General features: G+C 65.4%; 55 protein-coding genes, 1 tRNA gene, 1 other RNA gene and 1 pseudogene (1 of these 58 running past the window's edge). 26 read left to right on the forward strand and 32 right to left on the reverse strand.

What is annotated here, in order from left to right; all coding sequences use genetic code 11:
- Positions 1-690 (forward strand): annotated as a pseudogene (locus V9L18_RS09580) (malate synthase A); the annotation flags it as partial.
- Between the two features lie 234 nt (positions 691-924).
- Here V9L18_RS09580 and V9L18_RS09585 read toward each other — a convergent pair.
- The gene (locus V9L18_RS09585) at positions 925-2121 is read right to left on the reverse strand and encodes an MFS transporter (protein ID WP_337346937.1); all 1197 of its coding nucleotides are present in this window, start codon (positions 2119-2121) and stop codon (positions 925-927) included.
- Positions 2122-2271: 150 nt separating this feature from the next.
- Between V9L18_RS09585 and V9L18_RS09590 the strand changes: the two genes are divergently transcribed.
- Positions 2272-3231 (forward strand): D-2-hydroxyacid dehydrogenase family protein, encoded by a 960-nt coding sequence (locus V9L18_RS09590; protein WP_337346938.1) that lies wholly within the window; start codon positions 2272-2274, stop codon positions 3229-3231.
- 7 nt (positions 3232-3238) lie between these two features.
- On the opposite strand, the gene V9L18_RS09595 is transcribed toward V9L18_RS09590, so the two are convergent.
- Positions 3239-4450, reverse strand: coding sequence for an ROK family transcriptional regulator (locus V9L18_RS09595; RefSeq protein WP_337346939.1), 1212 nt, complete (start codon positions 4448-4450; stop codon positions 3239-3241).
- 133 nt (positions 4451-4583) lie between these two features.
- On the opposite strand from V9L18_RS09595, the gene V9L18_RS09600 reads away from it, so the two are divergent.
- The 5 genes from V9L18_RS09600 to V9L18_RS09620 are packed head-to-tail and all read left to right on the forward strand — an operon-like array spanning position 4584 to position 9201.
- Entirely contained in the window at positions 4584-5327 is a 744-nt protein-coding gene (locus V9L18_RS09600) for a sugar phosphate isomerase/epimerase family protein (RefSeq protein WP_337346940.1), read from the forward strand.
- Positions 5324-6469 (forward strand): Gfo/Idh/MocA family protein, encoded by a 1146-nt coding sequence (locus V9L18_RS09605; RefSeq protein WP_337346941.1) that lies wholly within the window; start codon positions 5324-5326, stop codon positions 6467-6469. Before V9L18_RS09600 ends, V9L18_RS09605 begins: the two co-directional genes overlap by 4 nt.
- A complete protein-coding gene (locus tag V9L18_RS09610; RefSeq protein ID WP_337346942.1) occupies positions 6466-7653 on the forward strand; it encodes a Gfo/Idh/MocA family protein in 1188 nt (395 codons plus the stop codon). Before V9L18_RS09605 ends, V9L18_RS09610 begins: the two co-directional genes overlap by 4 nt.
- Before the next feature lies 1 nt (position 7654).
- Positions 7655-8650: a sugar phosphate isomerase/epimerase family protein gene (locus V9L18_RS09615; RefSeq protein ID WP_337346943.1), complete on the forward strand. Its 996-nt coding sequence runs from the start codon at positions 7655-7657 to the stop codon at positions 8648-8650.
- A gap of 17 nt (positions 8651-8667) precedes the next feature.
- Positions 8668-9201 carry a GNAT family N-acetyltransferase gene (locus tag V9L18_RS09620; protein ID WP_337346944.1) on the forward strand — a complete coding sequence of 178 codons (534 nt, stop codon included), beginning with the start codon at positions 8668-8670 and terminating at the stop codon, positions 9199-9201.
- A gap of 114 nt (positions 9202-9315) precedes the next feature.
- On the opposite strand, the gene V9L18_RS09625 is transcribed toward V9L18_RS09620, so the two are convergent.
- The 5 genes from V9L18_RS09625 to V9L18_RS09645 form a co-directional block, all read right to left on the reverse strand.
- Positions 9316-10596 (reverse strand): nucleotide sugar dehydrogenase, encoded by a 1281-nt coding sequence (locus tag V9L18_RS09625; RefSeq protein WP_337346945.1) that lies wholly within the window; start codon positions 10594-10596, stop codon positions 9316-9318.
- Positions 10597-10608: 12 nt separating this feature from the next.
- On the reverse strand, positions 10609-11334 hold the full coding sequence (locus tag V9L18_RS09630; RefSeq protein ID WP_337346946.1) for a polysaccharide deacetylase family protein: 726 nt from the start codon (positions 11332-11334) through the stop codon (positions 10609-10611).
- Positions 11331-12326, reverse strand: a complete 996-nt coding sequence (locus V9L18_RS09635; protein ID WP_337346947.1) for a glycosyltransferase family 2 protein — start codon at positions 12324-12326, stop codon at positions 11331-11333. Before V9L18_RS09635 ends, V9L18_RS09630 begins: the two co-directional genes overlap by 4 nt.
- A 296-nt stretch (positions 12327-12622) precedes the next feature.
- Positions 12623-14770: an amylo-alpha-1,6-glucosidase gene (locus V9L18_RS09640; protein WP_337346948.1), complete on the reverse strand. Its 2148-nt coding sequence runs from the start codon at positions 14768-14770 to the stop codon at positions 12623-12625.
- Positions 14771-14785: 15 nt separating this feature from the next.
- A complete protein-coding gene (locus tag V9L18_RS09645) occupies positions 14786-15904 on the reverse strand; it encodes a glycosyltransferase family 4 protein (protein WP_337346949.1) in 1119 nt (372 codons plus the stop codon).
- Between the two features lie 189 nt (positions 15905-16093).
- Between V9L18_RS09645 and V9L18_RS09650 the strand changes: the two genes are divergently transcribed.
- Both V9L18_RS09650 and V9L18_RS09655 read left to right on the forward strand, forming a co-directional pair.
- On the forward strand, positions 16094-16792 hold the full coding sequence (locus V9L18_RS09650) for a DsbA family oxidoreductase (protein ID WP_337346950.1): 699 nt from the start codon (positions 16094-16096) through the stop codon (positions 16790-16792).
- A 76-nt stretch (positions 16793-16868) separates the two neighbouring features.
- Complete coding sequence (locus V9L18_RS09655; RefSeq protein ID WP_337346951.1) at positions 16869-17519, forward strand: TetR/AcrR family transcriptional regulator; 651 nt, start codon at positions 16869-16871, stop codon at positions 17517-17519.
- Positions 17520-17548: 29 nt separating this feature from the next.
- Here the strand turns inward: V9L18_RS09655 and V9L18_RS09660 are convergent, their stop codons facing one another.
- A complete protein-coding gene (locus V9L18_RS09660) occupies positions 17549-18220 on the reverse strand; it encodes a LytR C-terminal domain-containing protein (protein ID WP_337346952.1) in 672 nt (223 codons plus the stop codon).
- On the reverse strand, positions 18213-18512 hold the full coding sequence (locus V9L18_RS09665) for a type II toxin-antitoxin system VapB family antitoxin (protein ID WP_337347119.1): 300 nt from the start codon (positions 18510-18512) through the stop codon (positions 18213-18215). Before V9L18_RS09665 ends, V9L18_RS09660 begins: the two co-directional genes overlap by 8 nt.
- Positions 18513-18659: 147 nt before the next feature.
- Here V9L18_RS09665 and V9L18_RS09670 point away from each other — a divergent pair, with 147 nt between their 5' ends.
- Both V9L18_RS09670 and V9L18_RS09675 read left to right on the forward strand, forming a co-directional pair.
- Positions 18660-19589 carry a hypothetical protein gene (locus V9L18_RS09670; protein WP_337346953.1) on the forward strand — a complete coding sequence of 310 codons (930 nt, stop codon included), beginning with the start codon at positions 18660-18662 and terminating at the stop codon, positions 19587-19589.
- Between the two features lie 297 nt (positions 19590-19886).
- Positions 19887-21302 (forward strand): stealth family protein, encoded by a 1416-nt coding sequence (locus V9L18_RS09675; RefSeq protein ID WP_443197944.1) that lies wholly within the window; start codon positions 19887-19889, stop codon positions 21300-21302.
- A 31-nt stretch (positions 21303-21333) separates the two neighbouring features.
- Here V9L18_RS09675 and V9L18_RS09680 read toward each other — a convergent pair whose 3' ends face one another.
- From V9L18_RS09680 to V9L18_RS09690, 3 genes are all read right to left on the reverse strand, one after another.
- Complete coding sequence (locus tag V9L18_RS09680; RefSeq protein ID WP_337346955.1) at positions 21334-22263, reverse strand: phosphodiesterase; 930 nt, start codon at positions 22261-22263, stop codon at positions 21334-21336.
- Between the two features lie 123 nt (positions 22264-22386).
- Positions 22387-22914 carry a glutathione peroxidase gene (locus V9L18_RS09685; RefSeq protein ID WP_337346956.1) on the reverse strand — a complete coding sequence of 176 codons (528 nt, stop codon included), beginning with the start codon at positions 22912-22914 and terminating at the stop codon, positions 22387-22389.
- An 86-nt stretch (positions 22915-23000) separates the two neighbouring features.
- The gene (locus V9L18_RS09690) at positions 23001-24287 is read right to left on the reverse strand and encodes a M23 family metallopeptidase (protein WP_337346957.1); all 1287 of its coding nucleotides are present in this window, start codon (positions 24285-24287) and stop codon (positions 23001-23003) included.
- A 237-nt stretch (positions 24288-24524) separates the two neighbouring features.
- Here V9L18_RS09690 and V9L18_RS09695 point away from each other — a divergent pair, with 237 nt between their 5' ends.
- Positions 24525-25442, forward strand: a complete 918-nt coding sequence (locus tag V9L18_RS09695) for an oxygenase MpaB family protein (protein WP_337346958.1) — start codon at positions 24525-24527, stop codon at positions 25440-25442.
- Positions 25443-25543: 101 nt separating this feature from the next.
- On the opposite strand, the gene V9L18_RS09700 is transcribed toward V9L18_RS09695, so the two are convergent.
- Positions 25544-25631 (reverse strand) — tRNA-Ser (locus V9L18_RS09700).
- Positions 25632-25914: 283 nt separating this feature from the next.
- On the opposite strand from V9L18_RS09700, the gene V9L18_RS09705 reads away from it, so the two are divergent.
- The 5 genes from V9L18_RS09705 to V9L18_RS09725 all read left to right on the forward strand — a co-directional run bounded on the left by V9L18_RS09705 (position 25915) and on the right by V9L18_RS09725 (position 30930).
- Positions 25915-26244 (forward strand): hypothetical protein, encoded by a 330-nt coding sequence (locus tag V9L18_RS09705; protein WP_337346959.1) that lies wholly within the window; start codon positions 25915-25917, stop codon positions 26242-26244.
- A 40-nt stretch (positions 26245-26284) separates the two neighbouring features.
- Positions 26285-26381, forward strand: an RNA gene (gene ffs / locus V9L18_RS09710) — signal recognition particle sRNA small type.
- 63 nt (positions 26382-26444) lie between these two features.
- On the forward strand, positions 26445-29639 hold the full coding sequence (locus V9L18_RS09715; protein WP_337346960.1) for a DNA polymerase III subunit gamma and tau: 3195 nt from the start codon (positions 26445-26447) through the stop codon (positions 29637-29639).
- A gap of 75 nt (positions 29640-29714) precedes the next feature.
- A complete protein-coding gene (gene recR / locus V9L18_RS09720; RefSeq protein WP_337346961.1) occupies positions 29715-30314 on the forward strand; it encodes a recombination mediator RecR in 600 nt (199 codons plus the stop codon).
- Positions 30315-30330: 16 nt separating this feature from the next.
- A complete protein-coding gene (locus tag V9L18_RS09725) occupies positions 30331-30930 on the forward strand; it encodes a GNAT family N-acetyltransferase (RefSeq protein ID WP_337346962.1) in 600 nt (199 codons plus the stop codon).
- On the opposite strand, the gene V9L18_RS09730 is transcribed toward V9L18_RS09725, so the two are convergent.
- The 3 genes from V9L18_RS09730 to V9L18_RS09740 all read right to left on the reverse strand — a co-directional run bounded on the left by V9L18_RS09730 (position 30919) and on the right by V9L18_RS09740 (position 34232).
- Positions 30919-32040, reverse strand: a complete 1122-nt coding sequence (locus V9L18_RS09730; protein WP_337346963.1) for a hypothetical protein — start codon at positions 32038-32040, stop codon at positions 30919-30921. The two genes, V9L18_RS09725 and V9L18_RS09730, sit on opposite strands and share 12 nt — an antisense overlap.
- Positions 32041-32133: 93 nt before the next feature.
- A complete protein-coding gene (locus V9L18_RS09735; RefSeq protein WP_337346964.1) occupies positions 32134-33264 on the reverse strand; it encodes an ABC transporter permease in 1131 nt (376 codons plus the stop codon).
- The gene (locus V9L18_RS09740) at positions 33261-34232 is read right to left on the reverse strand and encodes an ABC transporter ATP-binding protein (RefSeq protein ID WP_337346965.1); all 972 of its coding nucleotides are present in this window, start codon (positions 34230-34232) and stop codon (positions 33261-33263) included. The genes V9L18_RS09735 and V9L18_RS09740 overlap by 4 nt, the downstream gene beginning before the upstream one ends.
- Before the next feature lie 214 nt (positions 34233-34446).
- On the opposite strand from V9L18_RS09740, the gene V9L18_RS09745 reads away from it, so the two are divergent.
- Positions 34447-35805: an aspartate kinase gene (locus V9L18_RS09745; RefSeq protein ID WP_337346966.1), complete on the forward strand. Its 1359-nt coding sequence runs from the start codon at positions 34447-34449 to the stop codon at positions 35803-35805.
- A 91-nt stretch (positions 35806-35896) separates the two neighbouring features.
- Here V9L18_RS09745 and V9L18_RS09750 read toward each other — a convergent pair whose 3' ends face one another.
- Positions 35897-36106, reverse strand: coding sequence for a hypothetical protein (locus tag V9L18_RS09750; protein WP_337346967.1), 210 nt, complete (start codon positions 36104-36106; stop codon positions 35897-35899).
- Between the two features lie 116 nt (positions 36107-36222).
- Complete coding sequence (locus V9L18_RS09755) at positions 36223-36417, reverse strand: hypothetical protein (protein ID WP_376044731.1); 195 nt, start codon at positions 36415-36417, stop codon at positions 36223-36225.
- 110 nt (positions 36418-36527) lie between these two features.
- Between V9L18_RS09755 and V9L18_RS09760 the strand changes: the two genes are divergently transcribed.
- Genes V9L18_RS09760 through V9L18_RS09775 form a run of 4 tightly spaced genes read left to right on the forward strand, consistent with a single transcriptional unit; the run spans position 36528 to position 38905 of the window.
- Complete coding sequence (locus tag V9L18_RS09760; RefSeq protein WP_337346969.1) at positions 36528-37016, forward strand: MarR family winged helix-turn-helix transcriptional regulator; 489 nt, start codon at positions 36528-36530, stop codon at positions 37014-37016.
- 44 nt (positions 37017-37060) lie between these two features.
- The gene (locus V9L18_RS09765) at positions 37061-37645 is read left to right on the forward strand and encodes a serine protease inhibitor (RefSeq protein ID WP_337346970.1); all 585 of its coding nucleotides are present in this window, start codon (positions 37061-37063) and stop codon (positions 37643-37645) included.
- On the forward strand, positions 37602-38555 hold the full coding sequence (locus V9L18_RS09770; protein ID WP_337346971.1) for a 3-methyladenine DNA glycosylase: 954 nt from the start codon (positions 37602-37604) through the stop codon (positions 38553-38555). The genes V9L18_RS09765 and V9L18_RS09770 overlap by 44 nt, the downstream gene beginning before the upstream one ends.
- Positions 38552-38905: a serine protease inhibitor gene (locus tag V9L18_RS09775; RefSeq protein ID WP_337346972.1), complete on the forward strand. Its 354-nt coding sequence runs from the start codon at positions 38552-38554 to the stop codon at positions 38903-38905. The genes V9L18_RS09770 and V9L18_RS09775 overlap by 4 nt, the downstream gene beginning before the upstream one ends.
- Positions 38906-39002: 97 nt before the next feature.
- On the opposite strand, the gene V9L18_RS09780 is transcribed toward V9L18_RS09775, so the two are convergent.
- Positions 39003-42170, reverse strand: a complete 3168-nt coding sequence (locus V9L18_RS09780; protein WP_337347120.1) for a S8 family serine peptidase — start codon at positions 42168-42170, stop codon at positions 39003-39005.
- 300 nt (positions 42171-42470) lie between these two features.
- The gene (locus tag V9L18_RS09785; RefSeq protein WP_066287203.1) at positions 42471-42656 is read right to left on the reverse strand and encodes a hypothetical protein; all 186 of its coding nucleotides are present in this window, start codon (positions 42654-42656) and stop codon (positions 42471-42473) included.
- A gap of 229 nt (positions 42657-42885) precedes the next feature.
- Here V9L18_RS09785 and purS point away from each other — a divergent pair, with 229 nt between their 5' ends.
- From purS to purL, 3 genes are read left to right on the forward strand one after another with little or no spacing between them, the layout of a single operon-like run.
- Positions 42886-43137: a phosphoribosylformylglycinamidine synthase subunit PurS gene (gene purS / locus V9L18_RS09790; protein ID WP_056631212.1), complete on the forward strand. Its 252-nt coding sequence runs from the start codon at positions 42886-42888 to the stop codon at positions 43135-43137.
- A 1-nt stretch (position 43138) separates the two neighbouring features.
- Positions 43139-43912: a phosphoribosylformylglycinamidine synthase subunit PurQ gene (gene purQ, locus V9L18_RS09795; protein ID WP_337346973.1), complete on the forward strand. Its 774-nt coding sequence runs from the start codon at positions 43139-43141 to the stop codon at positions 43910-43912.
- Positions 43909-46218, forward strand: a complete 2310-nt coding sequence (gene purL, locus V9L18_RS09800) for a phosphoribosylformylglycinamidine synthase subunit PurL (RefSeq protein ID WP_337346974.1) — start codon at positions 43909-43911, stop codon at positions 46216-46218. The genes purQ and purL overlap by 4 nt, the downstream gene beginning before the upstream one ends.
- A 97-nt stretch (positions 46219-46315) precedes the next feature.
- Here purL and V9L18_RS09805 read toward each other — a convergent pair whose 3' ends face one another.
- From V9L18_RS09805 to V9L18_RS09825, 5 genes are all read right to left on the reverse strand, one after another.
- On the reverse strand, positions 46316-47257 hold the full coding sequence (locus tag V9L18_RS09805; RefSeq protein ID WP_337346975.1) for a hypothetical protein: 942 nt from the start codon (positions 47255-47257) through the stop codon (positions 46316-46318).
- Between the two features lie 120 nt (positions 47258-47377).
- Positions 47378-47671 carry a DUF503 domain-containing protein gene (locus tag V9L18_RS09810; protein WP_337346976.1) on the reverse strand — a complete coding sequence of 98 codons (294 nt, stop codon included), beginning with the start codon at positions 47669-47671 and terminating at the stop codon, positions 47378-47380.
- Between the two features lie 66 nt (positions 47672-47737).
- Positions 47738-48361, reverse strand: coding sequence for a hypothetical protein (locus V9L18_RS09815; protein ID WP_337346977.1), 624 nt, complete (start codon positions 48359-48361; stop codon positions 47738-47740).
- 14 nt (positions 48362-48375) lie between these two features.
- A complete protein-coding gene (locus tag V9L18_RS09820; protein ID WP_337346978.1) occupies positions 48376-48924 on the reverse strand; it encodes a DUF1990 family protein in 549 nt (182 codons plus the stop codon).
- A complete protein-coding gene (locus V9L18_RS09825) occupies positions 48917-49336 on the reverse strand; it encodes an MmcQ/YjbR family DNA-binding protein (RefSeq protein ID WP_337346979.1) in 420 nt (139 codons plus the stop codon). The genes V9L18_RS09820 and V9L18_RS09825 overlap by 8 nt, the downstream gene beginning before the upstream one ends.
- Positions 49337-49381: 45 nt before the next feature.
- Here V9L18_RS09825 and V9L18_RS09830 point away from each other — a divergent pair, with 45 nt between their 5' ends.
- Positions 49382-50410, forward strand: coding sequence for an isopenicillin N synthase family dioxygenase (locus V9L18_RS09830; RefSeq protein ID WP_337346980.1), 1029 nt, complete (start codon positions 49382-49384; stop codon positions 50408-50410).
- 14 nt (positions 50411-50424) lie between these two features.
- Here V9L18_RS09830 and V9L18_RS09835 read toward each other — a convergent pair whose 3' ends face one another.
- From V9L18_RS09835 to V9L18_RS09865, 7 genes are all read right to left on the reverse strand, one after another.
- Positions 50425-50850: a CoA-binding protein gene (locus V9L18_RS09835; protein ID WP_337346981.1), complete on the reverse strand. Its 426-nt coding sequence runs from the start codon at positions 50848-50850 to the stop codon at positions 50425-50427.
- Between the two features lie 77 nt (positions 50851-50927).
- Positions 50928-51791 (reverse strand): hypothetical protein, encoded by an 864-nt coding sequence (locus V9L18_RS09840; RefSeq protein ID WP_337346982.1) that lies wholly within the window; start codon positions 51789-51791, stop codon positions 50928-50930.
- Complete coding sequence (locus V9L18_RS09845; protein WP_337346983.1) at positions 51788-52339, reverse strand: RNA polymerase sigma factor; 552 nt, start codon at positions 52337-52339, stop codon at positions 51788-51790. Before V9L18_RS09845 ends, V9L18_RS09840 begins: the two co-directional genes overlap by 4 nt.
- Positions 52340-52639: 300 nt before the next feature.
- A complete protein-coding gene (locus tag V9L18_RS09850) occupies positions 52640-52978 on the reverse strand; it encodes a YegP family protein (protein WP_337346984.1) in 339 nt (112 codons plus the stop codon).
- A 279-nt stretch (positions 52979-53257) separates the two neighbouring features.
- Positions 53258-54382: an NAD(P)/FAD-dependent oxidoreductase gene (locus V9L18_RS09855; protein ID WP_337346985.1), complete on the reverse strand. Its 1125-nt coding sequence runs from the start codon at positions 54380-54382 to the stop codon at positions 53258-53260.
- A 45-nt stretch (positions 54383-54427) separates the two neighbouring features.
- Entirely contained in the window at positions 54428-55471 is a 1044-nt protein-coding gene (locus tag V9L18_RS09860) for a Gfo/Idh/MocA family protein (protein WP_337346986.1), read from the reverse strand.
- Positions 55471-55499, reverse strand: partial view of an amino acid ABC transporter ATP-binding protein gene (locus tag V9L18_RS09865; RefSeq protein ID WP_337346987.1) — the 3' portion only. 751 nt of this gene lie beyond the right edge of the window; 29 of the gene's 780 nt are visible here — the last part of the coding sequence; its start codon lies off the right edge, out of view; the stop codon is at positions 55471-55473. The genes V9L18_RS09860 and V9L18_RS09865 overlap by 1 nt, the downstream gene beginning before the upstream one ends.

Consider the following 55499-nt stretch of genomic DNA (forward strand, 5'->3'; position numbering starts at 1 on the left):
GTCCGTGCCTGCCACAAGCGCGGCGCCATGGCCATCGGCGGGATGGCGGCAGCCGTGCCCAACCGCAAGGACGAAGCAGCCAACACCAACGCCTTCGAAAAGGTCCGCGCCGACAAGACCCGCGAGGCCAACGACGGCTTCGACGGCTCCTGGGTGGCCCACCCGGACCTGGTGCCGGTGTGCCGCGAAGTGTTCGACAGCATCCTCGGCGAGCGCCCCAATCAGCTCGGGAAGCTCCGCGAGGACGTGATCCCCGATGACCGCGCCCTGATCAACGTAGCCGCCACTGAGGGCACCATCACCGAACAGGGCATCCGGAACAACATCGAGGTCGGCATCCGCTATATCGAGTCCTGGCTGCGGGGGAACGGCGCGGTGGCCATCCACAACCTCATGGAAGACGCCGCCACCGCCGAGATCTCCCGCTCCCAGCTGTGGCAGTGGATGTACGCGTCCGCCATCACCGACCACGGCGAAATCATCACCCACCGCTGGATCGAGGAACTCCTCGACGAAGAGTTCGCACGCCTGGAACGCTTCGACGGCGACCGCTTCGAAGACGCCCGCGACATCTTCGAAGAAGTCACCCTGGCCCAGGACTTCCCGTCCTTCCTGACGCTCCCCGCCTACGCGAGGTACCTGACGGAGGCCCGTGAAAAGGCCACGGTTGAGGAGCTGGCCGCGGCCTGACCGATTTCCGTTCGCCGGGCTGGCATGCCCTTCGCAACAGGCACCCCGAGATCCGGGGGCCGGCCCGGCGACGGAACACCCCATATGTAAGCGCGCACGGCCAGCCCACACCGTGTGCCCCCGGACGCTCTCTCACTTTTTTCAAGAAAGTGAGAGAGCGTTGCTGCATTTGTTGCAGGATCTGAGAGCGTTTCGAAAGTCTGGGCAGGGGAAGAACGACGACGGCGGGACCCGTCAGCGGCCCTTGGGCACCAGCCGCACGGCGAGGGTGGTGCAGAGGAAGAACGTCAGCACGGACGCCAGGACTACCAGCAGCGCCGGGGTCCACGAACCTGCGGCGTCGTGCACGAACCCCACGAGCGGCGGAGCCACCGCCGCGAAGCAGTAGCCCACGCCCTGGACGATGGCGGACATCCGGCCCGCTGACGCCTGATCGCGGGCCAGCTTGATGATGGCGATAAAAATCAGCGTGATCCCCCCGCCTTGGGCAATCCCGCCGCACACGGACCAGAGCCACCACAGCCCCGGCGCGAGCAGCAGCCCGGCCGGCACGGCCGTCCACAGGACGCCCAAGGTGAGGGCCGCCGTCGTCGTGCTGGAGTATTTTGCCGCGAACGGTACGCCAAGGGCGCCCACAATGGCGAGGATCTGGAAGATGGACGATCCGGCGCCGGCCGCGGAGGCTGACATGCTGAGTTCATCGCTGAGGTAGCTCGGGAGCCACGCGGTCACGGCGTAATAGGAGAAGGCCTGTCCCGCGAATCCGGCGGTCAGTCCTGCGGTGATCCAGCCGGAGCCCCTGACGGCGGGCCGCGCGTGGCCGCCCGGCGCTTCAACACCTGTGGGGACAAAGGCGCTGCGGGCGCCGACGGCGGCAGTCCAGAAGGCGATCGCCGCCACTGCCAGGATCCCTACTGCAGCGAGCGCCGCCCGCCACCCGGCCAGCTCGGCCAGCGGCGCGGTGACTACGGAGGTCAGGAATGAGCCAATGTTCAGCGCCGCCGTGTACACACCCATTGCCGTCCCTTGCCGCAGCGGCGAAAAGTCCCGCCGGATAATCAGCGGAACCGCAATATTTCCCACCGTGATGGCAAGACCGATCAGCACAGTGCCGGCAACAACAAGGGCAGGCCCTCCTGCAGAGCGGACCACCACGCCGGCAAGCACGCCGAGGATGGTGAGCGTCACAGCGAACTCAGCCCCGAACCTGCGCGCAGCCAGCGACGCCACCGGCGCGAACAGGGAGAAGCAGAGTACCGGGATGCTGGTCAGGAGCCCCAGCACCACCGGTGAAAAGCCCAGCTCTGCCTGCATGACGTCCACAACCGGGGCGACCGCCACAAACGGACCCCGCAGATTGAGCGCCAGGAGGCCGATGCAGGCAAGCAGGATCCAGCCGTTCGGAACACGGGCCAGGAGCCGGCCGTTCACTGGGCAGCTACTGGCATTAAAAATGATTTCATCACTTCCATTGCTATCACGCCGCGCGGCCCCCGGACGTCCGCCGCGGGAAGCGCCAAAGCTACGATAAGCCCAGACCCTCGAGCACCAAGCTCTGACTACGTGACGAAGGAAACAGACATGCAGCACCGGCTTGCCATCCTCGACGACTACCAGGGTGTTGCCCACGGCTTCGCCGACTGGGCCGCCCTCGAACAGGACGGGGTGTCCGTCACCGTCTTTCGGGAACCCTTCACCAGTGACGATGCCCTGGTGGCGGCCCTCGCGGACGTCGGGATCGTCATCGCCATGCGGGAGCGGACGCCCTTTCCCCGTTCGGTCCTTGAAAGGCTGCCCGCGCTCAAGCAACTGGTCACTACGGGCATGGCGAACGCGTCCATCGACGTCGGTGCCGCGGCGGAATTGGGCATCACCGTGTGCGGGACCGCCGGCTCCCCCGCCGCAGCACCGGAAATGACTTGGGCCCTGCTGCTGGCGGCCGCCCGGCACATCCCCGCCGAAGAAAACTCGCTGCGCGCCGGCACGTGGCAAACCACTGTGGGGTTCGAGCTGGCCGGCAAGACGCTCGGCATCGTGGGGCTGGGCAAGATTGGCCGCAGGATCGCCACCTATGGCCAGGCTTTTGGGATGGAAGTGCTCGCCTGGAGCCAAAACCTCACCGCCGAAAGTGCCTCCGAGGCTGGTGTCCAGCTCGTCAGCAAGGAGGACCTGTTCCGAAATTCCGACGTCGCGACGCTCCACCTGCGGCTGTCTCCCCGTTCCGAGGGAATAGTGGGTGAACCCGAACTGCGGCTCCTTGGCCCTGAAGGCATCCTGGTGAACACCGCCCGGGGGCCACTAGTGGACCAGGACGCGCTGGTACGCGCGCTGGCCGGGGGCTGGATCCGCGGCGCCGCCCTGGATGTCTTCGACGAAGAACCCCTGCCCGCGGGCCACCCCCTCCTGTCGGCCCCCAACACGGTGCTCTCCCCGCACCTGGGCTACGTGACAGCGGAAAGCTACCGGCAGTTCTATGGCGGTGCGTTCGAGGACGTAAGGGCGTGGCTTGCCGGCTCACCAGTGCGGGTGCTCACCCCGTAGTAATTCGCTAGCCAGCTGCCTGGAGTGTCGCTTCGATTGATGCAGGGGACAGCACAAACTGCGTGACCAGCTGGCTGGCACCGAGGATGGCGGCCTGGTCTCCGGCCACCGTCAGCGCTATCCCCAGGTGCGAGGTCGCCAGCGGCAGGGACCGCCGGTACACCACTTCGCGGACGCCTGCCATCAGGTGTTCGCCCGCCTGGCCCAGGCTGCCGCCGATGACAATGACGGAGGGGTTGAGCAGGTTCACCACGGTGGCCAGCACGTCGCCCACGTCCCGTCCGGCCTGGCGCAGGGCCTGGACGGCCTGCACATTTCCGCCGGCCACGAGCCGCAGGACGTCGCTGCCTTTCGATGCCGGCACTCCTTGGCGCGTGAGTTCCGCGGCGATGGCCGGCCCGGAAGCGAGCGCTTCCAGGCAACCGTAGTTCCCGCACCGGCAGAGAACGTCGTCGCCGCGCGGGACCCGGACGTGGCCCAGGTCGCCCGCTGTGCCGTTCGCGCCACGCTGCAGCTCGCCGCTGCTGATGATCCCGGAGCCGATGCCGGTGGCTACCTTGATGAACAGGAAATTCTCGTGATCGGGCCAGTGCGCTGCCCGCTCGCCCAAGGCCATGATGTTGACGTCGTTGTCCACCAGTACCGGCACGGGCAGCGACCGCTGAACGTAACGGACGACGTCGAACCCGTCCCAGCCAGGCATGATGGGCGGCTTGACGGGCCTTCCGGTGGCATGTTCCACCGGACCCGGGAGTCCGATGCCCACGCCGGCAACATCGCCCACGTCCCGGCCGGCCTGCTTCAGCAGGGCCAGTCCTTCCTGTACTACCCTGCCGAGCACGGGTTCGGGCCCTTCGGCAACGTCCTGCGCGAGGCGCCGCTCCGCCAGGATTCGTCCGCTGAGGTCCGTGACGGCAACAATCACGTGGGTGGCCCCGACGTCGACGGCCAGGACGGCGCGTGCGGCGGGGTTGAAGGCAAAGCGCGACGGCGGCCTGCCGCCACTGGAGTTCGCCTCCCCCGCTGCCCCCACCAGGCCGGACGCGATCAGGGCGTCGATGCGTGCAGCCACGGTGGAACGGGCAAGGCCCGTGGTCAGGGCCAACTCGGCCCGGGTTCGTGCCTTGCCGTCCCGCAAGAGCTGAAAGAGGTCACCGGCGCGCGCCAGATTGCCGCCGCCGTCAGGGCTGGCCGGCGCAGTTCCGGGCATGAGACTCATGGTTCATGAATAACACACCCTCTTCTGCGTGTCACGCTGAGAAAAGGTTGACGCCTAACATTCAACTTTTGCTTGACCCTCGTCAAAAGTAGTTCTAGCTTTAGGGGAAAGCGTCTCGAGGTCAGGAGAACCCATGAACTATTCAATCCAGCTATACACCCTGCGCAATGCGATGCAGGAGGATCTGCCCGGCACGATCCGCAAAGTAGCGGAGATCGGCTTCACCCAGGTGGAGCCCTATAACTTTGTTGCCACCGCCAAGGAACTCGGGGCTGCGCTGACGAAAAACGGCCTCACCGCACCGTCCGGACACGCACCGCTGCTCAGCCAGGACCAGGAGCAGATCTTCGCCGCCGCCAGGGAACTGGCTATCACCACCGTGATCGACCCGTTCATCGCGGCCGACCGCTGGCAATCCACGGAGGACATCCAGGCCACGGCCGCCCGACTCAACGCCGCCGCCAAGAAGGGCGCCGAATACGGGATCCGCGTGGGCTACCACAATCACGCCTGGGAATTGGAGTCCACCATCGAGGGACGCACTGCCCTGGAGTACTTCGCAGATCTTCTGGACCCCGAGGTTGTCCTCGAGGTGGACACCTACTGGGTGGCCGTAGGCGGACAGGACCCCGTGGACATCCTCACCAAACTCGGTGACCGGGTAAAGCTCATCCACATCAAGGACGGCCCGCTGAACACCGACACCAAAGCCCAGTTGCCTGCGGGCAAGGGCAAGGTGGCTGTCCTCGACGTCGTCGCGGCCGCCAAGTCCCTCGAAGTCGGCGTGGTGGAGTTCGACGACTACTCCGGGGACATTTTCGAAGGCATCGCCGAAAGCCTCGCGTACCTTAAGGCAGCCGAAGGCGCCAAGGCATGAGCGGCGCAGCAGGCACGGACGCAGAAGCCACGGGCCGGGGTCCGGTGGGCGTTGCCGTCATCGGCGCGGGCAACATCTCCAAGGCCTACCTGGACAACCTCACGATCTTCCCGGACCTCAAGGTCCACGTCATCGCCGACCTCTTCGAGGAGGCCGCCGAAGCCCGCGCCAAGGAATACGGCATCGCCCAGTGGGGCGGCGTGGACGCGGCCCTGAACCATCCCGACGTCGAGATTATCGTGAACCTGACTATCCCCGCGGCCCACGTGGAGGTGGCCACGGCGGCTGTCAACGCCGGCAAGCACGTCTGGACCGAGAAGCCCTTCTCCCTGGACCGCGAATCCGGGCTGGGCCTGCTTAAGACCGCCGACGCCGCCGGCATTCGTCTGGGCTGCGCGCCGGACACGTTCCTGGGCGCTGGCCTGCAGACGGCCCGCCGGATCATCGAACGGGGCGACATCGGCGTCCCGCTTACCGCCATGACCACGTTCCAGACCCCTGGCCCGGAGTCGTGGCACCCCAATCCGGCGTTCCTCTTCCAGCACGGCGCCGGCCCGCTCTTCGACATGGGCCCCTACTACCTCACCGCCCTGGTCCAGACCTTCGGCTCCATCCGGAAGGTCGCCGCCGTCGGGTCCAAGGCCAAGGACGTCCGCGTCATCGGCTCCGGACCCAAGGCCGGTGAGGAATTTACCGTCGAGGTACCTACGCACGTGTCCGCGATGGCCCAGTTCGAGTCAGGCGCCTCCTCCCACAGCGTCTTCTCGTTCGAATCGCCGCGCGCCCGGATGGGCTTCGTGGAGATCACCGGAACCGAGGCCACCCTCAGCCTGCCGGACCCCAACAATTTCGACGGCGACCTCAAGCTCTCGCGGGCCGGCGACGAGGATTGGACCACCATTCCGGCCACCGGGCCTGCCAACGGCCGCGGCATGGGCGTCCTGGACATGGCTAGGTCCATCCGGGCCGGCGTGCCGCACCGCGCCACGGGAAACCTGGCCTACCACGTCCTGGACAGCATGGTCTCGATCTCCGAATCCATGGAAACCGGCACGTTCGTGGACGTCGCCAGTTCCGCCCCCGCTTCCCCGGCCCTCCCCGAGGACTGGGCCCCCGAAACCGCCACTCTCCAGGACGCATGATCATGACCCCAGCAACGAACAACCAGCGCCCGCTCGGGGTTGCCATGATTGGCTATGCCTTTATGGGCAAGGCCCACTCAAATGCGTGGCGGAATGTGGCCAGCTTCTTTGATGTGCCGGCCTTTGAGCAGAAGCTCCTGGTGGGCCGGGACGCCGCCGGCGTCCGCGAAGCCGCCGCAAAGTACGGCTGGGCGGAGACTGCCACGGACTGGCGAACCGTCCTGGACCGCGACGACATCCACATCGTGGATATCTGCGCGCCGGGGTGGATGCACGCCGAAATCGCTACCGCCGCCCTCGCAGCGGGCAAGCATGTGCTCCTGGAAAAGCCGCTGGCCAACACCCTGGCCGAGGCCGAAGCCATGACCCAGGCCGCCCAGGCGGCAAGGGCGAAGGGCGTGCAGTCGATGGTGGGGTTCAACTACCGCCGTGTCCCGGCCCTGGCCCTGGCCCGGGAACTCATCGCCGAAGGCCGCGTCGGGGCCGTCCGGCACGTCCGCGCAGCCTATCTGCAGGACTGGCTCGCGGACGAAACAGCGCCCATGACCTGGCGCCTGACCAAGGAAACCGCCGGGTCCGGGGCCCTGGGCGACATCGCCTCACACGCGATCGACCAGGTCCTGTTCCTCCTCGAGGACAAGGTCACCGAGGTCTCCGGCCGCACGCACACGTTCACCACCCGCCGCCCCGGCACTTCGGGCCTGGAGGACGTGACGGTCGACGACGCCGCCTGGGCCACCCTGTCCCTCGCCTCCGGCGCGATCGCCTCAGTGGAAGCCTCCCGGGTAGCCACCGGCCGGAAGAACTCCCTGCAACTGGAAATCTACGGCGATCAGGGCTCCATCCTCTTCGACCTGGAAAACCTGAACGAACTCCGCTTCCTGGACGCCACCGCACCGGCGCGCGAACAGGGCTACCGCCGGATCCTGGTCAGCGAACCCGACCACCCGTATCTGGACGCGTGGTGGCCGCAGGGCCACATCATCGGTTGGGAGCACACGTTCACGCACGAGATCCGCGACTTCCTCCTCGCGGTGGACGGCGGGACCCCACCCACGCCGTCGTTCGAAGACGGCTTGGAAGTCCAGCGGATCCTGAACGCCATCGAGGAATCCGCCGCCGCAAAAAGCACCACGATTTACCTCGACACCAGCACCCCCGTCGCCGTCCCTGAAGGAGCCTGACATGCCCCGCCCCTACACACTGTTCACCGGCCAGTGGGCCGACCTCCCCTTCGAGGAAGTCGCCAAGCTCGCTTCCGGCTGGGGATACGACGGCCTGGAAATCGCCGTGTCCGGGGACCACCTGGATGCCTGGCGCTGGGACGAACCCGGCTACGTCGAGTCCAAACTCGCCGTGCTGGAGAAGTACAACCTCAAGGTCTGGGCCATCTCCAACCACCTCAAGGGCCAGGCCGTCTGCGATGACCCCATCGACTTCCGTCACGAAGCCATCGTGGGATCCAAGGTCTGGGGCGACGGCGACCCCGAAGGTGTCCGCCAACGCGCCGCCGAGGAAATGAAGCACACCGCCCGGCTCGCGAAGGCACTGGGCGTGGATACCGTCGTCGGCTTTACCGGCTCATCCATCTGGCAGTATGTGGCCATGTTCCCGCCCGTCCCGGAAAAGGTTATCGACGCCGGCTACCAGGACTTCGCGGACCGTTGGAACCCCATCCTGGACGTCTTTGACGAATGCGGCGTCCGTTTCGCGCACGAAGTCCACCCCTCCGAAATCGCTTACGACTACTGGACCACCGTCCGCACCCTCGAAGCGATCGGCCACCGGCCCGCGTTCGGCCTGAACTGGGACCCCTCCCACATGATGTGGCAGGGCATCGACCCCGTCTCGTTCATCTGGGACTTCAAGGACCGGATCTACCACGTGGACTGCAAGGACACTAAGCTCCGCCCCACGGGCCGTAACACCGTCATGGGCTCCCACCTGGCCTGGGGCGACCCGCGCCGAGGCTGGGACTTCGTCTCTGCCGGCCGGGGCGACGTCCCCTGGGAAGCCTCCTTCCGCGCCCTCACCGCCATCGGCTACACCGGGCCCATCTCCGTTGAATGGGAAGACGCCGGCATGGACCGCCTCCACGGCGCCCCCGAAGCCCTCGCCGCACTGAAGAAATTCGACTTCCCGGCGTCGAGCACCTCCTTCGATGCGGCCTTCAAACAGTAGGCAAATAGAATCCCTGCATGAGCCCCACCATTCGAAAAGCAACAGCGGACGACGCCGGCAGGCTCGCCGCGCTGGCGGCCGTCACCTTCCCGCTGGCGTGCCCGCCGTCGTCGTCCCCGGAGGACATAGCCACACACGTGGCCAACACACTGAGCGAAAGCCACTTCCAGGCGTACCTCACCGACCCTGACGTCACCGTGCTGGTGATCGACGACGACGGGTCCCTCCGCGGCTACAGCCTGCTGGTGAACGGACAGGCCCAGGATCCGGATGTGGTGGCAGCCTTGACGCTGGCACCGTCGGTGGAGTTGAGCAAGTGCTACGTCCACCCGGAGCACCACGGACTCGGCGCCGCGGCGGAACTGATGCACGCCAGCCTTCAGGCTGCCGCGGCGGCAGGCGGGGCAGGGGTATGGCTTGGCGTCAACAGCCAGAACGCACGTGCAATCCGTTTCTACGAGAAATCGGGCTTCCGGAAGGTCGGCTCCAAGTCATTCAGGCTGGGGACCACGGTGGAACACGACTTTGTGCTGGAACGCGCCGTCCCATAGAAGCGGAGGATCGGCAGTGTCCAGCGTTGTGGGCCTCGGAAGCTACCACTATAGGGGCAGAGTCGGGGCGGTGCGGCAGGATGCCGCACCGCCCTATCTATCGTGTGATGGTGGTCAGAGGCGTTCGATGCCCTCGCCGCGCAGGCGGTTGCGGGTGTCGAAGACCGGCACGCCGCTCGCCTCGAGAACCTCGTAGTCGACGTCGTCGTGGTCAGTGATGAGCACGACGACGTCGTATGCGTGGAAATCGACCGCCGCGGCGGCGACCCTCTCGACCGTGCGAGGCCAGTGATGCTCCTCGACGTGCGAGTCGACGGCATGCACGACTGAGGACTGGTCCTGCAGCAGCTCGATGAGCGGAAGCGCCGGGGACTCGCGGATGTCGCCGGTGTTCTTCTTGTAGGCGAGCCCGAGGAGGAGAACGCGAGCGCCGTTGAGCGCGCTGCCCTCTTCGTTCAGGCGGCGGCTCACACGCTGGAGCACGTACTCGGGCATGTGGTCGTTCACGTCGTTGGCGAGCTCCACGAACCGGAAGCTCTTACCCAGCTTGCGACGCACCTGCCACGACAGGTAGCTCGGGTCGACCGGCAGGCAGTGGCCACCGACCCCCGGACCGGGCGTGAACTTCATGAAGCCGAACGGCTTGGTCGCAGCGGCGTCGATCGACTCCCACACGTTTACACCCAGGGCGTGAGCGAAGACCGCGAGCTCGTTGACGAGCGCGATGTTCACGTGACGGAAGGTGTTTTCGAGGAGCTTGGCCATCTCGGCCTCCTTCGGAGAACTCACCGGCACGATCGTGTCGACGATCGCGGAGTAGAACTCCGACACCTTCGCCAGCGACTCCTCGTCGATGCCCGAGACGATCTTCGGGGTCTCCTGCAGGCCCCAGGTCGGGTTGCCCGGGTCGATCCGTTCCGGGCTGTAGCCGGCGAAGAAGTCCACGCCCGCGGTCAGGCCGGAGCCCTCCTCGAGCAGCGGGATGAGCAGCTCCTGCGTGGTGCCCGGATAAGTCGTGGACTCGAGGACCACGAGCGCTCCGCGTGTCAGCTGCGGCGCGAGAGATACCGCGGCGCTCTCGATGAACGAGAGATCCGGGAGCGTCTCGCGAAGCGGCGTCGGCACCGAGATCACGGCGACATCGAAGCCGGCGGCGTCCGCGTAGTCGGATGACACGCGGTAGCGCCCGGAGTCGAGGGCAGCGCGCAGCACGTCATCGGAGATGTCATCGACGTGCGAGCTTCCGGCTCCGAGGCTGTCGATGCGGCGCGGATCGAGGTCGAGCCCCACGACATCATGACCGATGGCGACCGACCGCATCGCGACCGGCAGGCCGACGTACCCCTGCCCGATGACGACGACTTTCTTTGCCTCTCGGCGGTTCTCCTCAGTCATCTTTCTTCCCCTTTATCGTTTGAACCAGATTCCCTTCACCGGCGAGCCGGAGGTCAATGCCTGCGCGAGGCTGCGCGCGTGTAGTCCCCGTTCGCGGTACGCGGCGAGTATGCGGGTCGCGAGGGCGCTTCGGTCCACCGCCGGTGGCGAATCGCTGCGCCCGCCGTCGGCGATTCCCGCATATGAATCGTGTGACAGCAGGATCGCCCCGGGTTCGGCGCCGCGGAGCGCGCGGGCGACTCGCTGTTCCGTCGTCGCCTCGCGAGAGTCCCATGCCGTGGGCCCCCAGAGCACGGGTTCGAGGCCTGTCGCCTTGATCGCCCGGAAGCTGGTGAGAGACTGCAGTCCATACGGCGGGCGGTACCACCGCACCGCTGCGCCGGAGATGTCCTCGAGCTCGGCCTTCGCCGACGCGGTCCGGTCGCGGACTTCGCGGTAGCCGAGGCGCGAGATCGGCCGGTGGTCGGGCCCGTGCAACGCCACTTCATGCCCGCCGGCGAGGATCTCGGAGATCAGCGACCGATGCTCGCGAGCCCTCGTCATCAGCACGAAGAAGGTCGCCGACGCGGATTCATCGCGGAGAACCTCGAGAACGCGCTCGGTCTCGACAGGATCCGGGCCGTCATCGTAGGTGAGCACGAACTCGGGAAGGCTCGTCCGCACGCGCACGATCGACCCGAGGGGGCCGCCATGGCTGCGAAGCCATCTCCGTGCGCCTGCCGGAACGAATCGGCTCATGCCGGCGTACCCGGCCGGGAATACGCCGAGTACGCCTGACCGACGCTCGCCGAGATCATTCCCGCTCCTCGGTATGCGAGCCGCAGGCCCTTGGCATCGTGGCGGATCGACCGGGTCGCACGCCCGAACAGGTGCCGCGCGTACCCTGCGACGACGCGAGCGGCTCCGCCCGCGATCCCCTTGGCCCGGATCAGCAGACGGCGTGCGGGTCTCGATTCCAACCGCAGCTGCACGAGGACCGATACGTTGCCGTGGCTGAACGACCTCTTCAGCGCCCAGGGTCGAGTCTGACGTTCGGGCTCGACGGTGTCTTCTGCGACGGACTCGTTGCACCACACGAGGCGCGCGCCCGTCTTCTTCAAACCCATGCTGAACAGGGTGTCGGAGCCGCCGCCCAGCCCGATCCGCTGGTCGAAGCGCACTCCGCTGCTGCGGACCTGGTTCAGGTCCAGGAGCAGATTTCCGGTCGCTGCGACGCCGATCTCGGTGCCGGTCGGGCGTTGCGGGCGACGGAAGAGACCGCTCTCGAGCACCCAAGGGTCGGCGTCGGGGTCGAAGAGCGACACCACGCGACCCATCACGGCGGCCGGCCGACCGGAGTTCGACCATGTGACCAGAAGCGACGAGATCCAGCCTTCGAGCGGAACCTCGTCGTCGTCGATGAACGACAGGAGGTCGACATCGGCCGATTCGTCGAGAGCGCGATTGCGAACCGCGGGGATGCCGGGTGTCGCCTCGGCTACATAGCGGGTGGCAACGCCGGCGTATTCGTCTGCGACGACTGATCGAGCCGACTCGGCAGGATCGTTGTCGATGACGAGGATCGACACGGCCCCCGCCTGTCGGGCGTCGATGAGCGGCGCGAGCTGCTCTCCCACGAGCTGCAAGGTCTGGACCAGACGCTCGGGGCGCTTGAAAGTCGGAATGGCGACGACGAGTGATACATCGTCACTCTTCCGCGGTTGCGCCGTGCGGTCGTGTGCTGCCTGCATGTGGTTCTCCCTCGGAGCCGACGCGCGTGAATCAGTTGTGTACGGTGAACCGGACGGACGGTAATCGTCGATCGACGGCACACAGAATCACGTGACCGCAGGGCGCATGTGTCGCTGCTGCCGCGGGTGCGCCAGAAATCACTGACATCCCCAAACTCCTTCCAGCCATGCCGTCCCCACGGTCATGACTGTGGATCAGCTTACACATTTCCTCTGCCGTCGCCACCCGTCGATGCCTGTCGGGCGCGAATGACCGTCGCCGGACTCCCTGCGGCGATGCTGAAGTCGGCGAACAGCTAGTCCCCTGGCCGGGCGCCCAGTCGATCATCGAGGGGTGGACGGGGTTCCTTCAGCAGCTTCAGCCCTGGTGGAAGGCCTTCGATGCTGCCCTCGCGTCCGTGCGCGCTGATGGTCACCCGGGAATGTCCCAGCAGGACGTTCTCGGCCCGGAAGTCTCCGATGTCCTCCGGGAGGATCGGGGCCAGATGGACCACGTTGCGCGTGAAGTCGGGGTCGAAGCGCAGCAGTATCCGGGCCAGCTGGATGGGTGTCGCCGCCGCCCAGGCCTGCGGGGAGCAGGCTGTGGGATACGGCACCGGGCCGTGGAACTCGGACCGGTCGAAGCCGCAGAACAGTTCGGGCAGTTGCCCGTCGAAATGTTCTGCCGCGTCCAGGATCCCACTGGCGATCCGTTTGGCTTCGTCAACGAAGCCGTACCGCATCATGCCAGTGGCCACGAGGGCCGTATCATGGGGCCAGACTGAGCCGTTGTGATAGCTCACCGGGTTGTAAGCACCCATGTCGGTAGCCAGTGTCCGAATCCCCCAGCCCGTGAACATTTTGGGCGACATCAGATGGTCCACCACCGACGGCGCTTTATCCTCATCCACTATGCCCACCCATAAGCAATGGCCCATGTTCGATGTGCATGCGTCGACCGGGTTCTTGTCCTTGTCCAGCGCAACGGCGAAATATCCCCGGTCCGGCAGCCAGAACTTCTCGTTGAACGCTTCCTTCAATGCGGCTGCACGCTCTGCCCAGTGCTGCTCCAGGGCGCTGTCCCCGTCTGAGCGCGCCAGCAGGGACCGGGCAACATATGCGGAATAGACGTAGGCCTGGACCTCGCACAAGGCAATCGGAGGCTCCGCCATTTGTCCGTCGGCGAAGTTGATCCCGTCCCAGGAGTCCTTCCAGCCCTGGTTGACGAGGCCATGGGTGTTGGGCCTCAAGTACTCCACAAAGCCGTCGCCGTCGAGGTCCCCGTACTGTTCAATCCATTCAAGTGCGCGGTCCGCATGGGGGATCAGCGAATCGATGATGTCATCCGACAGTCCCCAGCGGCTCAGCTCCCCCAGCAGGCTGACAAAGAGTGGTGTGGCATCCGCGGTGCCGTAGTAGGCGGTTCCACCCAGTGACAGGCCGGCAGTGACGCCCAACCTCACTTCGTGCGGAATGCGGCCCGGCTGCTCCTCCGAATCGGTATCGACTTTGGTTCCCTGGATGGTTGCCAGGGTCTGCAGGGTTCCGGCCGCCAGAGTGGGGTCCACCAGGAGGGACATGTATGAAGACAGCAGCGAATCCCGCCCGAACAGGGCCATGAACCACGGCGCACCTGCCGCTACGGCTGCACGTTCCGGGTGTTCGGCGTCGAAAATGCGCAACGACCCCAGATCACTTTGGCTGCGGCGCAGAGTTTCCTCAACGTTGCCATTCGCCACGTCGATGCGCGGTACGTTCTCCTCCCACGCCAAGTGCCGCTGGACACCCGTGCGGTGGCGGGGCAAGCCGCCTTCAGTGAAGGGCTCGCTGGGAGCCACACCGTTGATCAGCGGCACCACGATGACGCTCGTGGACCACTTGCCGCGCGCGGGAATGGTGGCCCGGAACCGCAGCATGCCGTCTGAGATCACAGCCCCGGCCGCGCGGATCGCTGTGCCGCGGCGCTGTCCGTTGCGGACCGCCTCGATCACCAGCTCACTGCCCTTCACGTTCCGGGTCATGGTGGCGTCCTTGGTGGACCGTCCGCCCTTGACGTCGAAAAGATCCGCTTGGTCTGCGTCCACCAGGAGTTCGATGTCGCAGTCGACCGGTTCCGCGGAATAGTTCTCAAGGGTGATGTCGTCCTGGAGGCCGGGCCCGATGTGCCTTTCCTGCCGCACCACGAGCGGACTGTCGTACCGGCCGTCGGGCCACTTGGCACGGCCCACGAAGGTAGCTTCGTAAGCGTCGGGCCGCTGCGCCACCAAAGGCTCCCGCAGCGCACCGTTGATGCGGAGGATCCACCGGGACACCACACGCGTGTCCTGGTAGAACGCACCGTTTGTTCCGCCGTCGGGGCTGATATCGCCGCTATGGGAAGAAATGCAAAAGGACGATCCCTCCACCACCGTTACGGTGTCGGCACCACCTACGTCCGCCTCCGTGTCCGCATTCCATGCAGTCATGGACGCACTCCTCCCTTAAGGCCTCAGCGTTGGTAATGGGCTCGTTTCCTGCGCCCGAATCATGGATGACCGTATTCGATTCTGGTGCATTTGGGTGCCTTCGGGAACCCCCGCGGCCTGAGGCTCTTCGAGCAGTTTTGCGTAGAGGTCCAGATGGTTGGCCACCATCCTTTCAGTGCTAAAGAGCTGCAGCGCCCGCTCCCTGCAATGCGACCTGTCCAGCGATGCGGCGAGGGGAATGAAGCGGTGCAATTCCTCGGTCCGCCCCAGGTAGCCGGTCTTTCCGTGGTCCACGATCTCAGGCGCGGATCCGACCTGTGTTCCCACCACGGGGGTTCCAGTCGAAAGGGACTCGATCATCACCAGCCCGAAGGGCTCGGACCATTGGATGGGATTCAGGAATGCTATCGCTTCACCCATAAGCCGATACTTCTCAGCGTCCCCGAGCTCGCCAAGGAACTCCTCGTTCGAGCCCAAAAGCGGCTCGATGACTGAACGGAAATACCCGATCTCGTCAGGCTCATGCATCTTGGCTGCGATGCGAAGGGGGATGCCTGCCTTGCGTGCGATGTGGATTGCTTCAAGCAAGCCCTTGTCCGGGCATACCCTGCCTACAAAGCAGACGTAGCCGCCTTTCCCCGACCCGGCCGGGACTCCAGCGACGTCCATTCCATGATGAATGACCCGGGTCACCGGTACATCAGGGACATGGGAGGTCTGGTCCCGTGAGATTCCAATGATGGCCGTATCCAGAGCCATGGCCCGGTACAAATCAGCCGACGCCGGGATCAGCGGGCCGTGAATGGTGGTCACCACGGGGACCCCGGCGGGCCTACGGCCTACCAGCGGCCCGGCCAAGGTGTGGTCATGGATGATGTCCACGCCGTCCATGCCGTCATACGCCCGGATGACATGGCTGAGTTCGGAGAGTGTAGAGCCGAGTCCACCCCGCTCAGAAGGCCTCATGCCTGGTACCAAAGGCGCCGGACAAGTACTGTCCGCCGCCGCGGCCAGCAGGACGTCGTGCCCCGCCGCGATGAATCCCCGGGCCAAGGAGTCGACAACGCGTTCTATGCCCCCGTAGCCAACGGGGGGAATGGGAATCCAGGGTGCCGCAATAAGTCCTATTCGCATGCTGTGGCCTCCGCGAGGATGGCAGGCCAGGTCCCCCCGCACCGGCAACTGTGTGTTTTCCGAAAGGCTTCTGCTTAACCTGTTGTTCCGACTATCGCCCCGCAGGCCTGCACATTTCAAGACCTGGGTGTGACAAATCCGACAGCGCCTGCGGGGAATGGCCGCCGGACGGGCACGGTTGTGGCAAGCATGAAGATTGAGATCTGGTCAGACGTTGCGTGCCCGTGGTGCTACATCGGCAAACGCCGATTCGAGGCCGCCCTGGCAGACTTCCCACACCGCGATGCCGTGGAGGTGAAGTGGCGCAGCTACCAGCTGGATCCCACGCTTCCGGAACACTATGACGGCACGGAACTGGACTACCTGAGCACGCGCAAGGGCCTGGCCCCGCAGCAGGTGTCCCAGATGTTCGAACACGTTGCCACCCAGGCCAAAGGCGAAGGCCTGGACTATCGCTTCGACAAGGTAGTGGTGGCCAACAGCTTCACCGCCCACCGCCTGATCCACCTTGCGGCTGCGCACGGAAAACAGGATGCGGCCAAGGAGCGGCTCCTCAGCGACCACTTCGAGCATGGCAAGGACATCGGCAGCCAGGAATACCTCTCGGCCTTGGGCCAGGACCTGGGCCTGGACTCCACCGAGGTGGCTGAACTGTTTTCCACCGACAAGTACGCCGACGACGTCCGCTTCGACTTCGAGGAAGCGCGTGCCCTTGGCATCACGGGTGTCCCGTTCTTCGTCATTGACCGCAAGTTCGGCCTCTCGGGCGCCCAGCCGTCCGAAACGTTCACCGCGGCATTGAACCAGGCCTGGCAGGAGACCCACCCGCTGGTGCTCGTCAATGCTGCCGACGGCGAAGCCTGCGGACCGGACGGCTGCGCGGTCTGATATGCGCGGTCTGATCTAGCTGCAGGTCAGTACGGCGTACGCGCGTTTTACTGACACATCGCGGTAAAGTGTCTGCATGCCCAGGATTTCGGCGGCCAGCAATGCCGCGCAACGCGCAGAGACCCAGCGCCGTGTCCTCACGGCATTCGGCGAGCTGCTGTTTACCCACGGCCTGCCCGGCCTGACCATGACGGACGTTGCCCGACACGCCGGCGTGGGCCGGACGGCTGTCTACAACTACTACGCCGACATCGAAGAACTCCTCATCTCCTACGCCCTGGACGAGACCGAACGGTTCCTTACCGAACTCAGGGAGTCACTGAACAGGCTGGACAACCCGGTGGAGCGGCTGGCACTGTACGTGCGTGCACAGGTGGAGGACCTCAGCCGCCGCCATCTCCCCCCGGGACCGGCGATGGCTGCGGTGTTGTCGCCGTCGTCCTTCGCCAAACTGGCGGACCATGTGGGCGAGCTCAGCGTCCTGCTCCAGGGCATCCTGCGCGACGGTATGGAGCAGGGTTACCTGCCGGTCGCAGACATCGCACAGCAGGCGCAACTGATCCACGGAACGCTCTCGTCCAGCGCGGCACGGGGAAGTGACGAGCCCGCGGAACTTGAGGCGCGCATTGCCCGCACGGTGCGGTTCATCCAGCTCGGCGCCGGGGCAAGGTTCGACGACGCCGGCAGGCCGGTGCGCGTCAGGCCGCTTCCTGCGGTGGCCAGCTGAGCCTGTCCCCACAATGCCGCTGCACCCGCTCAGGGCGTGGCGCCGGCCGTCGGGATGACTGGCCATTTGTCGTCGTCCGCGATCCGCCTGCTTTCCCGCGGACAGCTAAGCCGGCCAGGGGTCTGGTCTACGAGCTCGGGCGCTGCGAGGGCCTCATAGTCCCCGGCCAGGATCACGTCCACGCTGGCGTCCGTCCGCCCGTCCTGGAAGTAGTCCGAGCCCGGCAGGTTGCGCTGGACACTGAACGCAGCGGACTGCCCGGCCGCCCCTGACACCACGGCGGCCACTCCGCGGTACCCGGCGTCAGTATTGGCCACGGCACCCACTATGAACTTCCGGGCAAGGAATTCGTCCGCGACGGTTCTGGCCAGGCCAGGCCGGCTGGTGGAGTTGTAGACGTTGAGGTTGATCTGGTCGTTGGGCGTGTAGTCGAAAGTAGCCGAAGGACAGACTGTGGCCGGTTCGTCGCTGGCCTCCGTCGTCGGAAACCTGATCTGCCCGTTGACGATGGCCAGGGCGATGATGATCGCGGCGACGATCATCCCCAACAGCAGCACCAGCACCACCCCATGCACTACGCGGCGGCGCAACCGGACGGGGTCCTCGGGTTCGCCCGCCGCTTCGAACGTGGCCCGCAGCTCGGGGCCGGTAACTACGTGGTGGCCGTGCAGGACGCTGGCGTCCTTTGGTTTCCTAGCCATCGATGACCAGCACGCGGGCGTGGATTGCAGTGCGCTGGTGCAGGGCCGTACGGACCGCGCGGTGCAGTCCATCCTCCAAGTATAACGTCCCCTTGTACTGCACCACGTGGGGGAAAAGGTCGCCGAAGAACGTGGAGTCCTCGGCCAGGAGAGCCTCCAGGTCCAGCGTCCGCTTGGTGGTCACCAGCTCGTCGAGGCGCACCGGACGCGGCGGGAGCGAGGCCCATTCCTTGGGCGTGTTGAAACCATGGTCGGGGTAAGGGCGTCCCTCGCCCACAGCTTTGAATATCACCATGCCACCCTAGGCACCTTGGCAGCCCAAGAGAAGTGCCTTGCCCGCGCCATTCCAAGGTTGTAGCCAAACAGTGACCATGTGTCACATGCGGGGCACTTCGGCGGCCGTCGCGGGCCCGGCCGGACCGCCTGACACAATGGAGGCATGACTGCGACTGAATTCCCTGCCGGCTCCACGCCCGGCGCACGCCTGCCGTCCGCGCCGCCCCTGGCCCTCCTGCTCGACGTCGACGGTCCGGTAGCCAGCCCCGTGACCCGGAACGTGCAGCCCGGGATCATTGCCGACCTCGTTGCGCTGGCCGCCGCAGGAATTCCAGTCATCTTCAACACCGGCCGCTCCGACGCCTTCATCCGGGAACAGGTCATGAACCCCATGATCGCCGCCGGAATACCCTCCGGGACCATCATCCACGCCGTTTGCGAGAAGGGCGCCGTCTGGTTCAGCTACACCGCGGCCGGCCCGGGCCCTATCCATGTTGACCATGAGCTGGCGGTTCCCGGGGCCTACGGCGACGACGTCCGCCGGCTGGTGGCCGAGGACTATTCCGCGCATATGTTCTTCGACGAGACCAAGCGTGCCATGGTCTCCGTGGAGCAGCACATCGAGGTGGACAGCGCTGACTACCTCGCCGAACAAAAGCTCTTTGACGCCGACGCCATGGACCTGATGTCCCGCCACGGCCTGGGCGTGGTACGGCTGGACCACCACGCACCGAATTCCGACGACGAGGTGGACTACCGCGTGGACCCCACCATTATCTCCACGGACATTGAATCGGTGCGGCTGGGCAAGGACCTGGGGGCCAGCCGCGCGGTGGAACTCCTCGCAGCCCAAGGCATTACGCCGCAGGCCTGGCGGACGGTGGGGGACTCCCGCACCGACTACGCCATGGCAGACTGGCTGCACCACAACGATCACGCGGTCATGCACGTGGACGTCCGCCCCGCGGACGGCGTTCCGCAGAAGCCTTACACCGTCCTGACGGCAGCGGACCTGGGCCTTACGGACGACGTCATCCACGACGACGCCGGCGGAGCTTTCCTGCGCAGTTGGCGCGAGGCGCTCGCGGGCTGAGGCGCCGGGACTGATAGGGCTTCCGGTGCCGGGACTTGTCCGGCCCGAAACCTGCCGTTTCAATGGCAGGGCTATTATGCAAGTAAGAACGCTTACCACTTAGCTGCGGAGAAAACCATTACAGAAACACCGGTTCAGGATGAAATCTACTACGGCGGCCAGGCGTCCGTAGAAACAGGTGCCCATCCGGAGGTGACATCGCCTGCCGCTGAAGCGCGCCTCAAGCACCGTCCCGACGTCGTCCGCCACAAGGGCAGGTATGCCCTCATCAACCACAACCGGACGCCGTACCAGGCGATGGTGGAGGACCTGCTGTTCCTGCGCAATGTACTCGCTGGAGCCGGGCTGGACTACCTCCTGGTCCGCGGCAACAGCGACCGTCCAGTCATTGCGCTGGATTGGAAGGACCGGAAAAAGCTGCGGGCCGCCCTCGTGGAGGCCTGCCGCAACGAACCGGTCTATTCCATGACCGTGGACGCGAAAAAGAAATCCTCGGTGCTGGTGGCCGACGGCGAGCTCTCCCCCAACCGCCAGGCCCGGATCTTCCGCCTGTACCGTCCGCGTGTCGAACCGGACGGCGGCTTCGAGTTCGGGTCCTCCGCGGGGGTCCAGATTGAGCTGTGGAGCTTCGGGGGCGACCAGCTGATCCTGCCCATCGAGAATTCCCTGACACGCCGTACCATGCTGACCCAGGACGCCGTCCGTGGAACGGTGGAACGGTACGGGCACACCTGGCCGACGATCGAGAACATGTTCGCTGACCACGCCAGCGACATCAGCTTCGACATCGACCTGGTGTTCTCCTGGGTGGACGGCAGCTCCCCCGAATACATCGCTGCACGCCGTGCCCAGCAGCAGGGCGTTGTTCTCGGCGAAGGCGATGACCATGAGGCCCGCTTCCGGCAAATCAACGAACTCAAGTACGCCCTGCGCTCGATCTACATGTTCGCGCCCTGGATCCGCCGCATCTTCATCGCCACGGACTCCCCCGCGCCCGAGTGGCTCGCCGAGCACCCGTCGGTGACCATTGTCCGCAGCGAAGAGTTCTTCTCCGACCCCTCGGTCCTGCCCACGCACAACTCGCAGGCCGTGGAATGCCAGCTCCACAACATCGACGGGCTCTCAGAGCACTTCCTGTACTCCAATGACGACATGTTCTTCGGCCGCCCGGTCGGTCCGGACATGTTCTTCACTCCCGGCGGCATCACCAAATTCATTGAAGCCGAAACGCGGATCGGACTCGGCGAGAACGCCGCCGAACGCAGCGGGTTCGAAAACGCCGCACGCGTGAACCGGAAGCTGCTGTGGAACCGCTTCGGACGGATCACCACGCGCCACCTTGAGCACACGGCTGCCCCGCTGCGTCGCAGCGTGGTGGCCCGTATGGAGCGGGAGTTCCCGGAGGAGTTCCGCAAGACGGCGGCCAGCAGGTTCCGCGCCGCGGACAACATTTCGGTGACCAATTCCTTCTACCACTACTACGCCTTGCTCACGGGCCGGGCGGTCACCCAGACGGCAGCCAGGGTGCGCTACGTGGACACCACCATGCGGGCCGGGTTGAACTACCTGCCCAAGCTGCTGGCCAAGCGCAATATGGACTTCTTCTGCCTGAATGACGGCAGTTTCCCGGAAGTCCCAGCCGACGAGCGAGCGGACCTGGTGACCGATTTCCTGGAGAAGTACTACCCCATCAAGGCGCCCTGGGAGATCTGAGGCCGCCCGTGGCCCAGGCCTGCGGCTCCCGCTAGCTCCTGGATCCGAGTCCGACCTTGAGGGTTCCGGCGGTCTTTGCTTTCTCGGGGATGCGGACTCCCGCGGCGGCCAGTCGCGCTGCCGTCATTTCAGGCGCAACGTACTCGCCCACAGTGGGCGTGCTGCCCAGCGGGACCACCGAGTGGACAATGGTGTGCTCGTAGACGTGGACCAGGTTGAACGCCTGGCCGCCGTCCCGGCCCCGTGTTCCGCCGACCGCCACGTTGAGATCCTGGGTATAGCAGGTCGCCGAAGCTACCGAGACGGGGATTCCGGCGAAGCTTGCAGTGGTTGAGTAATGCAAATGCCCGGCGAGAATGGTGCGGACGTCGGAGTTTCGGACCACTGCCTCCAGGCTCGCTTGGTCGCGCAGTTCCACCAGCACTGAGAGATCCAGGACGGACGGGACCGGCGGGTGGTGGAGCGCCAGGATGGTGCCGTCCGGGGCGGGGGTGTCCAACTGGCTGGCCAGCCAGTCCAGCTGGGATTCGCTCAGCTCCCCGTGGTGGTATCCCGGCACGGACGTATCCATGGTGATCACGCGCAGGCCATTGATGAAGTAGCTGTGGTCCACGGGGGCGTCGTTCGCTGGCTGGTCCAACAGCCCCGCCCGGAAGTTGGCACGGTTGTCGTGGTTTCCCATGGCCCAGATGACCTTGGCGCCCATGTCTTCGCAGGCAGGATCAACGATTGCACGCAATTTTGCGTAGGCGTCAGGGTCGCCCTTGTCCGCGAGGTCACCTGTGAAGATGACGGCCTCCGGCCGTGCCCCGGATGCCCGGACCTCGTCGAAAAGCTGGATGAGCTTGGCTTCGCTGTCTACTGCGCCATATAGGGGGTCTGGACCTCCCATCAGGTGGGGGTCGCTCAGGTGGAGTAGGAAGTGGCGTGGCCGGGGGTGCTCGGCCTCGATGTGCTCCATTGCTGCCTTTGTGGTCGGTGGGAAACGGCGTTTCCCTTCTACCCATCAGTAATCTTTATCCAACCAGACATTCGGCAAATTTTGGGTAAATTGCCGAGGCCATCTTGGAAAAAGATCAAAGAATTACGTTCCGTAATGCCCGCTCGGGTCTTCTTGAACATTAGAGGCCACCAATGCCGATTCAATCGCGTCAATAATTTCTGCGGAGTCCGGTTCGACGGTCGGTGCGAAGCGTGCCACTACCTCGCCGTCGCGGTTCACCAGGAACTTCTCGAAGTTCCATTTCACCAGTCCGGGCAGCACGCTGGTCTTGAATTTTGTCAGTTCCGCATACAGCGGATGCTGGTCCTTGCCCCGGACGTTGGCCTTGGCCGTGAGCGGGAAGGTCACACCGAAGTTCCGCTCGCAGAACTCGGCGATCTCGCCGTCGGTGCCTGGTTCTTGGCCGGCGAACTGGTTGCACGGGACTCCGAGGATCTCGAAGCCGCGGTTCCGAAACTTCTCGTAGACGGTCTCAAGTCCGGCGTATTGGGGCGTGAAACCGCAATGTGACGCCACGTTCACCACCAGGACCACGTCTCCCTTGAACCGGCCAAAGTGGGTCTCGGTACCGTCGTTGAGTGTGAGGGGAATGGTGTGGAGGGAAGTCACAGCGCCGTCCTTGAAGGGTTGGTCATGCGGGTGATTCGTTGCCAACCATCAAGGGTACGGGTGGAATCTGGGAGTTCTCTGGGTCTCTACGGCGCAGGCTCCGTCACCGTGGGCGTTGGAGCCGTGGCCGTAGATGCAGTTGGCGTTATCTTCGGCGACGTTGGCTCAGTTGGGGTGGGTGCCTCAGCCGAGGATTCGATCGACGTTGGCTCGGCCGGGGTTGCCGTGGCTTTCAGCGTTGGCCAGGACGGACTCGGGGTCGAGGAGGTGGGCGTCGGGGACGAAGGAACGGTCGCCGCAGGGGTGGTTCCTGTGGGCACCGGCGTCGGTGATGTCCCCGTGGGAGCGGGCGACGAGGTGCCCGTCGTCGTTGGCGTGGGCGAGGCGCTGCTGGTGCCGGACGGGGAGGACGACGTCGGCGAGGTTGGCACGGACGGTGAGGGAGCCGCCGTCGTGGTTGGCGTAGCCGTGGCTGTGTTTGTCGGCGTCGCCGTGGGCGACCCTGACGGTGCCGGCGTCGATGTTGGCGCCGCAGTGGCTGTGTTTGCAGTTCCCGGTGTGGACCCTGCCGCGGGTTCCGGTTCCGGCGCCTCAGCCAGTTCCTGTTCACCGTTGAGGACGGTGTGGGAGTGGTCCGCGGCGACCGGGATGGCCCAGCGCTGACCCTCCGAAGCACTCGATGCCTTGCCGTCGTAACTGACCATCGCGATGTCCTCCAGCGCGTCCACCTGGCGGGTGGGCAGCAGCGTCCAGTTCAGGGGGCTGGTGTGCTTGCCGCGAAGGATTGTTTCGAAATGCAGGTGGCAGCCCGTGGACCATCCAGTAGTACCCACCCGCGCAATGACCTGGCCCACCTGGACGGAGTCCCCTGCCCGGACCGCGATCGCCTCCAAGTGGTTGTACGTGGTGATCAGCCCGTTGCCGTGATCGATCTCCACCCGGTTGCCGCCGCCCCACGGATGCCAGCCCGCGGCGCGGACAACACCGGCGTCGGCCGCATAGACCCTGGTGCCGCAGCCTGCCGCATAGTCCTGGCCGAGGTGGAAGTCCCCTGCCGCTCCAGAGAGGGGGCTGATCCGGTAGCCAAAGGGCGAACTCGGCCTGAGGACTTCAAGGGGCGCCATCAGGGACCCCTCCGGAGGTCGTTTGAGCCCGGCGGAGGCAACGTTGAGCTCGGCGCGTCCATCCTTGGCGACAGTAGTGATAATCGTCCGGCTGAACGGGACCAGGGCCCTGCTGTCCGTGAGGAAACCGCCTCCGAGTCCGGGAAGGCTGACACTGCCGGCCGGTGAGGCCGGCTTCCCCGCTTGGAGAGGGGCGCCGGGAAATCCCAAGGCAAAAAAGGACACGGCAACAACAACACTCGCGGCCATTGCGCGAACCGCCACAGCGCAGGGGCCCGCAGACTCCTTGTCGCGGCCGGATCCCCAATGATTGCCCACTCGTTGACTCCCGGGTTGGCCCGTCAGACCCCAGATCTCCGAACGGGCTTACCCCATCATGGGACCACAAAGCCCGGAGCCTGTGAACCCCGGCACAGCACACTGCGGAATTTTTGTGGATATGCGCGTGCATCCGCTGCCCGCCGGGCTGTGAGTAAGAATGGTGATATGCGCAATCTCCTCAGGGAATGGCAGGGGGAACTCAAACGCGTGTTCACCGGCAGCCCTGACGTACTGCCCGCCTGGGTTCCGCGGTTGGCGGAGGGAAACGACGCCGGCTATCACCTGCCCGGCTCGGCTGTCTGGGCGGTGCATGGCTCCATGACACCCATCGTTGCCGGCATCCGCGCGCTCCTGATGCAGGCTCTGCACCCGGCCGCGTTGGCGGGAATCCTCGAGCACTCCGACTTCCGCGAAGATCCGTTGCGCCGGCTGGCCCGTACCATCCGGTGGATTTTCACCGTCACCTACGGCTCAAGGGCTGCCGCAGACGAAGCCACCGCCCGTGTCCGCCAACTGCACGAGCCTGTCCACGGAAACTACATGGACGGGCGCGGCACGGAGCGATGTTACTCAGCGAATGATCCGGAGGCTGCCCGCTGGGTCCACCTGGCCTTCGTCGATGCCTTCCTCACAGCCCACAAGATGTGGGGCGGCGAAATCCCGGGCGGCCCGGATGCCTACGTGCGCGAGTGGGCCCAGGCCGGGCGGCTGATGGGGGTTGAGGATCCACCGCTCACGGAAGCCGACATGCACCGGCAGCTGGACCGTTGGTATGAAAGCGGGGAGTTGCTGTCTGACAACAGGGTCGCCGAGACTGTTGAATTCATTCGCCACCCGCCCCTGCACCCGCTCCTGCGCCCGGGCTATCAAGTGGTGTTTGCCGGAGCCGTCTACAGCCTCGACCCCAGGTACCGGCAGATGCTGGGGCTCCGGACGGCGCGGCTGGGCCCGTTCCCCCTTCCAGTCAAGCTGGCAATCGGGGTGACTCTCGGCGTCGTGCATCTGGCCTTGGGGCTCGGGCCGGGGCCCAGCGAGCAGGCGGCCCGGCAGCGGCTCCGAAGGCTGGGCCACACCCCCGGCTGACGGGGCAAGCCTGGTGGTCCCAACGCGCATGGGGCCAAGTGACTGCAGTTCTCGGGAATGCAAAAACCCGGTACTGACATGGTCAGTACCGGGTTTTTGACTGGCGGAGAATGGGGGATTTGAACCCCCGAGGGCGTTAACCCAACACGCGTTCCAGGCGTGCGCCATAGGCCGCTAGGCGAATTCTCCAGCTGCTTCTGAATCAAAAGCAGACACTAGACTACCTGAACTTTTCAGCAACGCCCAATTGGCCTCAGGGTGGGTGCCCGTTAACGTCAAAATGGACGCCCCCAATGCGTCCATTCCTCCGGAACACCGTTGAGCTGCCGGGTCCGGCCCTCCAGCCAGGCCCCGCAGCTCACAATCTTGAGATTGCCCCAATCGGTGTACATACCCATACTCAGGCCTGCCCGCCGGATAAGCAATGAATTATGCCTGCCATTACCTTCGACGCCTTTGGCACGATGGAGCCATGACACAGCTCCACACCCTGGTGGCCTACGTTCCCCGGACCCATACGCACACAGTCCTGGCCGCGATCGGCGACGCCGGGGCAGGCCGGATCGGAAACTACTCCCACTGCTCTTTCGTCACGGCCGGAACCGGGCGCTTCACGCCGCTGGCAGGGGCCACGCCCTTTCTTGGAGACCTGGACCGGCCCACCGAGGTCGCTGAAGACAGGATCGAATGCGTGGTCGAGGCCACTGTGCTGGACGCGGTCGTGTTGGCCCTGCGCGCCGCCCACCCGTATGAGGAGCCCGCCTTCATGAGCTGGCCGGTGGACGGCTGGCCCAGGGAATAAGGCCGGTTCGAGGCATGCGAAAAGTTCGGGTAAACTGATCTGCGGCCCCTCATGTGGCGTCATCCTGTTGAACTCCCCCAGGACCGGAAGGTAGCAAGGGTAGACGGGCTCTGGCGGGTGCATGGGGGGTCTTTACTATTCCCCCGCTGGGTGGCCGCCCAGGATCATGATTGTCAGCCCGGATTGGTAGGGTTTTCTCTGTGACTGTTACAACCGCCCTATACCGCAGATACCGTCCGGATTCCTTCGCTGACGTTATCGGGCAGGAACATGTCACGGAGCCGCTGATGACGGCCCTGCGGAAGAATCGGGTCAACCACGCCTACCTCTTCTCGGGTCCCCGCGGTTGCGGAAAAACCACGTCCGCCCGCATCCTCGCCCGCTGCCTCAACTGTGCCCAGGGCCCCACTGACACGCCGTGCGGCGTCTGCCCCAGCTGTATTGAACTGGCCCGCGGCGGCTCCGGCTCCCTTGACGTCATCGAGATCGACGCCGCCAGCCACGGTGGCGTCGATGACGCCCGCGACCTCCGCGAACGGGCAACCTACGCCCCGGTCCGGGACCGCTACAAAATCTTCATCATCGATGAGGCCCACATGGTCACCTCGGCGGGGTTCAACGCCCTGCTCAAGATCGTGGAAGAGCCTCCGGAGCACATAAAGTTCATCTTCGCCACCACGGAGCCTGACAAAGTCATCGGCACTATCCGGTCCCGCACCCACCACTATCCTTTCCGGCTGGTTCCCCCGGAGCCGCTCATGGCCTACCTGGAACTGCTGTGCCGGCAGGAAAACGTCCCGGTGGCTCCGGGGGTCCTGTCCCTGGTGATCCGGGCCGGCGCAGGCTCGGTCCGGGACTCGCTCTCCGTGCTGGACCAGCTGATGGCCGGAGCCGGGCAGAACGGCCTTGACTACGAGCTCGCCGTCGCCCTCCTGGGCTACACGCATGCATCGCTGCTGGATGACGTCGTCGTGGCAGTGGCTGCCGCCGACGCCGCAACGGTCTTCCGCGCCGTGGACCGCGTGATCCAGACCGGCCACGATCCCCGCCGCTTCGTCGAGGACCTGCTCGAACGCTTCCGCGACCTCATCATTGTCCAGGCCATGCCCGAAAGCGCCCAGACCATCCTGCGAGGCATGCCGGCGGACCAGATCGCACGCCTGCAGAACCAGGCGCACAACCTGGGAGCAGCCGAACTCTCACGCGCCGCGGATGTCACCAACACCGCACTGACCGAGATGACTGGTGCCACGTCCCCGCGGCTCCACCTCGAACTGCTGTGCGCGCGCATTCTGCTGCCCAGCTCAGAACAGACCGAACGCGGCATTGCCGCCCGGATCGACCGCGTGGAGCGGCGCCTCAGCTACGCCGGGAACGACGTCGGTGCTCCCGCCCCCGCAGGATCCGCCCAACCGGTGGCCGGAGCTGCTTCTACAGCCACTGCTCCCGCTGCACCAGCGTCCGCCCGTTCAGGGGAGGGCATGCCGGCCGCCGCTGCTTCCCAGGAAATGCCCCCTCAGCAGGTGCAGCGGCCGCAAGCGGCCGAAGCCCGCCAGCCCCTGATGGCACCCCGGCTCAGCACTGGCGACTGGCCCGTGGATGAGCCCTCCAGCGGCCGGACCTCTACAGGCCCCGCAGCAGAAGCCCCCCGCACACCGGTGCAGGAAATACCGGTGCAGCAACCGCCCGTCCAGGAAATGCCAGCGCAGCAACCGCGGGCGAAGCAGGCTCCCATGCAGCAATCCCCCGCCGTCGCCCCTGTGGCGGAAGCCCGGCCAGCGGAAGCCCCCGCTACCACCGGACGGCCCGGCGCCGACGTCGAAGTCCTTCGCCGCGCGTGGCCCGAAATCCTCCAGACGTTGTCGAAAATCAAGCGCAGCACCTGGGCGCTGGTGGAACCCAACGCCAAGGTGGCAGCCTTCGACGGCCAGGGACTCACCCTCGCCTTCACCACGTCCGGGCTGGCGGGAGCATTCGGCCGTGCCGACCATTCGGAAAACCTGCGCCAGGCGATCCACAAAACCGTGGGTATTGACTGCCAGATCACGGCCGTCGCGGGCGGCAACAACAGCCCAGCGAGCTCTGAGCCAAACCCAAAAGCGCCCGCTAGCCGGGTAGCCCCGGCAACGTCCGCAGATGTCGCCTGGGGGCTCGCCCCCGCAGGCGCTCCCGCCGCCCCGGACAACACCGCGCCCACACCGGACAATGCCACGTCCAGCGCGGCCGCTGCGCCCACCGTTCCGGCCTCTGCGGTTCCTGCTCCTCCGGCCACGGTTCAGCCACCGGCGGTTACCGCAGCAACGGTTCCTGCCGCCAAAGTCCCAACGGAACCGGTCCCTTCATCCGCCGAACAGTTTGCTGCTCCGGCGGAAGCTCAGGGAGCACCTATCCACGCCGCGGCTGCCATGCCAGCGAACGCATCGGTACAGGCGCCTGGCCCGGTGCCCGCACCGCCGTCGGTGCAGGACGACGAGGCCGCCGGCACGTACGCCTACTCCGACGACGACTGGGGCCCGCCCCGCGACGAAGATGCCCCGCCCTTGGACGAGGAACCTCCCATGGACTGGGATCCCTCCGCGCCGGTGGAACCACGGCGCACCCCAGCTGGCCCTGCTTCTGACAGCAGTGACCTGCCCGGCGGCAAGCGCGCCCCCAAAACCGCCAAAAAGGCCAGTTCGACCGCGTCAGGCGTCCATGCCTCTTCAGGTCCGGCTCCCGCAGCCGCCGCGCCTGATCCGTGGACCCGCGCCGTGGAACAGGCGCCGGGTGTCTGGGTTGTTGGCACTGAAACCAACCTCGGCAAGAGCCAGGCTCCTGCCGGAGCGGACACCACGGCTGTCACCACCAGCCCTCCACCTGACTACGAACCCGCCGCGGCACAGATTCCCCAGACGGCTCCAGCTGCCCCGCCTGTGGCCCCAGAGCCTGCCGCGGCCCCGCAAGCGCCCGAAACAGTGGACGACTGGGGACTTCCAGTAGCCGCACCCGTAGCCGCCCCTTCCCCTTGCGGGCCAGGTGGTTTTGGGCCTTCCACCCCCGGAATCCCCGCCGCTGAACCTGCCGCGGAACCGGTGCGCGAATACGCCATGGCCGCTTCGGCCCCGCAGGCCGCGCCTCCGCAACCCTCTCCTGCAACCACCCCGGCTGCGGCCGCAGCCCGGCAGAGCCTCTACCAGCGGCTGTCCAACAGTCCCGAAGCGGAGGCCGGGCGGGCCAAGGCGCCGTCGCGGGCCGTCGCGGCCGCTGTTCCGGACGTGCAGGATATCCCCAGTGCGGATGACGAAACCATCGAGGAATCAGGTGTCTTCGGGCGCGCCGCCATCGAGCGTATTCTGGGCGGGAAGCTCATCGAGGAGCGCTCCCTGGATGGCAGCCCGCTTCCTCCCCGTTACTGACGGCCCCACAACGGCTCGCCACGTAGCGTGCACCACTGATTCGCCCATCATCCAAGCCAAGCTAAAGAGGAAAACGTGTACGAAGGTGCGGTCCAAGAGCTGATTGATGAGCTTGGACGCCTTCCCGGAGTGGGGCCCAAGTCCGCGCAGCGGCTGGCGTTCCACATCCTCGAAGCCGATCCTCAAGACATGAAACGCCTGGTGGACGCCATCACCACGGTGAAGGAACGCGTCAAGTTCTGCACCGTCTGCGGCAACGTGACCGAGCAGGAGCTCTGCAACATCTGCCGGGACATCCGGCGCGATCCTTCCGTGATTTGCGTGGTCGAGGAGTCCAAGGACGTCCTGGCCGTGGAGCGCACGCGGTCATTCCGCGGCCGCTACCATGTGCTGGGCGGAGCCATCAATCCGATTGCCGGTGTTGGCCCGGAACAGCTCCGGATCCGGGAACTGCTGACCAGGTTGAACGACGGCGCCATCCAGGAGGTCATCATCGCCACCGACCCCAACCTGGAAGGTGAGGCAACGGCCACCTACCTGGCCCGGATGCTGAAGTCCATCGGCATTGTGGTCACCCGCCTCGCATCCGGGCTGCCCGTGGGCGGCGATTTGGAGTACGCGGACGAGGTCACCCTGGGCCGCGCCTTCGAGGGCCGACGCAACGCGCTCAGCTAATGACTGGACAGATGCCATGATCCCGGAAGACATCATGCCGCTGGTCAGCGAGCGGCTCATTCTGCGCTTGGTTGAGGAATCGGATGCCGCTGCCATTCACCGCTTCCGCAGCGACCCGTCCGTCACCCGCTACCTGTCCCACGGTCCCCTCACCGCGGCGGCAAACGACGAGAGGCTGGCGGAGCTGCTGGCGCTGCGCAAGGCATCCACCGCCGAGTGGTTCAACTACGGCTGGGCCGTCACGCTGCGGGATTCCGGAGACGTTATTGGCGACGCCCGGACCTGGAACAGCATCGAACTGACCTCCGCCGGGATGCTTTCCCTGGGAAAACTTCCCGCCCGGCACTCGGCTTTGGGTTACGTCCTGCATCCCGACTATCACCGTCAGGGGTACGGCCGCGAGGCTGCCGGGGCATTGGTCAGCTGGCTCTTCTCGGAGCGGAGGATGAACACCATCGTCGCGGGGGCCTATGAACCAAACACTCCATCCATCAAGCTCCTCCAGAGCCTGGGCTTCCAGCAGGACACGGCAGCCCCGGCAGACCGGGAAACGGCCGGCAAGGGCTACCCACTGCTGAATTTCCGCCTGGACAATCCACAGCAATCAATCGCCTGAACCGCCCCTGCGCCGGGCAGCCAACTGGCCGCCAGCCAGGAAGGCCCCGGCCACGACACCCTGGGTGCCCAGCCCGATCACTTCCAAAGGCATCCTGGCGGTGTCCTTGGTACGCGGCTCGGCGTTGACACAGGGGACTGTCGTACCGTCCGCAGCTTCCTGGAGGGCACCGGGCATCCAGCCCAGACCTTCCTCTCCGGTCTCGCCGCCAGAAGCCAGCATCGCAAACATCACCACGGGGTTGGCCGCCACCAGCCACACAATCCGTTCCGTGTGAAAAACCTCGGCGAGGCCCAGGAGTTCGGTCGAGCACTCATAGGCATCCCGCGTACCGTCGGACCCCCAAACCACATTTATGGCAACCGTGACGGGTTCGTCGGCGCGGACGGCGGGCATCAAGGCCCAAACAGCCACAGCGTTCCCCGCCACAAGGGCTCCAGCCACAGTCCATCCGGCTAGCACCGCCAACAGTCGGCGGCGGAGCAACGCCGAAACGCCGGCACCGATAGCTCCAAAGACTGCGAACTCCAAGGCGACCACGCCGGCGGACGCGCCAGCCGTGCCGGCAGCTGAGACTCCTGTAAGGCCGGCATGCAGCACCAGCACGATCAGTGCGATCGCAGCTACAACGAGCCCCCGCGCGGCGACGGAAAGAAAAGGGGCCAGCGGCCCTGGATCCAGGTCCCCTGGCTGCCTTAGCCCGGACAGCCGCTGGCGTCCCAGGAGTCCCCAATGCACCGCAAGGAGGGCCGAGGACGCGGGCATCAGGGCAGCAGCGAGCAAATGGCTAAACCACCGGGCCTCTTCCGGCTGCATTTCGGCAGGGGCGGCGGCCACGCCAAGGAGCGCCAGGGCGAAAAGAGAAGTGGCAAGCGGCACGGCCACAGCCACCAGCCAGAACCGCACGGCCCGGAAGGATGCCAGCAAGTCCCCTACTGCCAGGCCGAGTGCCACCCGTGCGAGGCCGGCGGGCTGAGGCGCCCAGTCGGCGTCGTCCTCGCTCCCTGGAGTTCCGGAATTCCAGCCGGGACCAATGGCCTCATAGACAGGCTCCTCGCTGGTTCGGTCCGCATGCTGCCGTTCGTCCTCAGCCACAGTTCGAAGCCCCACATCCGATGGACAGCCCCAGCCCCGGCGGACGCCGGCGGGTTCGCCGGCTGATCCCATCCTGATCCGCCGGGCAGGGCCTGTCCAGAGGAGAAGTCAGGCTATGCGGGTTCCCCGCGCCAGCCTGTGCGCCGGTGTCCGCAGCGAACGCCAGCCCAGCCACAGCAGCAGGCCGGCCAGCACCAGTTGCAAGCCGAGCCCAAGCGGCCACAGCGGCGTTTGCTGGGCAAGATAGCGTGACTTCACCTCGCCATTGGCGCACGGGTAGGTTCCCTCCGGGCCCGCCATGGCGTACCGCGCTCCTTGGCTGACGTTCTCGATGGCTCCGACGGAGGTAAAGCCTTGCTCTCCCGTCCGCACGGGATAAGGAATGGCGTCAGCCACCACCACGTACGGGTTCATTGCCAGGAACCAGGCAACACGCTCGGTACGCGGGGCCGGCTGCTCGCGCAGCGGCCCGGCACAGGTGTATTCCGGCTCCACGGGACCGTTGCTGAGCGGCTGGTACTGGCGGTACTCCGGCTGGTTGGCCATGATGGTTCCCTGCGTGAGGCCCATTCCCAGCCCGAAGGCGATCAGCGTGCCGATCACCAGTCCCGCCACCGCCAGGTACGTCACCACGATGGAGAACAACGGCCGCCCTGCCAGCGCCGAAATCCCTACGCCGACGGCGCAGACGACTCCCACCTCAACAGCAAGCATCAGCAACGCCACAACGACGTGTCCGGGCGTCATGCCGCCGAGCGCCACCCCGATCACCAGGAACGGCGTGCTGGCAACGAGAAAGGCAAGCGCCGCGAACCACGCCGCGAAGAACTTGCCCCAAAGTATCTGTCCGGGCCGCAGCAGCGTCACCTGCAGGATGGCCAGCGTACCTCCCGCGCGGTCACCGTTGACGGCATTCGCGGACAGCGCCGGAGCCACCAAAAGCGCGAAGAGCAGCACAAACGCCAGCACCACTTCAAAGATCATGGACCCCGGGCCGGTTTGCTCCGGCACGTAGTCCGAATACGAGCGTTGCGCAGCCTGGCTGGCGTTCCAGCTGGCCCACGTCAGCCACGTCACCAGGCCGGTCAGGAGGAACCAGATGGCCAGCATGATGTACCAACCGCGGGAGCGGAGGCGCTGTTTCAGTTCCAGGACTACTACGTCCTTGATGCCGGCGGCGTAGCCAGCTACACGGCCGGTTACGGCGGTTTGCTGTTGTGTGTCGGTCACCTGGCTCATCGCCGCTCCCCCTCGAGATTCATGTAGGTCTCTTCCAGGGCACCCGAAGCGGGCGCGAATGAGCTGACCGGGACGCCGGCGAGCACGAGCTCGCGCAGGAGCCGCGCGGCGTCGTCGTCGTTCAGGAGCAGCAGGCTCACCGCCGGACGGCGGCCATCCCCTACCCGGAAGGCAAGCCCCAATTCTGTGAGTTTCGCTGCCAGCGCCCCGCCGTCAGTGGCTGAGATCGCGTACCTGCGCCCGGCGGCATGGGCCTCTTCCGTGGTTTGCTGCCTGACAGTGCGGCCCTTATTAACAAAGACGGCGCCGTCGGCAATTTCGTCCAGTTCGCTCAGGACGTGGGAGGAGACCACCACGGCCTTCCCTTCCTGCGCCAGCTGGCGCAGCATGATCCGCAGTTCAACGCGGGACCCCGGATCGAGGCCGGACGCCGGCTCGTCGAGGAGAAGAACCGACGGGTCGTGGATCAGGGCGCGTGCCAGGCTGAGCCGCTGCTGCTGGCCGCGTGAGAGCACGCGGGCCGGCTGGTCGGCGAGGTCGGCCAGCCGCACACGGTCCAGCATCTCCACGACGCGCCCGCCAATTCCTGCGGCGGGAAGTCGGTAGAAACGGGCCATCTGGGTCAGGATCTCGCGCGCAGTCAGGGACTCCCACACGCCAAGCGTGTCAGGCATCCAGCCGATCCTGCTGCGGACCGCGGCCCGGTCCCGCTGCGGGTCGAGGCCGCCCACGCTGACGGTGCCGGAGTCCGGCGCCAGCAGGGATGCCAGCATCAGCAGCAGCGTAGTTTTGCCGGCCCCGTTGGGACCGATCAGCGCGGTCACCTTACCCGCCGGAGCATGGAAGTCCATATGCTCAACGGCGTGCACCTGCCCGAACTTCCGGCTGACGGCGGTGGCTGTTATGCCGCCCGCGGGCAACTCTTCCGGCAGCGCCGGGCCTCCGGTCGAATCTTCTTCTATTGCCATTTCCTGCGCACCTGTCCCCCAAGTCTCTGCATGCATACTGACTATCTGAGCGTACGCCCGCAGTATTGCTTCCGGTGTCCACCCCAAGGCGGAGATTCGGTCACAATTCAACGCCGGGCGGCGGCGGCGATAAACTGGGCTGAACAAGTCACGCCGTTGCGCCGAAAGGGCGCCTGGCCGCCAGAACTCCGATTGATTCAGTGAAGGTACGCGCATGAGTACGCCCACTACCGAAGTGCACACCGCAGCCCAGCCGCAGGAGCGGTCCGACGGCGGTGCCGTCACTAAGCAGCTGATTGTCCAGAAGTTCGGCGGCTCCTCCGTTGCGGACGCCGAGGGCATCAAGCGGGTAGCCCGGCGCGTGGTTGATGCCCAGCAGGCCGGCAACGAAGTGGTGGTCGTTGTGTCCGCCATGGGCGACACCACCGACGAGCTGCTGGACCTCGCCGGCCAGGTCACCGATTCCGCCCCCGCCCGCGAAATGGACATGCTGCTGTCCGCCGGCGAGCGTATCTCCATGGCCCTGCTGGCGATGGCCATCAACAAGTTTGGTGCTTCGGCCCAGTCCTTCACCGGATCCCAGGCCGGCATGATCACCGACGGCATCCATGGCAAGGCCAGGATCATCGACGTCGACCCGCACCGCATCCGCACGTCGCTGGACAAGGGACACATCGCCATTGTGGCCGGGTTCCAGGGCATGAGCAGGACCACCAACGAGATCACTACCCTGGGCCGCGGCGGCTCGGACACCACTGCGGTGGCCTTGGCCGCAGCACTGGAAGCCGACGTCTGTGAGATCTACACCGATGTCGACGGGATCTACACCGCAGACCCCCGTGTGGTGCCCGCCGCCCAGAAGATCGACACCATTTCCAGCGAGGAAATGTTGGAGCTTGCCGCCTCGGGTGCCAAGATCCTGCACCTGCGCTGCGTCGAGTACGCCCGTAGGTTCGGCGTGCCCCTGCACGTCAGGTCCTCATTCAGCCAGCACGAAGGCACCTGGGTCATCCCCAGCGCCGAAGACAAGATCACCACTCAAGAGGGAGTTGCCTTGGAGCAGCCAATCATCTCCGGCGTTGCGCACGACCGTTCCGAAGCCAAAGTCACCGTGGTGGGTGTTCCGGACATCCCCGGCAAGGCCGCCGCGATCTTCCAGGTCATCGCCGACGCCCACTCCAACATCGACATGATCGTCCAGAACGTCTCGACGCACGGCACCGGCCGGACCGACATCTCCTTCACGCTGCCCATCGTTGAAGGCGCGGATGCGCTGGCCGCGCTGAAGGCGGCGCAGGCCGAAATCGGCTTCGAAAACATCGAATACAACGAACAGATCGGCAAGCTGTCGCTGATCGGCGCGGGCATGCGTTCACACCCGGGTGTTTCCGCAACCTTCTTCAAGGCGCTGTCCGCTGCCGGAATCAACATCAACATGATCTCAACCTCCGAGATCCGTATCTCGGTAGTCACGCACGCTGACCTGCTCGACGATGCCGTGCGCGCCATCCACAAGGCGTTCGACCTCGACAGTGAGAGCGAAGCCACCGTGTACGGCGGAACGGGCCGCTAGGCGCGCGCCCTCAGAGGCCCCAAGCGCTCAAAAAGGAGCCGCCCCGCGCAGCATGTGCGGGGCGGCTTTTGAGGTTAAAGGCCCGAGCTGGTCACTTATTCAGGTCTTCACGCCGGACCGCATAGTGGTGGCCTTCGGAATCGGTTTCCACTTCGAAGTGGGAGAGATCCTCGTCGGAGGCCTGCTCGAACTCATCATGCTTGTGAACTACCGGCGCGTCCGGATCCAGGCGGGTCGCAGGTCCAAAGACAAACCGTAACCGGTCGGTCACGTTCATAAAGCGGGTGAGTGCATGCGCCATATTTTCCACCCCCTTCCCACGTCCCGGGCGAAAGTCCCCTGGTCCCGCAAGGGGGCCAGTGCCCTTATTTTACGCCCGACAGGCCAAAAAGGCCCCGGAACGGCGGGAGCCTGCGCTCAGCGCAAAGACTTATCCTCCGGGTTCTTGGGAACCACGTAGGTGCTGCCGTCGGGGCGGTGCAGGGTCTCCCACTGCTGGCTCTCCGCTTCACGCTGGGCCAGCAGTTTCCGGTTCTCCTCCGTCATGTCGTGCACCAGGGAGCTGCGGTTGGCCGGTCCGAAGATGGCCCGAAGCTTGCCGGTTGCCCGCATGAACCGCTGTGATGCATTGTCCTTGACCACTGACGTGACTCCTTCGACAGAACCGTATTCGTCATTCCAGTGTACGCTAATAATTAGTGCACTAACTATTGGAGGCAGTGATGACCACCACCTTGGCCACGGGCTCACCCGAGCAGGACGACCTGCTTCTGGAACACCAGCTCTGTTTCGCCCTGACAGTGGCGTCCAGAAGCGTAGTGGGCGCCTATAAACCGGTATTGGAGAAACTGGGGCTGACCCACCCCCAATACCTGGTCATGCTGTGCCTCTGGGAGGAGAGCCCCCGGACCGTGCGCAACATCAGCGAGGCCCTCGCCCAAGAACCCGCGACCATATCCCCGCTACTGCGGCGCCTCGAAGTCGCGGGACTTCTCACCCGCCGACGCGTAGACGGAAACGAACGGGCCCTTGCCGTGGAACTGACTCCGGCCGGTGCAGCGCTTCGTCAGCAGGCTTTGGCGGTCCCCGGCACCATGATGGAGCGCCTGGGACTGACGCGGGACCAGGTCGCCAAGCTGCATGCGGCCATGATGGGGTTGATCGCAGCCACCGCCGGGACGACCGGCGGTAAGCCAGCGACCTGGCAGTAGAAGGCACGGCAGTAGAATGGGAGCAATCCGAGGAGGCCGGGCGCGTGCGTAAATTGCTGATCCAAATGGTGGCCGTGGCAATGTCAGCAGGCCTGATGACGGCCTGTTCTGCGGGAGCAGGCGGGGGCCAGCCCACGTCGTCAGCCCCGTCCGCAACGTCGTCAGCCCCGTCCCCCACGTCAACTGGCACGGCCACGCCGTCGGACACAACCGCCCCGGATACCGAGACGTCCGTTCCCGCGCCTGCACCGCCGGCGCCGACCGGGCCCCCGGCCGGGCCCGGGGCAGGAAACGCGGAGCTGGCCATCATGGTCAAGCCTTCGGATACCGAAGCGGCCCTCAATTACACACTTGTGTGCCAGGGCGGCGTGCCGTCGGCCGAGAGCAAGCACCCCGGCCCCGAGGCGGCCTGCAGTGCGCTCAAGGAGAACCCGTCGATCCTGAGTCCAAGTACCAAGAACACAGCACAGGCATGCACTGAACAGTACGGCGGACCGCAAACGGCAACCGTCACCGGAATTGTGGATGATACCCCCGTGGATGCCACGTTTGCCCGGACCAACGGCTGCGAAATCAGCGCCTGGAATGCAGCACAGCCCGTCCTGGGCTCCAGCGGTGGAGCAGCTTAGCCTCCTGGCGGCCGGGGACTGCGAGGCCCGCGAAGCCGCGCACGTCCAGCGCGTCCGCCGTTATTCCGACCCCTACCTTGCCCGCCGGTCGGCTGGCCGGAAGCACCCGGTTGAGGACTTCCTGTTCACCTACTACACCCAGAAGCCAGGCCAGCTGCTGCGCTGGCATCCGGGAGCCGGCGTCGTGCTGGCCGGTGAGGCGGCCGCCCACCGCAGCGGCTGGAAGCACTACAGAACGCTCGACGACGGCGAGCTCGCCGCCGTCGGACTGCCGGCGGGAACTGTTGCGGTCACCTTTGACCGCAGCACCTTCCTGGCCGACCGCCGTGAAGCCGTCGCCTTCGCGGAAATTATTCTTCGAGGAACAGCAGCCCGTCCCGCCCAGTTCGGCTGTTTCGGGCTGCACGAGTGGGCCATGGTCTACCGCCAGGACAAATTCGACCTGCGCCACGAGTACCTTCAGCTGAGGCTCGGACCGGAGGGGACGGACAAGGTGGTGGAGGAGAACCGGATCCGTTGTTCGCATTTTGATGCGTTCCGTTTCTACACACCGGACGCCATCCCGCGCAACGAGCTTGCACCCAGCCGGGAGAACCAGCGGGACATGGAACAGCCTGGCTGCCTGCACGCCAACATGGATCTCTACAAGTGGGCCTACAAACTGCTGCCCGCACTGCCCAGTGAACTGGTGATGGACTGCTTCGAGCTGTCCTGGCGGATCAGGGCCATGGACATGCAGGCCTCACCCTACGACCTCGCGGAGTGGGGCTACCCTGCGATCCCGATCGAAACCCCGGATGGGAAGGCCGCCTACGTTGAACACCAGCGGGCCTTTGCGGCAGAGGCCGCTGAGCTGCGTGAACGCCTTGCGCGGGAACTTGCTCCGCTCAGCCTGGCGAGCCCGGCATGAGCCGGCTTGACCTCACCATCAGGCTCCGGGAAGACACCGATGCCCCCGAGCACGAGTTCCGGCTGATTGCCCAGGACGGCAGGGTTGCAGGCGGCAGTACCCTGCCTGATCCGGCGGGCGCCCTGGCTGCCGTTGAATCCTTCGGCGAGGACATCTTCTTTCCCCGGCCGGGTCCCCCCAAACTGTGTACACAGCAATACGGCGGGCCGCAGGTTGCCGTGGTGACCGGCTCCATCAACGGCCGACCGGTCAACGTCACCTTTCGGCGCACCGACGGCTGCGAAATTTCCCGGTGGCGTGCCATGGCGCCGCTGCTCGGCGGGACCCCGGGTTCCCGCGGTGAGACATAACGCCAGCCTGCAACGCGCTTAGCAGCAGAGAGCCGCCGGCTCCATCGGAACCGGCGGCGCCCTGGTGTTGTTTACAGGTGGATCAGGTACAGGGGGATCAGAGATCCATGTTGCGGTTGCCGGAGAACTCCGGGACCTCCTGCTTCTTCTTTTCCTTCTTGACCTTGTCCTTCTTGTCCGCGCCGGCGGGCTCGTCGGATGATTCGTCGTCCGGAACCACCACGGCGCCACCCGGGGTGACCGCCACCGAAACGAAGGTGGGCGTGCTGGAGCCAGCGAAGGTAACGCGGCCAATGTAGGAGCCTTCAGCGAGGTCCTTCCACTGGAGGTTCACTATCCCGGATTGGCCGTTGCCCAGCCGCAGCGGGTTGGGCGTCACGGTTGCGTTTCCGACGTTGGCCCCCAGCACAGCGGCATCCACCGAAGCCTTGGTGGGCTGCCCGTTCGGGCTTGCATAGAGGTTCACGAAGACCGTGTACACGCCGGCTGCCGGATTGGGTACGGAAATGGACTCGCTGGCGGAGGCCGTCTGGGCCAGGAGTACCTGTCCCGCCGGGTTGAAGACCACCATGTCGAAGTCGGCCGATTCATCCGCTGAGTAAACAGAGAACTTGGCCAATGGCGACCCGGCCGGGACGGTGACCTCCTTGGCGAAGTTCGACTCGTCGGTTTCCAGTGCCAGCGGTCCGGGAACCAGTTCGATGGCGGACGAGTCAGCCTTGGATAGGCCGTCCAGCGTGATCTTCACGGGTGCGTTGGTGCCGGAAACAACGGGGATTCCGCCCTGCCCCGTGCCACCCTCTGAGGTGAACGCGAGGTTTGCCGGGGCCACCACGGCCTGGGGGCGTACCGCGATGGGGGATGCCACATTCTTGCCCGCACCCTGCCAGACGAGGCTGCCCATGGCGAACTGCCCCAGGGCCGCACTGGTGTTCTCAAACTTCACCTTGAACGTGCGCTTCTCGCCGGCGGCGCTGAAACTAAGGATCGACGGCGTTACGGTCACCTTGATGCCCGGAACGTCGGCCCTGGCCCGGTAGACACCCGGCGTCAAAGCAGTGACCGTCCGGGTGACCTCCGTCTTGCCCGTGAGGGCTCCCAGCGCGAACGAGGCGACGTTCATATCCCTGGGCGCAGTGCTGCCGAGGTCAGGAATGCCCAGGTCAAGTCCCGTTCCCTGGATGAACTTCAGGTAGTCCTCCTCGGCGTTGTCGTAGACCAGGCCGGGATCGAGGACCCGGGCCACGTCCACCTGGCCGGCGCCGGTGGCAAAAACGTCGCCGTTGCGGCTGCCGTCGGCGTTCTTGACCTCGCCTGCCGTGGTCATCATGGCCGACTTGACGGTGGCCGGAGACCAGTTGGGGTTCCTGGCAAGGATCAGCGCGCCAAAGCCGGCGACATGCGGCGCCGCCATGGAAGTTCCGGACATCATGCCAAACTGGTCGCCGCCCGAGCCGATCGGTGACACACCCGCCAGCACGGCAACACCGGGCGCTGCCACATCAGGCTTGAGCAGGTCCGAGCCGGTGGCAAGCAGCGGGCCGCGCGAGGAGAACCCTGCAACCTGTGGCTGCGGAGCCACCGGCAGGCCGGTGGTGTCCTTGTTCACGAGGGCCACCTTGATGGCTGGATTGGCTGTGATCTTGTCCTTGATCTGCTGTGTGGCAGGCGGGTTCACATGCACTGTGGGTACTGAGTGGCGGTCCAGGTCCTCCGAGGAGGTGGACAGGTTCACGAGGATCATCCCGATGCCGCCGGCACGCTTCACCTCGGCGCTTTTGGCAACGCGATCAACAACTCCGCGGTCGCAGACCACGATCTTGCCGGCCACTTTGGCAGGGTCCAGCGCGTTTGAGGCACACAGTTCAGGGCTGGATGCCCCGGCGGCCGCAGCATTTGCGGCCAGAACCACATTGCTCGCGGGAACGGGGGCTGCCATCAGGCTGGCGCCGCGGAACTTGCTTCCGTCCTCGAATTCGACCGTTCCCTGCAGTTCCGTGGAGAAGGAACTTGCAGCCACCGTGGTCAGCCAGGGTGCGCCATGGTTCACGGTGCTTGCGGTGGGTCCGGAGTTTCCGGCGGATGCCGCCACGAAGATTCCGGCCGATGCTGCGGAGAGGAAAGCCAGCGCAACCGGATCCGTGGTGGTGGAGGTGCTGCCGGAGATGGAGTAATTCAGGACGTCCACGCCATCGAGGATGGCCTGGTTGATTGCAGCCACGGAGGCCGAGCTGTAGCAGCCGCCGGTGTCCGGGTTGTCATCCTCCCAGCAGACTTTGTAGACGGAAACCTTTGCCGCCGGTGCCACGCCGCTGGTGATCCCCATGTCGGTGGCACCCAGGTTGGCGTGGACGTTTGCGTTGCCTGCCGCCGTGCTGGCCGTATGGGTGCCGTGGCTCCCGACGTCCACTGGAGAAATCAGCTCTTCGGGCGCGCGGTTCTGGGGCGCGACGTACTTCAGGAAGTCGTCGGCAAAGTAGCGGGCGCTGAGTACCTTGGAGTTGCAGTCCCTGCCGTCAAAAGTTGCCCCCGATCCCTGGCCCTTCTGGCAGTCGCCAACGAACGTGTCGCCGTCGGACTTGAGCATGGCGATTTTGCCGTCCGCAGTGCGGTAGGGGACGCCTACCTGGGGCTCGCCGTTGAGCGGCTGGACGTCGTCGCCGGCAAAGAACGGGTTGGATGGCGTATATCCGGAGTCGATGACACCCACCACAACACCCTTGCCGGCATTCTCCTGGCCGCCGAAGGTGGTGTTCCAGAGGCCGCTCGCTCCGCTGAGTTTGAGGAAGTCCGTGGTGGAGTAGTCCGGGGCGTTCTCTGTGTCCGGAGCAACCATCAGCACGGCGGGGTCCTTGGCGAGCTTCACGGCCTGCTCTGCAGTGAGATCGGCCGAGAACCCATTGATGGCCGCCGTGTACTTGTGCTTGATCTGGATGTTTTCCGCGCCGGCTACGGACTCTTGCTGGTTTTCGAGGTGGGCCTGGTAGCGCTGGACTTCGGGACGTTCAGCGTCCAGCTTGCGGCCGTTCTGCGGTTTCGTGGCCGCAAGCCCAGGAGTCCCGCCGTCGTAAGTGGCCGCCGGTTTCCCGGCGAGCACCACGATGTAGCGGCCCGCAGGGTAGTCGTTGGGGTTGATGGTCTTCGGGGTAACTACGGTGTTTGGTTCGGCGGGCGCCGCGGTAGCGGGGCTCAACGCCATCGAAGAGAGGAGAAGCGGCAAACCCACAGCCAACGCCGTCGCTTTCCGGAACCCCCCGCCCCGCATGGGGCTCTTTCCAGTTAATTTCACGTTTCGACTACACCTTTCACGAGGCACGGCCCGGCACGCGTCCGGCCCGAGGCAGCTGGAAGACGACAACCGTAATTACAGATCTTGTAACCCGGGGAGACCAGCCGATTCAAACAGTACAGACTGAGAGACGAATATGACATAAGCCACAGATGACTTTTTTAGACTTGTCAATTTTGCTGTCATGGCAATGGCCGGTGTCCTCGGGCGGGCACAAGAAAGGCGGCCCCCTGAGGAGCCGCCCACTGGCAAAACTGGTGTCACACAAGGAACCGCCTACTGGCGCGGTGTCCGGACGACCTCGCTGATCCACTGCCGGGTCTTTTCGTCGACGGGGCCCGCCACCCGGGATTCCCTGGCGGCCCTGTCCGCTTTGATCTTCTGCAGGACCATGCGGCCCAGCCCGGCGAAAACGGCAACGGCAACCACGGGCAACAGCACGGATTTCGATTTCTCAGCCATTCCGCAATCCTAGTGACGGTCCGCGCGCAGTGCCAGAGCCGCCGTCGTTCCGCCGAATACAGAGTGCGGCCCTATGCCCGGTAGAATGGGCTAGCAAGCTCGCGGAGCGCCCGTCCACACCGTTCAAAGGCCATGCCCAAAAGCACGGTCCCCTAAACACAGCGGAACGGCGTGAGACGGCACCACTCCGCTGCGCCCTTACCCAATGCTCACGCACAGGAGTTGCCGGATGCCCCGGATCGTTGTTGACGTCATGCCCAAGCCCGAGATTCTGGACCCGCAGGGGAAGGCCATCGTGGGTGCACTTCCCCGGCTGGGCTTCACCAGCTTTAGCTCTGTCCGCCAGGGCAAGCGCTTTGAACTGACCGTCGACGGCGAGGTGACCGACGCAATCCTGGCCCAGGCCCGCGAAGCAGCCGAGACCCTGCTGTCCAACCCAGTGATCGAAGACGTCGTCAACGTCGAGGTCGTCGAGGCCTGAGATGACTGAACTTCCCCTGATCGGCGAGGCAGTCGCCGTCGCCGCTGAGCCCCGGCTCGCGGGTGCCCGGATCGGCGTCGTCACCTTCCCCGGCACCCTCGATGACCGCGACGCCGCCCGTGCAGTCCGGCTGGCAGGCGGCACTGCAGTGCCACTGTGGCACGCCGACACCGCCTTGGCCGACGTTGACGCCGTCGTGATTCCCGGCGGATTCTCCTACGGAGACTACCTGCGGGCCGGTGCCATTGCCCGCTTCGCGCCGCTGATGTCCAAGATCATCGACGCCGCCAACTCCGATGCCAAACTGCCCGTACTGGGCATCTGCAACGGCTTCCAGATCCTGACCGAGTCGCACCTGCTGCCCGGCTCCATGATCAAGAACGACCACCTGAAGTTCATGTGCCGGGACCAGGTCCTGCGGGTTGAAAACAGCAACACCGCCTGGACCCTGGACTACGAGGCCGGTCAGGAAATCACCGTGCCCCTGAAGAACCAGGACGGCCAGTACATCGCGGACGAGAAAGTCCTGGACGCCCTCGAAACCGAAGGCCGCGTGGTGTTCCGCTACGTAGGCTTCAACCCGAACGGCTCGCGCCGCGACATCGCCGGCATCTCCAACGCCGCCGGCAACGTGGTGGGCCTCATGCCGCACCCCGAGCACGCCGTCGAGGTCGGTTTCGGCCCCGAGTCCCTGGATGGCATCGGCGGCTCGGACACCGACGGCCTCGGTTTCTTCACCTCCGTCCTGAACAAGATTGTGGGAGGCGCCAAGTGACCACGGAAACCACCAAGAAGTTCAATATCGACACCGTCGAGAACGCCGCCAAGACGCCGGACACCGAGCTTCCCTGGGCGGAACTGGGCCTGAAGCAGAACGAGTTCGACGAAGTCGTGAAGGTCCTCGGCCGCCGCCCGACCGGCGCCGAACTGGCCATGTACTCCGTCATGTGGAGCGAGCACTGCTCCTACAAATCCTCCAAGAACCACTTGCGCCAGTTCGGCGACAAGGTGACCGAGGAAATGAAGAAAGACATGCTGGTGGGCATCGGCGAAAACGCCGGCGTCACCAACCTCGGCGACGGCTGGGCCGTGACGTTCAAGATCGAGTCCCACAACTCGCCGTCGTTCGTGGAGCCCTACCAGGGAGCCGCAACCGGCATTGGCGGCATCGTCCGCGACATCATCTCCATGGGCGCCCGCCCGGTGGCTGTCATGGACCCGCTGCGGTTCGGCGCCATCGACCACCCGGACACCGCGCGCGTCATGCATGGGGCGGTCGCCGGTATCGGCGGCTACGGCAACTCCCTGGGCCTGCCCAACATCGGCGGCGAAATGGTGTTCGACTCCGTGTACCAGGGGAACCCACTGGTGAACGCGCTGGCAGTCGGCGTCATGCGCCATGAGGACATCCGCCTCGCCAACGCCTCCGGCAAGGGCAACAAAGTGGTTCTGTTCGGTGCACGCACCGGCGGCGACGGCATCGGCGGCGCCTCCGTGCTGGCCTCCGAGTCTTTCGACGACACCAAGCCCTCCAAGCGCCCCGCTGTCCAGGTGGGTGACCCGTTCGCCGAGAAGGTGCTGATCGAGTGCTGCCTGGAGCTGTTCAAGGGTTCCCTCGTTGAGGGTATCCAGGATCTCGGCGCCGCAGGCATTTCCTGCGCCACGTCGGAACTCGCCTCCAACGGCGACGGCGGCATGGAAGTTGAACTGACCTCCGTCCTGCTGCGCGACCCCACGCTGACTCCGGGCGAGATCCTGATGTCCGAGTCGCAGGAACGCATGATGGCCGTAGTCACCCCCGAGAACATCGCCGCCTTCGAAGCGGTCATGGACAAGTGGGCCGTGGAGTACTCCTGGCTGGGCGAGGTGACTGACACCGGCCGCCTGATCATCACCTGGGACGGCGAGGTCATCGTCGACGTCGACCCGCGCACCGTGGCCCACGACGGTCCGGTCTACGACCGCCCGTTCGCCCGCCCCGAGTGGCAGGATGCCCTCCAGGCCGACACCTTCACCGGGTCGGTCCAGGATGCTGGCCGCCCCACCACTCCAACAGAACTGGCCGCCGCAGTCACCGAGCTCGTGGCATCGCCGAACATGTGCAGCAAGGACTGGATCACCAACCAGTACGACCGCTACGTCGGCGGCAACACCGCCATGGCGTTCCCGGATGATGCAGGCGTGGTCCGCGTGGACGAAGAAACCGGCCTTGGCGTCGCCCTGGCCACCGACGCCAACGGCCGTTACACGTTCCTGGACCCGTACCACGGTGCACAGCTTGCCCTGGCCGAGGCCTACCGCAACGTGGCCACCTCCGGCGCTGTCCCCATGGCCGTCAGCGACTGCCTGAACTTCGGCTCCCCCGAGGACCCGGATGTCATGTGGCAGCTCGCGGAATCCATCCGCGGCCTGTCCGACGCCTGCATGGTGCTGGGCATCCCCGTCACTGGCGGCAACGTCTCGCTGTACAACCAGACCGGGACCACCCCGATCCACCCCTCCCCTGTGGTGGCAGTGCTGGGCAAGCTCGACGACGTCGCCCGCCGCACGCCGGCGGGCTGGCGCGAGGACGGCCAGGCCATCTACCTGCTGGGTACGACTGCAGCGGAGCTGGACGGCTCCGAGTGGGCAAACCTGCGTGGCCACCTCGGCGGGCTGCCGCCCAAGGTTGACCTCGCCGCCGAGCGTGCGCTGGGTGAGATCCTGATCAACGCATCCCGCGACGGCATGGTGGACTCCGCGCACGACCTCTCCGAAGGCGGCCTCGCGGCAGCCCTCGTTGAGTCCTCACTGCGCTACGGCGTAGGCGCCCGGATCGCCCTGCAGGACGTCCTGGACCGCGACGGCGTGGACCTCTTCACGGCGCTGTTCTCAGAAACCCAGGGCCGCGCAGTCGTTGGCGTGCCCCGCTCCGAGGAAGTCCGGTTCACCGACATGTGCACCGCCCGCGGTTTCGCCCACGTGCGGATCGGCGTAGTGGACGCGGACAGCAACGCACTGGAGATCAACGGCGTGGACACCATGTCGCTTGACGCGCTCCGCGAAGCGCACGAGGCCACCCTGCCGAAGTACTTCGGCTAGTCCCCACCGCCTCCCTCACGGTGTGGGGCCCCTCCATCGGTTGCTCCGTAGCCGCCCTTTTGAACCCTCAAAACGGCGGTTGCGGGGCAATCGTTGCTTAACGGCCCTTGCGCCACCCGGCCTGGACCAACGCCGTGCGGATCTTGGCGATCGCAGGCTTGGCGTCGTTCAACATGTGCCGTTTCGAAATGCGGACCTCCGTCCAGCCCAACGCCCCGTAGCTTTCAGAACGCGCGATGTCTCGGACGACCTGCCCCTCCTCGCCGTGGTGCTCACCGTCGTACTCGATTCCGATCCGGTACTTCCGGTACGAAAGGTCCGGGTCATGGTGCCTCAGACCGTCGTCGCCGATGATTGGCACATTCAATTCCGGTTCCGGCAGCCCGGCCCTGACCATGGCCAGCCGAAGGAGTGTCTCCTGCGGCGAATCGGAACCCACACGGATCAGTTTGATCGCTTCCTTCGCCTTGCGGAGGCCGCGCTTTCCCTTATGCCGATCGATCATCCGTTGCAGGTCAGCCAGACTGCACAGCGGCATGTCCCTGTCCTCGAACTCCGGCCGTGGCATCCGGACGCAGCTGTCCCCCATGGCCACAAGCTCGTCGACCGTCAGCATTTCCGCCATGTCCAGCCAGGTCCGCTCCGGAGTGGTGACCGGGATCCTGTCGACTGTGGTGACCTCGTCGCTAAAAAGCTTCATTCGGTGCACAATGACGTGCGGCCGATTCAGGTGGGCCTCTCCCTCGGGCCTGATGACATGAAACATATCCGGCTTTCCCTTCTGCTGGCGGCGCGGCAGCACGAGCAGTTCCGCCGCAGTGAGGTGCGATGCGGCGCATCGGACGTTGACCTCGATGAAAGGCCGCACCCTGATGCTCAAGGGGAGGTCCGCCGTCGGGCTTTCCGACAGGATCCCCTTGCCCAGACGATGCAGAGTTCGGTGCCGCAGCCGCTTGTCCGAGACCCCGGCGCGCGCCGCGTCGGCGACTGTGAACGGACGTCCCTGGAGTTCGTCGGGTAGCAGGCGCGGGGTCTTCATGGATTCATCAGACCAGAATGCTGCGGTCCGCCGCAGAAGTTATCCACAACCTCCATCGATTGCTCCGTAGGCGCCGTTTTGAGGGGTTAAAAGGGCGCTTATGGAGCAATCGATGGCAGGTTAGTCCTCGCTGTGGAGTTCCCTCTGCCGGGCGCTGAGGAGTTCAAGTTCCGGACGATAGGCCACAAAGCGTTCGACGGCGGTGAGGACCTCCACGAGATGCGCCCGGTCTGCTGCCACCAGGCCAACACCTACCTGCGAGCGCCGGTACTGCTCGTGGTCCCCCACCTCGGCAACTGACACTTCGAAGCGCCGCTTGAGCTCGGCCAGCAGCGGCCTGATGAGGGAGCGTTTTTCCTTCAGGCTCTGGACGTCGCCCAGGAGGATGTCGAATTCAATCCAGCCGATCCACATGAACCAATCGTATCGATTACTCCCCCTGAGCCCTTTTTGCCGTTTTGAGGGGCCAAAAGGGCCTGCTCAGCCTGCAGCCAGTGCGAGCTCGCAGGCTTCGATCCCTTGGCGCGCAGACTGCTGCTGCGCCGGTGTTCCGGTCCGTTCGGCCCACTGTTCGGCCAACTGGAACTCCACGAGCGCCTCAGTGAACCGGCCGGCGCCGTGCAGGGCCCAGCCCAGGTTGTTGTGCAGCGCCACCATCCAGCGCCGGGTGCGGGGGTCGTGGGCAGTGGAGGCGTATTCGAGGGCGCTCTTGGTCCAGAGCTCGGCATGCGCTGCGTCTGCGATCGCGAGCATATGCAACGCATCCACAGCGAGGTACTCCTCGCCCAGGTGGTCACCCAGCTCCGCTGCCTGCTCAAACAGGGGCACGGCCATGGCGGCGTGACCGCTGGCGTTCAGGATGCGTCCGCGCTCCAGCAGGATCCGCACTCCCACCGTGGGCTCGTCTCCGTCCACCGAGTCCAGCAACGCATCGGCCTCCTCGTAGCGTCCTTGCAGGCCGATGGCCCGCCCCAACTGCGTGGCGAGTTCGGCCTTTTCGTCGGCGTCGTAGGCGGGGTCGGCAAGGGCGTCCCTGAAGCGCTGCTCGGACAGCCCGGGATCCTGAATTTTCCATAGTCGGTCAAGGGTCTCTTGGTCCAGCATGTACCTTCTCCTGATCAGCTTTCACCTGCGGCGAGTTGGCGTGCCCCTTCAATGTATCGGGAAGTGACGTGCCTCTGCGCCGCCCGGGTCACCAAACCACCGGTGCGGTAGAACCAGTTGGAAGGCGTACTGAAAGCGGTGATCTTCAGGAACACCTGCCCTGTGTCGTCAATCTCCACCTCAAATGCCTCTTCGCCGCGCGCCGGATGTCCGGGCAGCGTTCCGTAACCGAAGCCCGCAGACTGCGGGCCGTCGCCCGGCACGGGCCGCCTGACCCATACCACTTCGCAGGGGGCGTTGATGCGGAAAGGCCCGAGGCCGAACCCGCTCACCACGCGTGTGCCGGGCTTGACGACGTCGGATTCGGCCCGGACGCGCAGCCCTGACCGGCGCTGGAGCTCCCAAGTCAGGATTCCCTGCGCCACCCGGCGGTAGACTTCCAGACCGTCGCCAAGGTAGGCCTGGAAGACCAGGCAGGGGTACCCCGCCGGTGGACGGCCATTCTCTGTGGCGCCGACACCGGGGTAATCAAGCCTGCCTGCGGCCAACCGCTTCTTAGTCAACGGACGAACCCTGGGACCCGGTCAACCGCGCCCACCCCAGCTGCTCCTGTTGCTTGCGGCTCAGTGACGCCACCACCAGATCGTAGGAATCCTCCACCATGTCCCGGACCATGGCGTCCGGGAGGGCCCCATCCAGGCGCACGCCGTTCCAATGGTTCTTGTTCATGTGCCACGCGCCCGTGATTTCCGGATGGGCGGCGCGCAGCTGCTGTGCCAGGGCGGGCTCGCATTTGAGGCTTACGGACCAGTCGTCCGGGTCCATCGCGGACGCCGCAAACATCTTGGCCTCGTGCCGGGCACCGCCGGAAACGTGCGCCCGGACCTTAAACACCGAGGTTTCGGGTCCGAACGGGAAGTCCTCGTACGAACCAGGGAATGACAGGCAGATTTCGCGGAGTTCAGCTTGGTCCATCCAGTGAGCCTACAAAGCGGCCGCCCCCGGTGCTAGTCTGCGAGCATGTCACATGACCAGGCGACCATCCCTGTTCTGGACCTGAGCGCCGCACGCCAACCCTACGGTCCCTTTAGTCCGGAATTTATCGAAGAGCTGCGGAACGCCACTCACAAGGTTGGCTTCTTCCAGCTCACCGGCTATGGCGCCTCGCCGGGCCAGGCCGAGGAGTTGCTTCGGCTGATCCAACGCTTTTTCGCTCTCCCCCTGGAGGAACGGATGAAGCTGGATAACCGGCTCTCACCGCATTTCCGTGGCTACACGCGGATGGGCACAGAGGTCACCCAGGGCCGTGCCGATGCCCGCGAACAGATCGACTACTCTCCGGACCGCGAGCCCGTCCCGGACTATCCGGCGGACCAGCCCTACTGGCTGCTTCAGGGACACAACATGTGGCCTACAGAGGCCTTGCCGGAACTGGAACCGGCCGCGATGGCGTGGGCCGCCTTGATGTCCGAGGTTGGCATGGAACTGCTGCGCGCCATCGCCGTTTCGCTCAGGTTGCCGGAAGACTACTTCGACGAACCGTTCGCAGGCACACCAGCGTGGATGGGGAAGCTGGTGCACTATGTGGGCGGTGTGGTGGAAGCGGCCGGTGACCAGGGAGTGGGCTCGCACGCTGACTACGGGTTCGTCACCCTCCTCCTGCAGGACAGCGTGGGCGGCCTGGAAGTCCTGCCGCCCGGCGCAACAGAGTGGGCACCCGTGCACCCCCTCCCGGGCGCACTTGTGGTGAACCTGGGCGAAATGCTCGAAGTAGCCACTGAGGGCTATCTCGCAGCAACGATCCACCGGGTGCAGGCCCCGCCGCCCGGCGTCGACCGTTATTCAGTGCCGTTCTTCTGGTCGCCTCGGTTGGATGCCGTGATCGATCCCGTTCCCCTGCCGCCGGAGCTGAAGGCTCAGGCGCGCGGAATATCGGATGACCCGTCCAACCCGTTGCTCGCATCGTTCGGCATGAACATGCTCAAAGGCAGGATGCGCGCCCACCCGGACGTTACCGAGAGGCACTATCCGGACCTGATCAAGAACTGACGCGCCGGGCAGGGTCAGAGGTTGTACTTCCATGCTTGTTGGGCGGGGCAAACGTTCATGACCACGTCCAGGCCAGCCGCCTTGGCGCGTTCCGCCGCGGCTTCGTCAATGACACCCAGCTGCAGCCACACCGCCTTGGCGCCAACGGCAATCGCCTCGTCCACCACGGCACCGACCTTCTGTGAATTCACAAAGCAATCAACGACGTCGATGGGCTGCTTTTCCGGCGGAATGTCGCGCAGGGTGCGGTAGCCGGGTTCGCCATGCACAGCATCTCCGGGCAGGTTCACCGGAATGATCTCCATGCCGAGCCCGTCCCGGATAAACAGCGACGTATCGTAGGCAGCCCGCCACTCATTGGTGGTCAGGCCCACAATGGCCCACCGCCCTTTGTTTCGCATTAGGCGTTCAATAACTGCAGGATCGTTGGTGTGGCCCATGAGGCAAGCCTACGCCGCAGACGCAAAGGCCTTGTTCCGAAGAAATGAATGACGGACTCGGCCACGGAGCGTGGGGGCTAGCGGTTGAACTTCTTCAGCCATTTGGCGCCGGGGTCCGCTTTCGTGGGGATCCCCGACTTCCTCGCCGATTCCTCGCCCGGCCCTCCGGCCACGGCCTTTTCGGGCACGACGCCGGACATTAGCTTCGCTGATTTCTCCAGCTCCTGCCGGGCAGCTTCCTCAGTGGTGGCCGCGGCTTCAGTAGTGTCCGGCAGGGTCCCGGGTTGCCCCGGAATCTTTGGCTCCGCAGCCGCCGGCCCCGTGCCTGACGATTCCGTGCCTGCCGCTGCGGTAGCAGGCTTATGGCGGGCGTCAGCGCCGCCGTCGGCTGAGCCTGTTTTTCCAGGCGCCCCAGGAGACTTGCCTGGAACGGCCGCCTGGTCCGGAACATTGCTCGCCGGGGACTCCTGGTGTCTGCCGGGCCCACCGGAATCCGCCGCGGCGTCCTGACCTGCCGGCGCCGTCTGTTCCGGTTCCAGTTCCGGTTTCGTGACGAACCCAGCGCCGGGGGCGGCCAAGGGGAGTTCCGGCAGGCTCCACGAAGGCGCCCAATCCTCCAGGAGGTGCTGGACGGACACGCTGGACCTATCCGCGGGCCCGGACGCACTGGCGGCCACCCCCGTGACGCCGAGTCCCATCCCGGCAACAACCGCCAGGCTGACGATCGTGGTCCGGTGCCGGCGCAGCCTGCGACGCCAGGACAGCTCATCCGGGCGGGAGCCCAACAGGGCGGCAAGCTGCGCGTTGGGAGGAGGAGCCGGCATGGAAGCGAGGCTTCCCAGGGACAACAGCGCGGCACGCAGGTTGGTGTCCTGCGCCTGGCCGGCGTCGAGGAGCATTTCATCCACGGTGTCCAGCAGACGGCTGGCTTGAGAAGTCATGGCGCCACGTATTCTTTCACTGAGGTTTCCTCGCGGAGCCTGTTCAAGGCCCTTCGCTGGAGCTGTTTAACGGCCCCCGGGCTCTTCCCCATGACAGCAGCGACCTGGTCGACTGTCAGGCCGCCAATAATGCGCAGCGTAAGCACCTCTTTCTGCTCATCAAGCAGGCCCTGCAGGAGGCCCAGGACTTCCGACGGCGAGACCCTTTCGAGGGCTTCGGCCTCAGCAGATGATTCCTCGCGCAGGTCCAGTTCGGCATCGAACGGCAGCTTTGCGGGGGCGCGGCTTTGCCGACGGTGGTCGTCCACCATCCGGGCGTGGGCTACGGAGAAGATGAACGTGCGCAGGCCTTGCACACCGCCGCTGACGGTCTCCAGCCGGGGAAGGACCGCGAGGAAGACGTCCTGCATAACAGCCTCCGGATCTTCAACACCGCGGGCTGTGAGATAGCCCAGGACCTGTGACGCATAAGTTCGGTACACGAGGCTGAAGAATTCCGAATCGCGGGCATTAGCCCGCAACACGTCGTCAGTCAGCGCATCGGTCACGGACGTAGGCTTTCGGTGGAGGGGACTTTGCTTGCTCAGTCTAGGGCGTGTGACGCTTTCGCAGAATGCCCTTGCCCGACTAACTTTACCCCGCAGTAACCCAGGCCGCCGAGACTGTGTGTCCATCCTCGGTATCGCCAGCTTGCCACCCGTTCGACCTGCCGAAGCAGAAAAGAGCCGGGCTGGAACATGATGGGGGACAGGTTCCAGCCCGGCGCTTCATAAAGGTAATCGCTGCAGGCCCTGCAAAGGTTACGCGCTGGCACAAAACTTTTTTGTGTCTTTCGTGCCATCGGTTCCCTAGGCTGCTCCGGTCCAATGCGGCGAAGTTGCCGGCCGGTACGATCCCTTGGCATTGACGAAGGAGTGCACCCGGTTTGCGGGCACGCGCTGGTCATCACAGTTCGGCTGGACCTTGGCAGGGACCACCCCGGGGGCCGCCTGGACAACGTTGGTGGCCGAACAGAGATCGGTCACCAACCCGGTTCCGGCGCACTCGCGCACGGCGGCAATCCCGGCGGCGACTGCGGCCTTATCCTCAAAAGCTTCGGACACAGCCATCACAGCACCGTCCGGGGCCTTGAGGCGGAACCTGAATCGTGACTCTGAATCCAAGAAAACTTCGAACTTCCCGGCCATGGTGAATCCTTCCGGTTTGTGGGGTTCGGCCCGGCAACGTCTTCGCCACCGAACGTCCCGGACGCATCGCTGCGAGGGGCTCCCACGGGTATGGTCGAACGATCTGTTGATCTGTTCAGCTTGTACATCAAGTCTCTCGGCAGCGTCGGTAGCCTCACAAGACCGGCCGGGTTAACCCTTTGTAAATTGCGTTCAACTCCGGGCAAGACAAAGCGGCGGGCCACCCTCCAGGTTCCATTGGAACCAAGGGTGACCCGCCGCCGCCGTACCCCTGACGCGTCAGCGCTGGGAGAACCTGCCAGGACGGAACGTGGCCAGCATCGGGTGCTTGTTTCCCGTCATGATTTCCCAGGCGAGCAGTTCGCCTGCGATAAGCCCCAGCGTGGCACCTGAGTGCGTGAAGGCGACGAAGCAGCCGGGCACCTGGCCAAGTTCGCCAAAGACGGGTTCGCCGTCGCCCGGGATGGGCTTGTAACCGATCTTCCAGGACGCGGGCTTGAGTTCGGGATTGCCGGCGATCAGTTTGGATGATTCGTCAGCAAGTTCCTGCACCACTTCGTCCGGGATGCTGAAGGAGCCGTCGGCATGCTCGGTGATGCGGTCTTCGTACCAGTCATGATCCAGGGCGAAGGTGTTGCCCGGGTTGGGACGCACGGCCGCCCGCGGTGTGTTCATCACCGTTGTTACCTGGTGTTCCACCGGCTTGGTGATTACGAGCATGGAGACCGGGGAGCCGTTGGGAATCTCTACGCCGAGGGGTTTCACGACGGCGGGTGTCGCGGCACCGCAGGCAACCAGAACCGCGTCTGCTCCGTACGTCTCACCGGCAGCAGTTTCGACGCCGGTGGCCCGGCCGCCGTCGACCATCACCGAGGCTTTGCCCGCATTGAGCACTAGCTGGCCGCCAAGGGCGTGGAATTCCTCCATCAGGAAGTTCACCAGGTCCGGCAGGCTCACCCAGCCCTCACCGGGGTTGAAGATTGCTTTCTCCGGAACAGCGCTGGCGTCGATGCCAGGGGTGACCGTCTCGATCTCCCCAGGCGCGAGCAGCTTGGAATCGTAGCCGATTGACTGCTCGTAGGCGTGGCGGGCTTCCGTGACCTCGACCTGCCCGGCGGCGTTCCACATAAGTCCTCCGCCGAACTGGAGCCAGTCTCGGCGAGGGTCGGCGGCGAAGAGTGTCCGGTACCTGTCCACGCCGGCAACGCGCAGCTGGTGATAGGGGGTGGAACGTTCGCCGGCTGAGTTGAGCCATGAAAGTGACCGGCCCGTGGCTTCACTGGCCAGACCTTGCTCAGTCAACAGCGTCACGGAGGCGCCTTGGCGGAGAAGGTGGACGGCGGTGGAGACGCCCATGATGCCGCCCCCGATGATGGCGACCTGCTTGGTAGCGCTGGAGGACATAGTTCTCCCTTTCTTTAGTTTCCGGATGCTTGCGACGCGCCTTGCTTACGCGAAGGCGTGAATACTTTCGATGATTTTGAGGGTTTCCAGCACTTCGGCGGGGTTCACGGGAGTTTGCCCTTCGCCCCGAAGGGAAGCTGCGAGTTCGGTATAGAAGCGCGGATAATGACCCTTTTCCGCCGGAACGGGGACGGCTGTGCCGTCCACTCCCAGTAGCCCCCAAGACTCCTGGGGATCCACGCCATAGGCAGGATCCGACGGCGTGATGCCGGCTGCGAGCGCCGGTTCCTGGCTGTCCAAGCCCCACTTCGTGTAACCGGCCTTCGAACCGAGGAGATGAAACCGGGGTCCTGACTGGGCGGCCAGGCCGTTCATCCACAGACGGGACCTGACGCCCGATTCATGCAGTAGCGACACGAAGGCCTCGGTATCGGCAGCATGCGGACAGTGGCCGTTGTTCGCCGTCTCCCCGTAGCTCACCTCCACGGGCCCAAAGAGTTGGATGGCTTGGTCGATCAGGTGGGCGCCGAGGTCATGGAGGATTCCGCCGCCCTCGGCCAACGTGGATGAATCACGCCAGTTACCGAAGCCTTCCGGCCGCCACCATTCAAAGCGTGACTCGAAGGTGTGCACCTCCCCGAGGGCTCCTTCCTGCAGCAACTTCCGGAGCGTCAAGAAGTCAGCGTCCCACCGGCGGTTCTGGAAAACCGTCAACTGCACACCGGCGTCGGACGCCCTGGCAATTAGCTCCTCACCGTGGGCGACTGTGATGACGAAAGGCTTGTCCACAACAACGTTGAGTCCACAAGCGATGGCCGTGGCGCCCAGTTCCAGGTGCGTGAGCGGCGGCGTGCCGAGCACCACCAGGTCCAGGTCCCAAGCCTGGGAGAACAGCGCCTCCGGGGAGGGAACGATTCGTGCCTGCGGGTAGAGCCGGGCGGCCTCGGCGGCACGCGCCGGGTTTGCCGTCACGATGACGTCCAGCGAGTAATTCGGGTCCGCGGCGATCAACGGCGCGTGGAAGATCTTGCCGGAGACACCGAAACCAACGACGGCGGTCCGGAGTGGGGCCGCGGTTACCTTACCCATCACAGGACTTCCGAAAGGAACCGCTGCA

Source organism: Pseudarthrobacter sp. CCNWLW217, assembly GCF_037203985.1.
GTDB lineage: Bacteria > Actinomycetota > Actinomycetes > Actinomycetales > Micrococcaceae > Arthrobacter.

Bases quoted from the DNA above. Each gene is read 5' to 3' on its own strand.
- V9L18_RS09590 (WP_337346938.1), top strand. From the start codon at position 2,272: ATGCAGCACCGGCTTGCCATCCTCGACGACTACCAGGGTGTTGCCCAC.
- V9L18_RS09595 (WP_337346939.1), bottom strand. From the start codon at position 4,450: ATGAGTCTCATGCCCGGAACTGCGCCGGCCAGCCCTGACGGCGGCGGC.
- V9L18_RS09600 (WP_337346940.1), top strand. From the start codon at position 4,584: ATGAACTATTCAATCCAGCTATACACCCTGCGCAATGCGATGCAGGAG.
- V9L18_RS09605 (WP_337346941.1), top strand. From the start codon at position 5,324: ATGAGCGGCGCAGCAGGCACGGACGCAGAAGCCACGGGCCGGGGTCCG.
- V9L18_RS09610 (WP_337346942.1), top strand. From the start codon at position 6,466: ATGATCATGACCCCAGCAACGAACAACCAGCGCCCGCTCGGGGTTGCC.
- V9L18_RS09615 (WP_337346943.1), top strand. From the start codon at position 7,655: ATGCCCCGCCCCTACACACTGTTCACCGGCCAGTGGGCCGACCTCCCC.
- V9L18_RS09620 (WP_337346944.1), top strand. From the start codon at position 8,668: ATGAGCCCCACCATTCGAAAAGCAACAGCGGACGACGCCGGCAGGCTC.
- V9L18_RS09625 (WP_337346945.1), bottom strand. From the start codon at position 10,596: ATGACTGAGGAGAACCGCCGAGAGGCAAAGAAAGTCGTCGTCATCGGG.
- V9L18_RS09630 (WP_337346946.1), bottom strand. From the start codon at position 11,334: ATGAGCCGATTCGTTCCGGCAGGCGCACGGAGATGGCTTCGCAGCCAT.
- V9L18_RS09635 (WP_337346947.1), bottom strand. From the start codon at position 12,326: ATGCAGGCAGCACACGACCGCACGGCGCAACCGCGGAAGAGTGACGAT.
- V9L18_RS09640 (WP_337346948.1), bottom strand. From the start codon at position 14,770: ATGACTGCATGGAATGCGGACACGGAGGCGGACGTAGGTGGTGCCGAC.
- V9L18_RS09645 (WP_337346949.1), bottom strand. From the start codon at position 15,904: ATGCGAATAGGACTTATTGCGGCACCCTGGATTCCCATTCCCCCCGTT.
- V9L18_RS09650 (WP_337346950.1), top strand. From the start codon at position 16,094: ATGAAGATTGAGATCTGGTCAGACGTTGCGTGCCCGTGGTGCTACATC.
- V9L18_RS09655 (WP_337346951.1), top strand. From the start codon at position 16,869: ATGCCCAGGATTTCGGCGGCCAGCAATGCCGCGCAACGCGCAGAGACC.
- V9L18_RS09660 (WP_337346952.1), bottom strand. From the start codon at position 18,220: ATGGCTAGGAAACCAAAGGACGCCAGCGTCCTGCACGGCCACCACGTA.
- V9L18_RS09670 (WP_337346953.1), top strand. From the start codon at position 18,660: ATGACTGCGACTGAATTCCCTGCCGGCTCCACGCCCGGCGCACGCCTG.
- V9L18_RS09675 (WP_443197944.1), top strand. From the start codon at position 19,887: ATGGTGGAGGACCTGCTGTTCCTGCGCAATGTACTCGCTGGAGCCGGG.
- V9L18_RS09680 (WP_337346955.1), bottom strand. From the start codon at position 22,263: ATGGAGCACATCGAGGCCGAGCACCCCCGGCCACGCCACTTCCTACTC.
- V9L18_RS09690 (WP_337346957.1), bottom strand. From the start codon at position 24,287: ATGGCCGCGAGTGTTGTTGTTGCCGTGTCCTTTTTTGCCTTGGGATTT.
- V9L18_RS09695 (WP_337346958.1), top strand. From the start codon at position 24,525: ATGCGCAATCTCCTCAGGGAATGGCAGGGGGAACTCAAACGCGTGTTC.
- V9L18_RS09705 (WP_337346959.1), top strand. From the start codon at position 25,915: ATGACACAGCTCCACACCCTGGTGGCCTACGTTCCCCGGACCCATACG.
- V9L18_RS09725 (WP_337346962.1), top strand. From the start codon at position 30,331: ATGATCCCGGAAGACATCATGCCGCTGGTCAGCGAGCGGCTCATTCTG.
- V9L18_RS09735 (WP_337346964.1), bottom strand. From the start codon at position 33,264: ATGAGCCAGGTGACCGACACACAACAGCAAACCGCCGTAACCGGCCGT.
- V9L18_RS09740 (WP_337346965.1), bottom strand. From the start codon at position 34,232: ATGGCAATAGAAGAAGATTCGACCGGAGGCCCGGCGCTGCCGGAAGAG.
- V9L18_RS09745 (WP_337346966.1), top strand. From the start codon at position 34,447: ATGAGTACGCCCACTACCGAAGTGCACACCGCAGCCCAGCCGCAGGAG.
- V9L18_RS09750 (WP_337346967.1), bottom strand. From the start codon at position 36,106: ATGGCGCATGCACTCACCCGCTTTATGAACGTGACCGACCGGTTACGG.
- V9L18_RS09755 (WP_376044731.1), bottom strand. From the start codon at position 36,417: ATGCGGGCAACCGGCAAGCTTCGGGCCATCTTCGGACCGGCCAACCGC.
- V9L18_RS09760 (WP_337346969.1), top strand. From the start codon at position 36,528: ATGACCACCACCTTGGCCACGGGCTCACCCGAGCAGGACGACCTGCTT.
- V9L18_RS09770 (WP_337346971.1), top strand. From the start codon at position 37,602: ATGCAGCACAGCCCGTCCTGGGCTCCAGCGGTGGAGCAGCTTAGCCTC.
- V9L18_RS09775 (WP_337346972.1), top strand. From the start codon at position 38,552: ATGAGCCGGCTTGACCTCACCATCAGGCTCCGGGAAGACACCGATGCC.
- V9L18_RS09780 (WP_337347120.1), bottom strand. From the start codon at position 42,170: ATGCGGGGCGGGGGGTTCCGGAAAGCGACGGCGTTGGCTGTGGGTTTG.
- V9L18_RS09785 (WP_066287203.1), bottom strand. From the start codon at position 42,656: ATGGCTGAGAAATCGAAATCCGTGCTGTTGCCCGTGGTTGCCGTTGCC.
- purS (WP_056631212.1), top strand. From the start codon at position 42,886: ATGCCCCGGATCGTTGTTGACGTCATGCCCAAGCCCGAGATTCTGGAC.
- purQ (WP_337346973.1), top strand. From the start codon at position 43,139: ATGACTGAACTTCCCCTGATCGGCGAGGCAGTCGCCGTCGCCGCTGAG.
- V9L18_RS09805 (WP_337346975.1), bottom strand. From the start codon at position 47,257: ATGAAGACCCCGCGCCTGCTACCCGACGAACTCCAGGGACGTCCGTTC.
- V9L18_RS09810 (WP_337346976.1), bottom strand. From the start codon at position 47,671: ATGTGGATCGGCTGGATTGAATTCGACATCCTCCTGGGCGACGTCCAG.
- V9L18_RS09815 (WP_337346977.1), bottom strand. From the start codon at position 48,361: ATGCTGGACCAAGAGACCCTTGACCGACTATGGAAAATTCAGGATCCC.
- V9L18_RS09825 (WP_337346979.1), bottom strand. From the start codon at position 49,336: ATGGACCAAGCTGAACTCCGCGAAATCTGCCTGTCATTCCCTGGTTCG.
- V9L18_RS09830 (WP_337346980.1), top strand. From the start codon at position 49,382: ATGTCACATGACCAGGCGACCATCCCTGTTCTGGACCTGAGCGCCGCA.
- V9L18_RS09835 (WP_337346981.1), bottom strand. From the start codon at position 50,850: ATGGGCCACACCAACGATCCTGCAGTTATTGAACGCCTAATGCGAAAC.
- V9L18_RS09840 (WP_337346982.1), bottom strand. From the start codon at position 51,791: ATGACTTCTCAAGCCAGCCGTCTGCTGGACACCGTGGATGAAATGCTC.
- V9L18_RS09850 (WP_337346984.1), bottom strand. From the start codon at position 52,978: ATGGCCGGGAAGTTCGAAGTTTTCTTGGATTCAGAGTCACGATTCAGG.
- V9L18_RS09855 (WP_337346985.1), bottom strand. From the start codon at position 54,382: ATGTCCTCCAGCGCTACCAAGCAGGTCGCCATCATCGGGGGCGGCATC.
- V9L18_RS09860 (WP_337346986.1), bottom strand. From the start codon at position 55,471: ATGGGTAAGGTAACCGCGGCCCCACTCCGGACCGCCGTCGTTGGTTTC.